Annotated in this window: 54 protein-coding genes, 1 other RNA gene and 3 pseudogenes (2 of these 58 only partly in view); 40 read left to right on the top strand and 18 right to left on the bottom strand. The window is 60.3% G+C overall.

Translation table 11 applies throughout. The features are described 5' to 3' along the window. The 3 genes from ACZ1HN_RS18760 to rnpB form a co-directional block, all read left to right on the top strand. Positions 1–717, top strand: the 3' portion of a protein-coding gene (locus tag ACZ1HN_RS18760; protein ID WP_472728580.1) for a hypothetical protein. It extends 111 nt beyond the left edge of the window; the window shows 717 of its 828 coding nt (coding positions 112–828); its start codon lies beyond the left edge, outside the window; it ends in the stop codon at positions 715–717. Beyond that, a complete protein-coding gene (locus ACZ1HN_RS18755; RefSeq protein WP_472728579.1) occupies positions 678–1,379 on the top strand; it encodes an N-acetylmuramoyl-L-alanine amidase in 702 nt (233 codons plus the stop codon). Before ACZ1HN_RS18760 ends, ACZ1HN_RS18755 begins: the two co-directional genes overlap by 40 nt. 111 nt (positions 1,380–1,490) lie before the next feature. Next, positions 1,491–1,865: RNase P RNA component class A (gene rnpB, locus ACZ1HN_RS18750), an RNA gene on the top strand. 98 nt (positions 1,866–1,963) lie between these two features. Here rnpB and ACZ1HN_RS18745 read toward each other — a convergent pair. The 3 genes from ACZ1HN_RS18745 to ACZ1HN_RS18735 all read right to left on the bottom strand — a co-directional run bounded on the left by ACZ1HN_RS18745 (position 1,964) and on the right by ACZ1HN_RS18735 (position 4,026). Beyond that, a complete protein-coding gene (locus ACZ1HN_RS18745; protein WP_299202440.1) occupies positions 1,964–2,452 on the bottom strand; it encodes a YHS domain-containing (seleno)protein in 489 nt (162 codons plus the stop codon). A gap of 114 nt (positions 2,453–2,566) precedes the next feature. Then, positions 2,567–2,938 (bottom strand): SPW repeat domain-containing protein, encoded by a 372-nt coding sequence (locus tag ACZ1HN_RS18740; protein WP_299202443.1) that lies wholly within the window; start codon positions 2,936–2,938, stop codon positions 2,567–2,569. A 125-nt stretch (positions 2,939–3,063) separates the two neighbouring features. Continuing rightward, the gene (locus ACZ1HN_RS18735) at positions 3,064–4,026 is read right to left on the bottom strand and encodes an AraC family transcriptional regulator (protein WP_472728578.1); all 963 of its coding nucleotides are present in this window, start codon (positions 4,024–4,026) and stop codon (positions 3,064–3,066) included. 265 nt (positions 4,027–4,291) lie between these two features. On the opposite strand from ACZ1HN_RS18735, the gene rpmG reads away from it, so the two are divergent. Together rpmG and ACZ1HN_RS18725 are read left to right on the top strand one after the other, a co-directional pair. Then, positions 4,292–4,459 (top strand): 50S ribosomal protein L33, encoded by a 168-nt coding sequence (gene rpmG, locus ACZ1HN_RS18730; RefSeq protein WP_039682682.1) that lies wholly within the window; start codon positions 4,292–4,294, stop codon positions 4,457–4,459. A gap of 71 nt (positions 4,460–4,530) precedes the next feature. After that, positions 4,531–5,007, top strand: a complete 477-nt coding sequence (locus tag ACZ1HN_RS18725; protein WP_472728577.1) for a GNAT family N-acetyltransferase — start codon at positions 4,531–4,533, stop codon at positions 5,005–5,007. 4 nt (positions 5,008–5,011) lie between these two features. Here ACZ1HN_RS18725 and ACZ1HN_RS18720 read toward each other — a convergent pair whose 3' ends face one another. The 3 genes from ACZ1HN_RS18720 to ACZ1HN_RS18710 all read right to left on the bottom strand — a co-directional run bounded on the left by ACZ1HN_RS18720 (position 5,012) and on the right by ACZ1HN_RS18710 (position 6,731). Continuing rightward, positions 5,012–5,473: a cupin domain-containing protein gene (locus ACZ1HN_RS18720; protein WP_472728576.1), complete on the bottom strand. Its 462-nt coding sequence runs from the start codon at positions 5,471–5,473 to the stop codon at positions 5,012–5,014. A gap of 69 nt (positions 5,474–5,542) precedes the next feature. Beyond that, positions 5,543–6,322, bottom strand: coding sequence for a Bax inhibitor-1/YccA family protein (locus ACZ1HN_RS18715; protein WP_299598772.1), 780 nt, complete (start codon positions 6,320–6,322; stop codon positions 5,543–5,545). 193 nt (positions 6,323–6,515) lie between these two features. Then, positions 6,516–6,731: a DUF1127 domain-containing protein gene (locus tag ACZ1HN_RS18710; protein WP_299202458.1), complete on the bottom strand. Its 216-nt coding sequence runs from the start codon at positions 6,729–6,731 to the stop codon at positions 6,516–6,518. Between the two features lie 124 nt (positions 6,732–6,855). On the opposite strand from ACZ1HN_RS18710, the gene ACZ1HN_RS18705 reads away from it, so the two are divergent. The 5 genes and pseudogenes from ACZ1HN_RS18705 to ACZ1HN_RS18685 all read left to right on the top strand — a co-directional run bounded on the left by ACZ1HN_RS18705 (position 6,856) and on the right by ACZ1HN_RS18685 (position 11,152). Continuing rightward, a complete protein-coding gene (locus ACZ1HN_RS18705; protein ID WP_299202461.1) occupies positions 6,856–7,740 on the top strand; it encodes a LysR family transcriptional regulator in 885 nt (294 codons plus the stop codon). A 434-nt stretch (positions 7,741–8,174) separates the two neighbouring features. Next, positions 8,175–8,546: a helix-turn-helix domain-containing protein gene (locus ACZ1HN_RS18700; RefSeq protein WP_299202464.1), complete on the top strand. Its 372-nt coding sequence runs from the start codon at positions 8,175–8,177 to the stop codon at positions 8,544–8,546. Positions 8,547–8,602: 56 nt separating this feature from the next. Further along, positions 8,603–9,396: pseudogene (gene hisN, locus ACZ1HN_RS18695) on the top strand (histidinol-phosphatase). Next, on the top strand, positions 9,393–10,733 hold the full coding sequence (locus tag ACZ1HN_RS18690) for an 8-oxoguanine deaminase (protein ID WP_472728575.1): 1,341 nt from the start codon (positions 9,393–9,395) through the stop codon (positions 10,731–10,733). The pseudogene hisN and the gene ACZ1HN_RS18690 overlap by 4 nt, the downstream one beginning before the upstream one ends. Next, positions 10,730–11,152 carry a CAP domain-containing protein gene (locus tag ACZ1HN_RS18685; RefSeq protein ID WP_472728574.1) on the top strand — a complete coding sequence of 141 codons (423 nt, stop codon included), beginning with the start codon at positions 10,730–10,732 and terminating at the stop codon, positions 11,150–11,152. Before ACZ1HN_RS18690 ends, ACZ1HN_RS18685 begins: the two co-directional genes overlap by 4 nt. Here the strand turns inward: ACZ1HN_RS18685 and guaD are convergent. After that, a complete protein-coding gene (guaD, locus tag ACZ1HN_RS18680) occupies positions 11,149–12,435 on the bottom strand; it encodes a guanine deaminase (RefSeq protein ID WP_472728573.1) in 1,287 nt (428 codons plus the stop codon). The two genes, ACZ1HN_RS18685 and guaD, sit on opposite strands and share 4 nt — an antisense overlap. A gap of 114 nt (positions 12,436–12,549) precedes the next feature. Between guaD and mgtE the strand changes: the two genes are divergently transcribed. From mgtE to ACZ1HN_RS18650, 6 genes and pseudogenes are all read left to right on the top strand, one after another. Then, a complete protein-coding gene (gene mgtE / locus ACZ1HN_RS18675; RefSeq protein WP_472728572.1) occupies positions 12,550–13,944 on the top strand; it encodes a magnesium transporter in 1,395 nt (464 codons plus the stop codon). Positions 13,945–14,008: 64 nt separating this feature from the next. After that, positions 14,009–14,563 (top strand): annotated as a pseudogene (locus tag ACZ1HN_RS18670) (5-formyltetrahydrofolate cyclo-ligase); the annotation flags it as partial. 115 nt (positions 14,564–14,678) lie between these two features. After that, positions 14,679–15,488, top strand: a complete 810-nt coding sequence (locus ACZ1HN_RS18665; protein ID WP_472728571.1) for a TIGR00282 family metallophosphoesterase — start codon at positions 14,679–14,681, stop codon at positions 15,486–15,488. Beyond that, the gene (locus ACZ1HN_RS18660; protein ID WP_472728570.1) at positions 15,485–16,411 is read left to right on the top strand and encodes a DMT family transporter; all 927 of its coding nucleotides are present in this window, start codon (positions 15,485–15,487) and stop codon (positions 16,409–16,411) included. The genes ACZ1HN_RS18665 and ACZ1HN_RS18660 overlap by 4 nt, the downstream gene beginning before the upstream one ends. 26 nt (positions 16,412–16,437) lie before the next feature. Continuing rightward, on the top strand, positions 16,438–18,216 hold the full coding sequence (locus tag ACZ1HN_RS18655; protein WP_299743072.1) for an SLC13 family permease: 1,779 nt from the start codon (positions 16,438–16,440) through the stop codon (positions 18,214–18,216). Positions 18,217–18,278: 62 nt separating this feature from the next. Next, positions 18,279–18,770: a hypothetical protein gene (locus ACZ1HN_RS18650; RefSeq protein WP_299202493.1), complete on the top strand. Its 492-nt coding sequence runs from the start codon at positions 18,279–18,281 to the stop codon at positions 18,768–18,770. Here the strand turns inward: ACZ1HN_RS18650 and ACZ1HN_RS18645 are convergent. The 4 genes and pseudogenes from ACZ1HN_RS18645 to ACZ1HN_RS18630 all read right to left on the bottom strand — a co-directional run bounded on the left by ACZ1HN_RS18645 (position 18,759) and on the right by ACZ1HN_RS18630 (position 24,394). Next, positions 18,759–20,416: pseudogene (locus ACZ1HN_RS18645) on the bottom strand (FAD-binding dehydrogenase). The gene ACZ1HN_RS18650 and the pseudogene ACZ1HN_RS18645 sit on opposite strands and share 12 nt — an antisense overlap. Before the next feature lie 11 nt (positions 20,417–20,427). Continuing rightward, positions 20,428–21,285, bottom strand: a complete 858-nt coding sequence (locus ACZ1HN_RS18640) for a bile acid:sodium symporter family protein (RefSeq protein ID WP_472728569.1) — start codon at positions 21,283–21,285, stop codon at positions 20,428–20,430. An 85-nt stretch (positions 21,286–21,370) separates the two neighbouring features. Then, positions 21,371–23,143, bottom strand: a complete 1,773-nt coding sequence (locus ACZ1HN_RS18635) for an SLC13 family permease (RefSeq protein ID WP_299598727.1) — start codon at positions 23,141–23,143, stop codon at positions 21,371–21,373. A 294-nt stretch (positions 23,144–23,437) separates the two neighbouring features. Beyond that, on the bottom strand, positions 23,438–24,394 hold the full coding sequence (locus tag ACZ1HN_RS18630) for a glutathione S-transferase family protein (protein WP_472728568.1): 957 nt from the start codon (positions 24,392–24,394) through the stop codon (positions 23,438–23,440). Between the two features lie 155 nt (positions 24,395–24,549). On the opposite strand from ACZ1HN_RS18630, the gene ACZ1HN_RS18625 reads away from it, so the two are divergent. After that, a complete protein-coding gene (locus ACZ1HN_RS18625; protein WP_472728567.1) occupies positions 24,550–25,296 on the top strand; it encodes a YebC/PmpR family DNA-binding transcriptional regulator in 747 nt (248 codons plus the stop codon). Positions 25,297–25,364: 68 nt separating this feature from the next. On the opposite strand, the gene ACZ1HN_RS18620 is transcribed toward ACZ1HN_RS18625, so the two are convergent. Together ACZ1HN_RS18620 and ACZ1HN_RS18615 are read right to left on the bottom strand one after the other, a co-directional pair. Continuing rightward, entirely contained in the window at positions 25,365–26,003 is a 639-nt protein-coding gene (locus tag ACZ1HN_RS18620) for a LysE family translocator (protein ID WP_472728566.1), read from the bottom strand. Positions 26,004–26,190: 187 nt separating this feature from the next. Next, on the bottom strand, positions 26,191–26,427 hold the full coding sequence (locus ACZ1HN_RS18615; RefSeq protein ID WP_189369043.1) for a hypothetical protein: 237 nt from the start codon (positions 26,425–26,427) through the stop codon (positions 26,191–26,193). Between the two features lie 279 nt (positions 26,428–26,706). Between ACZ1HN_RS18615 and ACZ1HN_RS18610 the strand changes: the two genes are divergently transcribed. From ACZ1HN_RS18610 to ACZ1HN_RS18575, 8 genes are all read left to right on the top strand, one after another. Further along, positions 26,707–27,303, top strand: coding sequence for a LysE/ArgO family amino acid transporter (locus ACZ1HN_RS18610; protein WP_472728565.1), 597 nt, complete (start codon positions 26,707–26,709; stop codon positions 27,301–27,303). Between the two features lie 39 nt (positions 27,304–27,342). Next, positions 27,343–28,245, top strand: coding sequence for a DMT family transporter (locus ACZ1HN_RS18605; protein ID WP_472728564.1), 903 nt, complete (start codon positions 27,343–27,345; stop codon positions 28,243–28,245). A gap of 70 nt (positions 28,246–28,315) precedes the next feature. Next, on the top strand, positions 28,316–28,891 hold the full coding sequence (gene betI, locus ACZ1HN_RS18600) for a choline-binding transcriptional repressor BetI (RefSeq protein WP_472728563.1): 576 nt from the start codon (positions 28,316–28,318) through the stop codon (positions 28,889–28,891). Next, positions 28,888–30,396 carry a choline-sulfatase gene (gene betC / locus ACZ1HN_RS18595; protein ID WP_472728562.1) on the top strand — a complete coding sequence of 503 codons (1,509 nt, stop codon included), beginning with the start codon at positions 28,888–28,890 and terminating at the stop codon, positions 30,394–30,396. The genes betI and betC overlap by 4 nt, the downstream gene beginning before the upstream one ends. An 89-nt stretch (positions 30,397–30,485) precedes the next feature. Further along, entirely contained in the window at positions 30,486–31,667 is a 1,182-nt protein-coding gene (locus tag ACZ1HN_RS18590; protein WP_472728561.1) for a BCCT family transporter, read from the top strand. Positions 31,668–31,723: 56 nt separating this feature from the next. Beyond that, positions 31,724–33,175 (top strand): betaine-aldehyde dehydrogenase, encoded by a 1,452-nt coding sequence (gene betB, locus ACZ1HN_RS18585; RefSeq protein WP_472728560.1) that lies wholly within the window; start codon positions 31,724–31,726, stop codon positions 33,173–33,175. Between the two features lie 246 nt (positions 33,176–33,421). Beyond that, entirely contained in the window at positions 33,422–35,068 is a 1,647-nt protein-coding gene (gene betA, locus ACZ1HN_RS18580; protein ID WP_472728559.1) for a choline dehydrogenase, read from the top strand. Between the two features lie 54 nt (positions 35,069–35,122). Then, the gene (locus ACZ1HN_RS18575; RefSeq protein ID WP_472728558.1) at positions 35,123–35,773 is read left to right on the top strand and encodes a thermonuclease family protein; all 651 of its coding nucleotides are present in this window, start codon (positions 35,123–35,125) and stop codon (positions 35,771–35,773) included. 19 nt (positions 35,774–35,792) lie between these two features. On the opposite strand, the gene ACZ1HN_RS18570 is transcribed toward ACZ1HN_RS18575, so the two are convergent. Both ACZ1HN_RS18570 and ACZ1HN_RS18565 read right to left on the bottom strand, forming a co-directional pair. After that, a complete protein-coding gene (locus ACZ1HN_RS18570) occupies positions 35,793–37,193 on the bottom strand; it encodes a helix-turn-helix domain-containing protein (RefSeq protein WP_472728557.1) in 1,401 nt (466 codons plus the stop codon). Positions 37,194–37,258: 65 nt separating this feature from the next. Continuing rightward, complete coding sequence (locus ACZ1HN_RS18565) at positions 37,259–38,476, bottom strand: multidrug effflux MFS transporter (protein WP_472728556.1); 1,218 nt, start codon at positions 38,474–38,476, stop codon at positions 37,259–37,261. A gap of 180 nt (positions 38,477–38,656) precedes the next feature. Here ACZ1HN_RS18565 and ACZ1HN_RS18560 point away from each other — a divergent pair, with 180 nt between their 5' ends. The 8 genes from ACZ1HN_RS18560 (at position 38,657) to ACZ1HN_RS18525 (ending at position 44,889) form a co-directional block, all read left to right on the top strand. Beyond that, a complete protein-coding gene (locus tag ACZ1HN_RS18560; RefSeq protein WP_299207189.1) occupies positions 38,657–40,189 on the top strand; it encodes an acyl-CoA carboxylase subunit beta in 1,533 nt (510 codons plus the stop codon). After that, a complete protein-coding gene (locus ACZ1HN_RS18555; RefSeq protein WP_299207191.1) occupies positions 40,189–40,530 on the top strand; it encodes a hypothetical protein in 342 nt (113 codons plus the stop codon). Before ACZ1HN_RS18560 ends, ACZ1HN_RS18555 begins: the two co-directional genes overlap by 1 nt. Further along, on the top strand, positions 40,527–40,922 hold the full coding sequence (locus tag ACZ1HN_RS18550; protein WP_472728555.1) for a cupin domain-containing protein: 396 nt from the start codon (positions 40,527–40,529) through the stop codon (positions 40,920–40,922). The genes ACZ1HN_RS18555 and ACZ1HN_RS18550 overlap by 4 nt, the downstream gene beginning before the upstream one ends. 122 nt (positions 40,923–41,044) lie before the next feature. Continuing rightward, entirely contained in the window at positions 41,045–41,398 is a 354-nt protein-coding gene (locus tag ACZ1HN_RS18545; protein WP_472728554.1) for a DUF6497 family protein, read from the top strand. Between the two features lie 178 nt (positions 41,399–41,576). Further along, complete coding sequence (locus ACZ1HN_RS18540) at positions 41,577–41,723, top strand: hypothetical protein (RefSeq protein ID WP_189369029.1); 147 nt, start codon at positions 41,577–41,579, stop codon at positions 41,721–41,723. 60 nt (positions 41,724–41,783) lie between these two features. Then, entirely contained in the window at positions 41,784–42,143 is a 360-nt protein-coding gene (locus ACZ1HN_RS18535; RefSeq protein ID WP_472728553.1) for a hypothetical protein, read from the top strand. A gap of 415 nt (positions 42,144–42,558) precedes the next feature. Continuing rightward, positions 42,559–42,762 carry a hypothetical protein gene (locus ACZ1HN_RS18530; protein ID WP_299207201.1) on the top strand — a complete coding sequence of 68 codons (204 nt, stop codon included), beginning with the start codon at positions 42,559–42,561 and terminating at the stop codon, positions 42,760–42,762. Positions 42,763–42,867: 105 nt separating this feature from the next. Continuing rightward, on the top strand, positions 42,868–44,889 hold the full coding sequence (locus ACZ1HN_RS18525) for an acetyl-CoA carboxylase biotin carboxylase subunit (protein ID WP_472728552.1): 2,022 nt from the start codon (positions 42,868–42,870) through the stop codon (positions 44,887–44,889). A gap of 112 nt (positions 44,890–45,001) precedes the next feature. Here ACZ1HN_RS18525 and ACZ1HN_RS18520 read toward each other — a convergent pair whose 3' ends face one another. After that, positions 45,002–45,451 carry a DUF4174 domain-containing protein gene (locus ACZ1HN_RS18520; protein WP_299599671.1) on the bottom strand — a complete coding sequence of 150 codons (450 nt, stop codon included), beginning with the start codon at positions 45,449–45,451 and terminating at the stop codon, positions 45,002–45,004. Positions 45,452–45,596: 145 nt separating this feature from the next. Here ACZ1HN_RS18520 and ACZ1HN_RS18515 point away from each other — a divergent pair, with 145 nt between their 5' ends. From ACZ1HN_RS18515 to ACZ1HN_RS18485, 7 genes are all read left to right on the top strand, one after another. After that, positions 45,597–46,553, top strand: a complete 957-nt coding sequence (locus ACZ1HN_RS18515) for a hypothetical protein (protein WP_472728551.1) — start codon at positions 45,597–45,599, stop codon at positions 46,551–46,553. After that, positions 46,516–48,651: a methylmalonyl-CoA mutase gene (gene scpA / locus ACZ1HN_RS18510; protein ID WP_472728550.1), complete on the top strand. Its 2,136-nt coding sequence runs from the start codon at positions 46,516–46,518 to the stop codon at positions 48,649–48,651. Before ACZ1HN_RS18515 ends, scpA begins: the two co-directional genes overlap by 38 nt. Positions 48,652–48,858: 207 nt before the next feature. Next, on the top strand, positions 48,859–49,467 hold the full coding sequence (locus ACZ1HN_RS18505; RefSeq protein ID WP_472728549.1) for a VOC family protein: 609 nt from the start codon (positions 48,859–48,861) through the stop codon (positions 49,465–49,467). Beyond that, a complete protein-coding gene (locus tag ACZ1HN_RS18500; protein WP_472728548.1) occupies positions 49,464–49,967 on the top strand; it encodes a GNAT family N-acetyltransferase in 504 nt (167 codons plus the stop codon). Before ACZ1HN_RS18505 ends, ACZ1HN_RS18500 begins: the two co-directional genes overlap by 4 nt. A gap of 9 nt (positions 49,968–49,976) precedes the next feature. After that, positions 49,977–50,657 carry a molecular chaperone DjiA gene (locus tag ACZ1HN_RS18495; protein WP_299207214.1) on the top strand — a complete coding sequence of 227 codons (681 nt, stop codon included), beginning with the start codon at positions 49,977–49,979 and terminating at the stop codon, positions 50,655–50,657. After that, complete coding sequence (locus tag ACZ1HN_RS18490; protein WP_299207216.1) at positions 50,657–51,658, top strand: endonuclease/exonuclease/phosphatase family protein; 1,002 nt, start codon at positions 50,657–50,659, stop codon at positions 51,656–51,658. The genes ACZ1HN_RS18495 and ACZ1HN_RS18490 overlap by 1 nt, the downstream gene beginning before the upstream one ends. Before the next feature lie 16 nt (positions 51,659–51,674). Then, on the top strand, positions 51,675–52,040 hold the full coding sequence (locus ACZ1HN_RS18485; RefSeq protein ID WP_472728547.1) for a hypothetical protein: 366 nt from the start codon (positions 51,675–51,677) through the stop codon (positions 52,038–52,040). Here ACZ1HN_RS18485 and ACZ1HN_RS18480 read toward each other — a convergent pair. Together ACZ1HN_RS18480 and ACZ1HN_RS18475 are read right to left on the bottom strand one after the other, a co-directional pair. Further along, the gene (locus tag ACZ1HN_RS18480) at positions 52,037–53,590 is read right to left on the bottom strand and encodes a Ppx/GppA family phosphatase (protein ID WP_472728546.1); all 1,554 of its coding nucleotides are present in this window, start codon (positions 53,588–53,590) and stop codon (positions 52,037–52,039) included. The two genes, ACZ1HN_RS18485 and ACZ1HN_RS18480, sit on opposite strands and share 4 nt — an antisense overlap. Before the next feature lie 129 nt (positions 53,591–53,719). Next, positions 53,720–55,333, bottom strand: partial view of an RNA degradosome polyphosphate kinase gene (locus ACZ1HN_RS18475; protein ID WP_299207222.1) — the 3' portion only. Its footprint extends 555 nt past the window's final position; 1,614 of the gene's 2,169 nt are visible here — the last part of the coding sequence; its start codon lies off the right edge, out of view; the stop codon is at positions 53,720–53,722.

The following is a 55,333-nucleotide window of genomic DNA, read 5'->3' as shown; positions in this document are numbered from 1 at the left end:
GGTTTCGACAATCCCAACACCTTGGCGGCGCGCGAGGCACGTGATGCGCAATTGGCGTCGGCAGCGGTGCCCGCGGCCCCGGCAGTGGGCGCTCAATCGCTGCCGCCAGCATCTGGTACTCCGTCTGCGGCGGCTACACGCCCTGCGCCTACTGCCACTGCGCAAGGGCGCACAACGCCACGTGCGGTGTCAAACCCGGCGAGCCTGGATGCGGAATTGGCGCAGATCGCGGCCCAGAATGATGCGGCAGCGGCACGTGGCAACTCTGGACAGGCGGTACTCAATGCCAGCCCGTCGAATGCGGCACCCGTGATCCTGAACAATCCCGGTATCTCGGACGAGAACAGTTTTGATGCCGTGGCATCGCGCGAAAGTATCGAAAGCGATGCTGCACGTCTGGAGGCGAACCGCCAGCAGTACCAGGTGGTGCAACCAACCGCGTTGCCGTCACGTGCGAGCAGCACGCAGCCTAATGTGGTGCAATACGCGTTGCAGACCCGGCACCCCAAAGGCACCCGTGTGCATCGCCGGTTCAGCGTCGGCTCGGCCGCGAAGTTCCAGCGCAATTGTGCGGAATACAGCTCTGCCGACGAGGCGCAGATTGACTTTCTGGCCCGTGGTGGACCCGAGCGTGACCGTCGCGGCATTGATCCCGATGGGGATGGGTATGCCTGCGGTTGGGACCCGGCGCCGTTCCGCCGGGCGGCTGGCAACTGATCCGCCACTGGCAGTCTTCGCCGAATTGCGGCCCGCGGCGTGACGGTCTGACGCCGCGCTTTGTCGTGTTGCACTACACGGCGATGGAAACGGCAGAGGCTGCAATTGAACGCCTGTGCGACCCCGAAGCTGAGGTGTCGGCGCATTACGTGATCTGCAGGTCTGGGCGCGTCACTCAGCTGGTGCCGGAAGGGTTGCGCGCGTGGCATGCGGGGGAAGGGGAGTGGCAGGGCCTCTCTGACATGAACTCGCGCTCCATCGGTATTGAACTCGACAATGACGGGCAGGGGCCATTTGCCGAACCTCTGATGCAAAGCCTTGAGGTGCTGTTGCGCATGATCTTGCAAGGTTGGGATATCCCATGCGCCAATGTCATTGGTCATTCGGATATGGCGCCGGGCCGCAAGTTCGACCCCGGCCCCTGGTTCGATTGGGCGCGCCTTGAGACACAGGGGCTTGCCGCACGGCGGGGACATGATCGTGGCCCTGGCGATCCAGACCTTGAGAGTTTTGCAAAGCTGGCCAGATTGGCCGGTTACACCGCTGATACCGATCCCGAAACACTGCTGGCGGCTGTGCGCTTGCGCTTCAGGCCCTTCAAGGCTGGCCCAATCGAGCCGGAAGACTTCACTCCGATCGGACACAGGGCTATGTGGACTTGAGCTCCATGTTTCTTCTGACTGAAAATACCACCGCCGGAGGCTCCCACACCGACAACATGGGCCAAGGACCCCATTGACGCGCCCCCGCTCCCGCACGTAAGGGCAACCGGCGCGGAGGGGCGGATGGCCGCGGCAGAGATGTCGAGGAAAGTCCGGACTCCCAGAAGCAACGGTGCCGGGTAACACCCGGGCGGGGCAACCCGACGGACAGCGCCACAGAAAACAAACCGCCCCACATGCGGGGTAAGGGTGAAACGGTGGGGTAAGAGCCCACCGCCGGGCTGGCAACAGACCGGGCACGGCAAGCCCCACCGGGAGCAATGCCAAATAGGGACCGCGCGCTGGGCAACCAGCGGGGCCGCTTCTGCCCCAGCAGGTCCGGGTTGGCAGCTAGAGGGATGTTGGCAACAGCATCCCAAGATGAATGGTCATCTCGGGCAGGGCAACCTGCCTAGACAGAATCCGGCTTACAGCCCCTCCGCGCACGATCATCTGTCACGAAAAGGGGCAAGTGCCTGCGCACTTGCCCTCGGTATTCAATCCAATCCGAACACGACCGGGTCCGACTGGAATTGAACGCTCTGTCAGAGTTCTTCGACCGGCGTGCTGCGGATGTCCGTCCACTGCGTAGCTGCCTTGGAGATCGTTCCGGCGCGGTCCTTGTTGAATGCTTCGAAGATATCGGCATTCAGGAAGACGTAGAGCTTGTTGTCGATCACGGCGGCATAGTCGGGATCGCCGTCGAACTTCTTGCCCACGGACACGCCGAAGGTACAGAAGCCCCCGTTTTGCGGCAGGTACTCTGCCGGTGCGGCCTTGAATGTCTTCAGGTTGGCTTCGGATGCAAAGCGGTAGGCAACGCCGTCATGGACGACCGTGTGTGCGGCGACACCTTCGACCGGATCACCCGATGCGATGAAGGCTACGGGATCAACACCGTGCAGGCCAAGGGGAGCACCGGCAGCCGTGATACCGGTCGAGACATTGTATTCATCTGCGGCCATGGCTTGCGAGGTGAAGGACAGCGCTGCGGCGCCTGCGATGATGGTGGCAAGTGTGAGAGTACGAAACATGGGTTTTCCTTTCGTTTCGAGGGGTGTTGGGCATAGCCCGGTTGGTTTGGCGCAGCGGCTGCCATGCCAAAGAGGAGGTTGTGAGAGGGAGAGAAGGTTTTAGGGTGGGGGCGCTTAGAGCAGGCCCGGCTCGGCGGTATCAGCCTTGTGCAGAGACACCACCACAGCCACGGTTGCGCCCAGGACCCAGTAGTAAGCGGCGTCGAGGCCGGAGAACCCGAAGAGGAACGGCGCTGCGAGGAATGCGCCACCAACGACACCATCGACGGCGAGGTGCAGTTTGTAGGGCAGGACCCGGATCAGACCGAGATGGTGGTCGGTCAGCACCGTCAGGACAAAGGCCGCAACACCGGTGACAACCGAGAGCCAGAAGGCCATGGGGTGCGATTGCCCCAGACTCAAGAGGCCGGGCATCGCCATCAGACCAACGGCGACGGGGTAGTCGAGATAGGCGTGGATTTCCTTGCTGACAAAGCGCAGTGACATAAGTTTTCCTTTCGAAATCGAGGCGGCGATCTGTGCCGCTGTGATGAAAGAAAGATGTGCGTCTTTGCGTCGAAATTCCATTTTCGAACGTTCAGCTTTCTTGACCGATCGTTCGAATTTCTGGACTAGCTGGCGATCTGGCGCGCTTTTTCGATGTGTTCGTTCCGAAATGCGGCTGGGCTTTGTCCAACTTCGCGTTTGAAGACACGTGCAAATGCTGAATCCGAAGCGTACCCGACGTCGCGCGCAATCTCGGCGATGGGTTTGTTCTGCGTGATCAAGTCCTGCTGTGCGATCTGCATCCGCCAGTCCGTCAGGTATTGCAGCGGCGTCACCCCCATCTTTTGCGCGAAGTGCACCGCGAACCCGGTGCGCGACTGTCCGGCAGCGCGGGCGAGGCTTTCGACGCTCCACCCTTCGGCGGGTTGTTTGTGAAACGCCATGAGTGCCCGCGAGATATGCGGATCGGCAAACCCGGCGAGGCCCGTTTGCGTGGCCGCATCTGTTTCGATGAAGGTACGCAGGGCTTGGGCAAAGATCACTTCGGAGATTTTCTGGGCGATTAGGTCGCTGCCCAGCTTGTCCTGCCCGGTTTCGTCGGCGATCAGCCGCAGCGAAGTTTCCATCCAGCGTCCGGCGCTTTCCCCGTAATTGGGGATCAGGATGTAGTCCGGCAATTGGTTCAGCAACATATGCGTTGCGTGATCCGCCAATGAAAAGTGGCCGCAGATGAGTTGTGTGTCCCTGTCATCCACGGCGCCGCCATAGACCAGGACACCTTCACCACTGTAGCCCGAGCTTTCCAGCACCGTTTCCAGTGGCAGAACGGTATCCTTGTCATGCCGCCCGCTGAAAAGATCGTGGGCGGCCCCGTGCGGGATGATGATCAGGTCGCCTTGGGCCAGCGAGACGGTCGTGCCAGACGGTTTGATGCGCACCCGACAGTCCCCGCGGTGGGCGAAGTGAAAGCGCGCGACCTTCTCGTGCGTGGGCACGGCCACACCCCAGGGTGGGGTGAAGGACGTCCGAAAGTACAAGGTGCCCTTGAGCGTGAGTCGGGTCAGGATATCGCTGAGTGGGTCAAGCATGGTCCCGAGATGGGCATGCAGCAGCCCGCCTGTCCAGCAGTTGGAACGATCGGCACATTAAAGTGAATGCGCGGGCGGGTTTTCGGAGTGGAATCAACCGGGATATTGCCGGTGAGATGGGGGGATACGGAAAAATCGGACTTCGCCCTACGTTCCCGGCCTGCGCGGGGTTGACTCGGGGGGGCACGCGGGTAAAAGCCCACCTCTAGACGAATTTCCCGCCAGCGGGCCGACTTGGCTTATTTGGCGATGCAGGAGACACCAGATGGCCAAGCCAACCACGATCAAGATCCGCCTGAACTCGACCGCAGGCACCGGCCACTTCTATGTGACCAAGAAAAACGCGCGCACCATGACCGAGAAAATGGTCGTACGGAAGTACGATCCCGTGGCGCGCAAGCACGTGGAATACAAGGAAGGCAAGATCAAGTAAGATCGCCCATCCTTCGTGATTTCCAAGGCCGCGCCGCAAGGACGCGGCCTTTTTCTTTTCTGGAGGCTCACGTGATTATCCGACCCACGACCAAGGCAGACATGGCTGCTGTCGATGCGCTGTTGGCGCGGACCTATCCAAAGCTGCTCAAGGCGGACTATCCGCCCTCTGTGCTTGTGACAGCCTTGCCCATCATCAGCCGCGCGCGGCCAGAGCTGTTGGTGTGCGGCACGTATTACGTGGTCGAGGAGGACGGAGCGGTCCTTGGGGCCGGTGGATGGACGCGCGACAAACGTGATTGGCGCCTGGGCCATATCCGACACGTTGTGACCGATGATCGGGCGCTGCGCCGTGGGGTGGGGCGGCGGCTGATGTCACATTGCTTTGATGTGGCGCGCACCGCCGGGGTCAAACGGATGGAATGCTGGGCCACGCGGACGGCGGTGCCGTTCTATGCAGCCGTCGGGTTCGTGGAAGCTGGACCCATCGACGTGCAGTTGCAGAGCGGGATCGTGTTTCCGTCTGTGCGAATGCTGCGCGATTTGTAACCGCCTAGCCTGGTTTGGTGCCTGGCTTGCCATCGAGCGTTTCGTAGCGGCGGCTGTTACTTGTCCGGTCATTGATCAGGACACGGTCCAGCGTGGGATATGTGACACGGTCCTGTGGCGCGCGCGTGCCAATCACGACATAGCGCGCGTCGGCGCGACTGTCGTTGCGCAGGTTGTGGCCCACGGGCGTGCCTGCGGTCCATGTCGCGGCGTCCCCTTCCGTGAGCGTGGTTTCGGTGTTGTCCTCGATCAACGTGACGGTGCCTGATAACATGAGGATCATCTCGTCCTCGGTCGCGTGCCAATGGTTGTAGGAAGAAGACGAGCCCGGTGGCAGCGTTTCGATGAACGCCCCGAACTGTGTAAGGCCGCCCGTATCGCTGATCAACTCGGCGGTGTAAGGGCCCAGCGGATCGTCGGTTTTGCCACGGTCCGTGCGGGCTATGCCGCGCTTGATCACTGTCATGTATCCCCCCTTTGAAATAAAAAAGGCCGGTCGCTTGGACCGGCCTTTTCGTGTGTCTGTATGTGCAGGCTATTCCTGCTGGCCCATGAACATGAGCAGGAACTGGAACATGTTCAGGAACGAGATGTAGAGGCTGAGCGCGCCATCAATGGCGGCTTTGTCCAGCCAGTCCTGATCACCATGTGCGGCATGTGCCACATAGGTGTTCTTGATGTCCTGCGTGTAGAACGCTGTCAGACCCGCAAAGATCAAAACGCCGATGGCTGAGATTGCCATCATCATCACGCCCGATTGCAGGAACAGGTTGATGATCATCGCCACGATCAGGCCGATCACACCCATCATCAGGAAGGTGCCCATGCCGCTCAGGTCTTTCTTGGTGGTGTAGCCATAGAGGCTCAGACCGGCAAAAGCGATCGCGGTGACCAGGAAGGTCTGGGTGATCGAGAACGGCGTGAAGACCAGGAAGATCGAGCTCATCGACACGCCCATGACGGCGGCGAAGATAAAGAAGCCAAGCTGCACGGCGGCTGCAGAGCCACGACGCATCAGCGCGCCCCAGCCGAACAGCAGGAAGGCGAGTGGTGCAAACATGACGACCCAGCGCAGCGGCGTGGTGTACAGCACCGTGCCGAGGCCCGTCAGGTACTGGCCTTCTCGCAGGGCAACGGTTGCACCTGTCGGGTCGGATGTGACAGCGAGGCCAGCAATGGCCCATGCCGCCAATGCGGTGATGAGCATGCCGACCGACATGGTCCCATACACTTTGTTCATATGCGCGCGTAGGCCCGCATCGATCTGGGCGGCGCGTGTACCGGCCGCGGACCGGATCGTATTCAACTCAGCCATGACTGACCTCCAAATTGATACCAATTCCGGCGGCTGATCCGCCGGTCGCGGATTTACGCCCGCGTTGTGCTAAATATCGGGTCAGTTTCCCTTTCATTCAAGGGTTTTTAAGGGCTTTCCTGCCGGTTGGATGCGACATTCCGACCAATTTTGTCATAAATGCCGCACACCGCGCATGGACTGCGCCGGGTTATCAGTCACGCCATGTGGCAGGAACGTCCCAGATCGGCTTTGCGCTTTCGCGTGTAGCGCGCTCTGAATTGATGCCGATATCGTCCAGACGTTGTGCATCCAGGCGGGCAAGGGCGCGGCGGGATTTCCAAACATCAAGGATCATGCTTAGCGTCGGAAGGCGACGTGCCGCAGGCTTCATATTGGTGTGACGGGTGGTGATGTCGGTAAATGCCATCGGGCTGTCCTTTCTAATTCCGTGATGAATGACCGGGGTCAAATCAAGTGTCTTGATGTATATGGGGGAATATGGCACATTCTTAAAGCGAATGTTTTTGATGTGAAGTATCAAGGAGTGTGATGTGAGAAACTTGGACATCACGACGCTTCGGTCGTTTGTCGCGGTCGCCGAAAGCGGTGGGGTGACCCGTGCCGCAGGGTTTTTGCATCTGACCCAGTCGGCGGTTTCGATGCAGTTGAAGCGGTTGGAGGAATTATTGGGCCTTGACCTGTTCGACCGATCCGGTCGGACCATCGCGCTGACCGCCTCGGGCGAGCAGTTGCTGGTCTTTGCACGTCGCATGGTAGCGTTGAACGACGAGGTGATCACCCGTCTGACCGATCAGGCTTATGAAGGTGAGATCACGCTGGGTGTGCCGCACGACATCGTTTACCCGGCCATTCCCCGCGTGTTGAAGCAGTTCCATGCGGCTTTCCCGCGTGTGAAGGTGCAATTGGACAGCTCTTATACACGACGTTTGAAAGCCGAGTTCGCCAAGGGTGCCTGTGACATCATCCTGACGACGGAAACGGGTATGGATGCTGGAGGAGAGCAACTGTGCACAAAGCCATTGTGCTGGGTTGGGGCCCCTGGGGGGTCCGCTTGGCGGCAACGGCCGTTGAAATTGGCGTTTGGGCGGCAATGCACGTTCCGCCCGCGGGTCGTTGAAGGATTGGACGCCGCGGACATCCCCTGGGACGTCGTTGTCGAGACTGAAAGCGACCGCACGATCGAGGCCACGGTCAGCGCGGATCTTGCCGTGCATACCATGATCGAAGGTACTGAACCGCCGCATCTGGATCGGATCGAACACGGGGGGGCGTTGCCTGACCTGCCGATGCACAGCATCAATCTGTATGGTGCAGGTGGGGCTGTGAACGAGGTGCATGACGCGCTTGTCGGTTTCCTGCGTCGCGCTTTTGCGGCACCAGATGCCACGACCTTGCGCGCGGTCGCGAACCGCTGACATCGGGGCGTACCGGGGGGGCGATTGGGCGGAATTCGGCCCATAGAAGCGCATGTCTGTCGTTCCTGCTGACCTGGATAAAATTGTGGTTACTTTGGCAATCATCACGCGTTACCGCGCTGGCGGATCGCCGGGAGTTGTAAGTATTTTGGTTTAGTGTTTTGAAAAGTATAGAGAATTTGACTTTTATTTTGACGTTGGCACCGTTTGGCCCCCTCGATGCGCATGCATCCCGCGGTGCCAATATCACCCACGGCGACACGCCTTATGGCTGAAAGCCGCGCACACAATTCCCGTCAAGCGGGTATCTTTTATTGAAAATTACGTGTGTGATACGTAGTATAACGCCACTGAACACGGCGCGAGAGAACGACACGCGCCATTCTGATGGGCGCAAAGCGCGCCCATAGCGACATCACAGGGTTGGGAACATTATGGCACATTTGGTTGACGTACATGTCGGCAAGCGTATCCGGCAGCGCAGGTGGCTGATCGGGATGACCCAGCAAAAGCTGGCTGACATGGTTGGCATCAAATTTCAGCAGATTCAGAAGTACGAGACCGGGGCAAACCGCGTCAGCGCCTCCCGTCTGTGGGATATCGGAGAAGCGATGGGCGTCCCGGCGGCTTTTTTCTTCGAAGGTCTGAAAGAAGATGTCAGCCAGGCCGCTGCTACCGGAGCTGTTCCCGCCGATATGCTCAGCGACAAAGAGGCGATGGAGCTGGTCCGTACATACTACGCGATCCCTGAAGCACAGCGCCGCCGCCTTTTCGAACTTGCGCGGGTTCTGAGCGACGTCGCCTGACCTTTTCGATGTAGTCCGGGCTTGCGTCACGGGTGCCACTCTGGCACCCGATTGGCATGAGCATTCTTATTTCTGACTTGACCGAAGTGGCCCATGCCATGGCAGATGCGGCCGCTGCGGCCATCCTGCCGCACTTTCGGGCACGCGACCTTGATGACGAAAACAAGGCGTCTGATGGGTATGATCCGGTGACCATTGCGGATCGCGCGGCAGAGCAGGCGATGCGCGCGGTGTTGGCGGACAGACGTCCGGACGATGCTATTCTAGGTGAAGAGTTTGGTGCGCATTCCGGTTCTAGTGGTCTGACATGGGTGTTAGACCCGATTGATGGCACCCGCGGGTTTGTATCGGGGACGCCGACTTGGGGGGTTCTGATCGCCGTTGGTGACGCGACCGGCCCTTTTCTTGGCATGATCGACCAGCCTTACATTCGGGAGCGGTTCTGGGGGCTGACGGACGTGCGCAGATGCGCGGCCCGCTGGGGGAACACGCGCTTGCGACGCGGGCGTCACGTCCGTTGACCGATGCGGTTCTGTTCACAACGTTCCCCGAGGTTGGTACCGAAGCGGAACGTGCCGGGTTCGAGGCCGTGGCGCGGGGCGTCAAGCTGGTGCGCTATGGGATGGATTGCTACGCTTACGCTCTTCTGGCGGCGGGTCAGATCGATCTGGTGATCGAGGCCGGATTGAACAGCTATGATATTCAGGCTCCAATCGGTCTTATTGAGGCGGCCGGGGGGATTGTTACGGATTGGTCAGGTCAGCCTGTGCATGAGGGTGGCCGCGTGGTTGCTGCCGCGAATGCTAATATTCACCGCGCGGCGCTGGACATTCTGGCGGGCCATCTGTGACGGCAACCCTGATCAGGTCCGCGGCATATGTCGTGACCATGGACGATGACCGTCGCATTCTGCGGGATGCCGATGTGCTGTTGCAGGACGGGCAAGTGGCCGAGATCGGGCATGGGCTGGAGGCGGTTGCAGAGGTTGTGGACGGTTCGGGCTGTGTTGTCACCCCGGGCCTGGTCAATACGCATCATCACCTCTATCAGACCCTGACCCGCGCCGTGCCGCAGGCGCAGGACGCGCTTTTGTTCGGCTGGTTGCAGGCGCTTTATCCCATCTGGGCTCGGTTCACGCCTGATCATATGTTCACGTCGGCCCAGATCGGGTTGGCCGAATTGGCGCTGTCCGGCTGCACATTGTCGTCTGACCATCTGTACCTCTATCCAAACGGCGTTCGGCTCGAAGACACGATCGCCGCGGCGCGTGAAGTCGGGTTGCGCTTCCATCCGACACGCGGTGCCATGAGCATTGGTGAGAGTGCGGGAGGGTTGCCGCCGGATATGCTCGTCGAGGATGAAGTAGCCATTCTGGACGATATGGTGCGGGTGATCGACAGCTTTCACGACCCCGCGCCCGGGTCCATGTGCCGGGTGGGTGTGGCGCCATGTTCGCCTTTCTCTGTCAGCCGCGAGCTGATGCGCGATGCGGCGCTGTTGGCGCGTGACAAGGGCGTGATGATGCACACCCATCTGGCCGAGAATGACGAGGATATCGCCTATTCCTTGGCACAGTTCGGATGCAGGCCCGGGCAATATGCCGAGGATTTGGGTTGGGTTGGCCCGGACGTGTGGCATGCGCATTGCGTGAAGCTGGATGCTGAAGAAATCGACCTGTTTGCCCGGACGGGTACGGGTGTTGCGCATTGCCCGTGTTCGAACTGCCGCCTTGGGTCCGGTATTGCGCCGGTACGGGCGATGCGGGATGCGGGCGTGCCCGTGGGTCTGGGTGTTGATGGATCGGCCAGCAACGATGCGGGCAATCTGGTGGCCGAGGCGCGGCAGGCGATGTTGTTGCAACGGGTGGCAAAGGGTGCGGATGCGATGAGCGCGCAGGAAGCGCTGGAGATTGCGACGCGGGGCGGGGCCGACATTCTGGGACGGCCTGAGTGCGGGCGGCTGCAGGTTGGGTGTCGCGCGGATGTCGCTATCTGGGATGTCAGCGGGATCGAAGCAGCGGGCAGTTGGGACCCGGCGGCTTTGCTGCTGGCCGGGCCAACGACGGTGCGTGATCTGTTTGTTGAAGGGAGACAGGTTGTGCGGGATGGTCAGATGACGACGATTGATCTGTCACAGGTCATCGCGCGGCAGAATGAGATGGCCCGAAACCTGAGCGCCACCTTATGAAACATGTTTTGCTGTTCATTGCCCTGATCCTGATGGCTGCCGCCGCAGCTGCCGATCCGACAGCGCTGGCCGCCATCAACGCCGAGCGTGACGCCCAAAACCGCGCGCCACTTATCTATGACAGCAGGCTTGAGGCCGCGGCCCGTGCACATGCACAAGACATGGCGACCGCTGGTTTCTTTGCGCATACAGGTTCGGATGGATCAGACATTGGTCAGCGGTTGGATCGTGTCGGCTATCGCTATTGCTTTGGCGCGGAAAACATAGCCGCAGGTCAACGCAGTTTGGCCGAGGTGATGACGTCATGGATGGGGTCACGCGGGCACCGGCGCAACATCCTGCATCGCAAAGCGCAGGCAGTCGGCCTGGCCCGCGGACCGGGCAACCTGTGGGTTATGGTGCTGGCAGCGCCCTGCTAGCTGCGGCGCGTGCCGCCCACCCAGACATCCGCGATGGCGCGGTCATCGCCCATCATGAGCGTCGGGAACACTGCGTCCCAAATGCTCTCGGCCCGTGTATGACGCTGCGCAATGGCTGGGGTCGAGGCAAGATCGAGAATACACAGGTCACCTGCCAGTCCGGGGGAGATGCTGCCAATCTCGTCCGTGCGGTGCAGCACGCGGGCCGATCCTGCTGTCGCCAGCCACAGAAGCTGTGCAGCATGCACGGCGGTCCCGCGCAACTGTGCGATCTCATATGCAGCGGCCATGGACCGCAGCATTGAGAAGGATGAACCACCGCCTGTGTCCGTCGCGAGGCCCGTGCGCACGCCGCCAGAGGCAAGGCCCATGAGATCGAACAGGCCTGAGCCGATAAAAGTGTTGGACGTCGGGCAATGGACGAGGCCTGCCCCCACCTCGCGCAGTCGGTCGGTCTCACGCGTCTCAAGATGGATCGCGTGACCGTAGAGGCCACGTTCGCCCAAAAGCCCGTGCTGTTCATAGGTGTCGAGGTAGTCGCGCGCCTGCGGGTAGAGGCCACGCACCCATTCGATCTCGTCCACCTGTTCGCTCAGATGCGTTTGCATCAGCGCGTCTGGGTGTTCGGCCCATAAAGCGCCCAGGGCGTCCAGTTGATCCTCGGTCGAGGTGGGAGAGAAACGCGGTGTGATCGCATAGCGGGCGCGGCCCTGACCATGCCATTTCTGCAGCAATGCCTTGCTGTCATCATAGGCCGTCTGCGCCGTATCCCGCAGCCCGCCCGGGGCATTGCGGTCCATGCAGGTCTTGCCAGCGACCACGGCCATGTTGCGGTCTGCTGCGGCGCTGAACAGGGCGTCCACGCTTTCGGGGTGGATCGTGCAGAAGCTTGCAACCGAGGTGGTGCCGTGATCAAGCAGCAGGTCCAGGTAGCGATCCGCTGTTTCATTGGCATAGGTGGCGTCGCCAAACCGCATCTCTTCAGGGAAAGTATAGGTGTTCAGCCAGTCGATCAGGCGTTTGCCCCAGGATGCGATGATGGCCGTCTGGGGATAGTGCGCGTGGGCGTCGATGAAACCGGGGCAGATCAGGTGACCGGGATATTCATAGCGTGTCGCTTGCGCGCCTTGCGTAAGTGCCGCGCTGCCAATGGCGGCAATCTTACCACCCTCAATCAGGACGGCGCTGTCTTCGAGAACGTGGACGGCTTCGTGCCATGGTCGGATGAACGGGTCGCCGTCAAAGGTCAGCACATGGCCGGTCAAAAGATATGCATCTGTCATGGCTGTCTTATGCCGGGGGCGTGCTGAGGGCGCAAAGCGAAATCCGGCCCATTGTCAGCACAAGGGCCGCGCCCTATGGTCGCCCACGACGCGACGGAAAGGGAGACGCACGCCATGTCAGATCAGACCGACGTGATCGATCCCACGACCGACGAGAACGCCTATGTCCTTGAACGCAAGGATGTTTCCGCGATCCTCTATGCCGTCGACATCGAAGACCGCGACCAGCTGACCAAGTTGATGGAGCCGCTGCACGCAGCGGACATCGCCGACCTTCTGGAACAGATCAACGCCTTTGACCGGTCGCGCCTGATCCGGCTGTATGACCGCGAGTTCGATGGCGACATCTTATGCGAACTGGACGAGTCGATCCGGGAAGAGGTGATCGCGGTCCTGAAGCCCACCGTTCTTGCGGATGCCGTGCGCGATCTGGACAGTGATGACGTGGTTGACCTGATCGAGGATTTGGACGACGCGCAGCAGGAACAGATTCTGGATGTGCTGGAAGACACGGACCGGGCACTGGTCGAACAGTCGCTGGCTTTTCCCGAATACTCCGCAGGTCGCCTCATGCAGCGGGAGGTTGTCATGGCGCCCGAGCATTGGACGGTCGGCGAGGCCATTGATCGGTTGCGCAGTGCGAACGAAGAGGAATTGCCCAAGCAGTTCTATCACATCGTGCTGATTGACCCGCGCCTGCATCCGGTGGGCAATGTGACCCTCGGCAAGTTGATGCGGTCGCGCCGGGAGGTGCCACTGGCCGATCTGGTCGAAGACACCTTTCAGGTCATCCCGGCCGGTCAGGATGAAAGCGATGTCGCTTATGCCTTCAACCAGTATCACCTGATCTCGGCCCCGGTTGTCGATGACGAGGGGCGGCTGGTTGGTTTGATCACGATCGACGATGCGATGGCCGTGCTGGACGAAGAGCACGAGGAAGACATTCTGCGGCTGGCTGGTGTGGGTGAGGAATCCGCCTTGTCGGACCGTGTGCGCGAAACAACGAAACGGCGCATCCCTTGGTTGGCCGTGAACCTTGTCACGTCGATCCTTGCGTCGATGGTCATTGCCCAGTTCGAGATGGCGATTGCGCAGATCGTGGCGCTGGCTGTGCTGATGCCGATTGTCGCTTCCATGGGCGGCAATGCGGGGACGCAGTCACTGACGGTGGCGGTGCGGGCCATTGCCACCAAGGATTTGACCGGCGCGAACGTGTGGCGCGTGATCCGACGCGAGGTACTGGTGGGGTTGATCAACGGCGCTGTGTTTGCCGTTGTGATGGGGATTGTCGGGGTGATCTGGTTCGGCTCACCTGCGCTGGGCTACGTGATTGCGGCGGCGATGGTAGTGAACATGGTGGTGGCGGGTCTGGCCGGGACCGGCATTCCGATCGTCCTGGACCGCATTGGCATCGATCCGGCGTTGGCATCGGGTGCGTTCGTGACCACCGTGACGGACGTGGTGGGGTTCTTTGCCTTCCTTGGGCTTGCTGCCTTGGTGTTGTTGTGACGAGGTCGGACGCTGTTTGCCTGCGGCAAAGACGCCCCGCCCGCCGTCCCGATGGAGGCCCTTCATGTCGTTGACCGAGGACAAGGCCGCGATCCGAAAACAGGCGTTTGCTGCGCGCACGGCGGCCTTTGACCTCGACGCCGGGGGGGCGTCGGGCCTGTTGTCATCCGTGTTGGCGGGGTATCGCGGAGTGCCTTTGTCCGGTTACATGCCGATCCGATCCGAGATTGACCCGCTGCCCGTGATGGCGGAGGCGGCTGCGCATGGCCCTGTGGCTGTGCCGGTCATTCGGGGCGCGGGACTGCCGTTGGTGTTTTCGAAGTGGACGCCCGGGTGTGCCATGACAGAGGGGCCGTTCGGGGCACAGATTCCTGCGGTCGAAGACCTGTTCGAGCCTGAGATTGTCATTGTGCCTTTGGTGGCTTTTACCCGCGCGGGTGGGCGTCTGGGGTATGGTGGCGGGTTCTATGACCGCACACTTGAAGGCTTGCGTGCGACACGTGCGACCCTGGCCATCGGTTTCGCTTATGGTGTGCAGGAAATGATAAACCTGCCATTGGAGCCTACGGACCAAACGCTCGACATGATCGTAACGGAGACGGAAGTGATTGAGGTGGGGAGGGGGCCAGCCCCCGGCGCTGATGCGCCGCCCCCGGGATTTTGGGGAAACAGGGAATGGGACAGGTCGTGCCTTTGGACTTGCCGTTCTGCCATATGGAGGCATATGGGGCCGTATGAATTTGCTTTTCTTGGGTGACGTCATGGGCCGGGCTGGCCGACAGGCGATCACCGACCATCTGCCGCGCTTGCGCACCGATTGGAACCTCGATTTTGTCGTGGTGAACGGAGAGAACGCGACCTCTGGCATGGGACTGTCCGGTGCGCATGCCAAGCTGCTGCTTGAGGCCGGGGCGGATTGCGTGACCCTGGGCGATCATGCCTTTGACCAAAAGGACATGTTGCGGTTTATCGAGGAAGAGTCGCGCATCATCCGCCCCCTCAACTTTTCCAAGGCGGCACCGGGTAAGGGCGCGCGCCTGTTCACGGCGCGGAACGGAAAGAAGGTTCTGGTGGCGCAGGCCTTGGGGCAGGTTTTTATGAAGCGCCCCTTTGATGATCCGTTTTCAGCGCTCGAGACCGTCTTCCGCACTCATCCGCTGGGCGGGCAGGCGGACGCGATCATCATAGATTTCCATTGCGAGGCAACGTCCGAGAAGATGGCGATGGGCCATTGGTGCGACGGGCGCGCGAGCTTGATGGTTGGTACCCATACGCATGTGCCCACCGCTGACGCCATGATCCTCTCCAAGGGCTGCGCCTATCTGACTGATGCGGGCATGTGTGGCGATTACAATTCGGTCATAGGCATGCAACGCGACGAGCCGCTGCGCCGTTTCATCACCGGCATGCCCAAGGAACGGTTTCAGCCCGCCCTTGGCTCCGCGACCCTGTCGGGTGTGTATGTCGAAACCGGGAATGATGGCCGGGCCACGCGTATCGAAATGGTGCGCGAGGGTGGTCTGCTGCAAACCAGCCGTCCATGACACGCGAGGCGGCGCTGGGCTTTATCGCCGTCCTGATCCTGTTAGGGGCAGGGTGGGGCCTAACCATGCCGCTGACCAAGATCGCGGTGAGCACCGGCTACCAGCATTTTGGCCTCTTGTTCTGGCAATTGGCGATTGGGGTCGTGGTCATGACGGTGCTGGGGCTACTTCGCGGTGTGCGGCTGCCGCGGGGTCGCGCGCATCTTCGCGTCTATCTTGTCATCGCCTTGATTGGATCCGTGTTGCCGAACTCGGCCAGCTACCAGGCTGCGGTGCACCTGCCATCGGGCATCATGTCGATCCTGCTGTCGATGATTCCGATCTGGGCTTTTCCCATCGCGCTGACCCTTGGGCTGGACCGGTTTGAGTGGCGGCGATTTGCCGGGTTGCTGATCGGTTTGACCGCTGTGCTTGTGATCGTGCTGCCCAACGCCGCGATGACGGGTGCGATCCCTGTCATTTGGGTCGGAGTAGGGCTGATCGCAGGTCTGTTTTATGCGTTCGAGGGCAACTATGTCGCGCGCTGGGGCACTGCGGGCCTCGACGCCATACAGGTTTTGTGGGGCGCATCCATTGTCGGTGCCATCATCGCCTTGCCGCTGGCCCTGTTCAGCGGGCAGTGGATTGATCCGCGCCCACCCTTTGCAGCCCCGGATATCGCGCTTGCCATCAGTGCAACGACGCATGTGCTGGTCTATGCTGGATATGTCTGGCTGGTGGGGCGCGCAGGACCCGTCTTTGCGGTTCAGGTCAGCTTTCTCGTGACGCTTTTCGGCGTGTTCTGGGCGCGCTTGATCCTTGGCGAAGCCTATGCCCCGACAGTGTGGGGCGCGCTCGCTTTGATGATGGTGGGCATGTTTCTGGTCCAACCACGTCGCGCACGGGTTGCAGAGGCTGGTCCCTTGGGGGACAGTGCGCGCTGACATGCGCAAGAACAGGGGCCGTGCCTATGGGGCTGATCGAGCTTTCGCAAACAGGCAATGCCATTCTGACACTAGTGGTCGTCGGCGTGATGTTCGTGCTGTTTCTGCGCGAAGTCTTTCCGACCGAGGTGGTTGCCATTGGCGGGGCGTCCCTGATGCTGGCCACCGGCGCGCTCCCCTACGATGACGCCCTTGCAGTGCTGTCGAACCCGGCACCTTGGACCATTGCGTCCATGTTCATCATCATGGGTGCGCTTGTGCGCACGGGTGCGCTTGATGCTTTTACAGGGCTGGCAGATCGGAAGGCCCGCACCAACCCGGCGATTGCCGTCGTCCTGTTGATGACCTTTGTGGTCTTCAGTTCGGCCATCGTGTCGAACACGCCGGTGGTTGTGGTCATGATTCCGGTCATCATCCAACTGGCCAAGACAATGGGGCTGAACCCGTCCAAGATGCTGATTCCGCTCAGCTATGCGGCGATACTCGGGGGCACGCTTACTCTGATCGGCACCTCGACCAACTTGCTGGTGGACGGGGTGGCCCGGACCCAGGGAATGGAGCCCTTTACGATTTTCGAAGTGACCCCGCTGGGCATTATTCTGGTGATCTGGGGCATGATCTATCTTCGGTTCTTTGGTCCCATGCTGCTGCCGGATCGGGACAGTATGGCGGGGTTATTGAGTGACCGCAGCCGAATGAAGTTCTTTACCGAGGCGGTGATCCCGCCGGACTCCAACCTTGTGGGGCGCGAGGTCACGGGCGTTCAGCTGTTCAAGCGCGATGGCGTGCGTCTGGTCGATGTGATCCGCGGGGACGAATCCTTGCGTCGCAATCTGCAGGGGGTGGAGTTGCGGGTTGGGGATCGCGTGGTTCTGCGCACGCAGATGACCGAGCTTTTGAGCCTGCAACGCAACAAGGAACTCAAGCGCATTGATCAAGTTGGGGCGGTCGAAACCACAACGGTCGAGGTGCTCATTACCCCCGGCTGCAGAATGGTGGGTCGGTCGCTGGGGACATTGCGTTTGCGCCGCCGCTATGGCGTCTATCCCTTGGCCGTGCATCGCCGGAACCAGAACATCGGGCGGCAGTTGGATGAATTGGTGGTCAAGGTGGGCGACACGCTGCTGCTGGAAGGGGCGCCCGAAGACATTCAGCGTTTGGCGGCAGACATGGACATGGTGGATGTCTCCAAACCCTCGCAGCGCGAGTTTCGGCGGAGCCATGCGCCCATCGCGCTTCTGGCCTTGCTTGGTATCGTCGTGCTTGCCGCGTTTGGTGTGGCGCCAATCCTGATGTTGTCGGTTCTGGCGGTGGCTGTCGTCCTGATCACCCGTTGCATTGACGCGGACGAGGCGTTTTCCTTTGTCGATGGCCGCTTGCTGGCGCTGATCTTTGCCATGCTGGCAATCGGGGCGGCGCTCGAGGCGACGGGGGCGGTTTCATTGATTGTCGATGCAATTGCCCCCGGCCTGATGGTTCTGCCGCCCTTCCTGATTGTATGGGCAGTGTACTTGCTGACCTCTGTTCTGACCGAGCTTGTCAGCAACAATGCCGTTGCTGTTGTCGTCACGCCGATTGCGATTGGGCTCGCTTCGGCGCTCGGGATTGATCCGCGTCCATTGGTTGTGGCTGTGATGGTGGCCGCGTCCGCGTCGTTCGCAACGCCCATTGGCTATCAGACCAACATGTTGGTCTATGGACCCGGTGGTTATAAATTTACGGATTTCATGCGCGTTGGTATCCCACTGAACCTGAGCGTTGGGTTGCTTGCGTCTGCCGTTATCCCCGTTATTTGGCCACTGTGATGGCAAGGGACTGTTAACAACGTCAGTGCTATGCCGAGGGACAGTCAACCTAAGCACAGTCCATGCCCGACCTTCGCCGCCCTGCGCATCTTATCACTCCCGCTTACGAGGATAACGGGCTGTTCCGCTCGCCGGTGCGGCGGATCACCGTTGGGCTTGTGCCACAGATTCACCGCAACAACCGGCAGGATCTGGTCGTGCGTGGTTTTGTGCGCGATGGGGCTGCCATTCAGGTGCTATTTGCCGGGCGGAGGGCCAAACAGGCCAAGGGGCTTGAGGCGCGGCTGCGGTCGATGTTGTTTCAGACGCGGTCGAAAACCCCTGGTTGGCGTGAAGAGGGGATCGATACGATCCAGCTGCCCATGCGGGTAGAAGGGGTTTGGCGGTCGCGCTTTTCACGCGATGCATGGGGGTGCGAGACGCGGTATTTTCAACTTGTCGCGGCCCGCTGGGCCATGTTCGATGATGCTGGCGTTGCGCATCTCTTTGGCGAAGCGCCGGTGCATTTGCACCCCGCACACAGAGCAAGGGTTGGTGGGCCGTCAGGCGATTGACTGCGACCTACCGGCGTTGCGACCCGAGAAGATGCAGCCGCCAAGGAACGTGCCCTCAAGTGCGTTGTAGCCGTGATAGCCGCCACCGCCAAAGCCCGCCACTTCACCCGCGGCGAACAGGCCGGGCACGGGCTGCCCATTGGCCCCGATCATCTGGCTGTCGAGCGTGGTGTGCAGCCCACCCAGCGTCTTGCGCGTCAGAACGTGCAGTTTGACGGCAATCAGGGGACCATTGGCGGGATCAAGGAACTTGTGGGGTTTGGCCGTCCGCAGCAAGCGATCACCGCGGTAGTTCCGCGCGGCGTGGATGGCCATCATCTGGGCGTCCTTGGAAAACGGGTTGTCGATCTGCGCATCCCGCGCTTCGATCTGGCCGCGCAGTTTCGCCTCGTCGATCAGGTTGCCGCCTGCCACCTGGTTCATACCACGCACGAGGGTCGCAAGGTCATTGGCGACAACGAAATCCTCGCCACGTTCCTTGAACGCCTCAACCTGAGCTGTCGCGTTCTTGCCGGACAGCACGCGTTGCTTGATCACCTCGGACCATTTCTTGGACGTCAGATCCGGGTTCTGTTCAGAGCCCGACAGCGCAAATTCCTTCTTGATGATCTTCTGGGTCAGCACGAACCAGCTGTAGTCATAGCCCGTTGCCAGGATATCGCGCAGGGTCGACATGCTGTCGAAACCGGGTAGGGCGGGGGAGCGAACCGGTTGCCTTCCGCGTCAAACCACATCGATGAGGGACCGGGCAGAATGCGGATGCCGTGGCTGGGCCAGATCGGGTCCCAGTTCTTGACCCCTTCGGTGTAGTGCCACATGCGGTCGCCGTTGATGACATGCCCACCTGCATTTTCGGAAATGCCAATCATGCGGCCATCCACATGGGCGGGCACACCCGCCACCATGTCCTTGGGCGCGGGACCCAGACGGTCGGTGGGCCACACTTTCCGCACCATGTCGAAATTGCCGCCAATCCCACCCGAAGTGACAATGACAGAGGGTGCGCGCAGTGCAAACTCGCCCACCGCATTGCGGTTGGTCTTCTGCCCACGCTCCGCACCGTCTTCGGCCAGAACTGTGCCGCTGACCCCCTTGGCCGTGCCGTTTTCCATGTCGATCCGGTCGACCTGGTGTCGGAAGTTGAATTGGATCAGGCCCGATTTCTCATGCTCTTCGCAGCGGCGCACGAAATGTTCGATGATGCCGGGGCCGGTGCCCCACGTGATGTGAAAGCGGGGGACCGAGTTGCCATGTCCGTCGGCATAGCTGCCGCCGCGTTCGGCCCAGCCCACAATGGGAAACCAGCGCAGGCCCATGGAATGCAGCCAGGGCCGCATCTCTCCGGCCGCAAAGTCGATATAGGCCTCGGCCCATTTGCGGGGCATTTCGTCTTCATCCCGGTCGAACTGCGCGCTGCCCATCCAGTCGTTCAGGGCCAGTTCGCGGCTGTCGCGGATGCCCATACGCCGTTGTTCGGGGGTGTCGACCATAAAGAGACCACCAAGGGACCAGAAGGCCTGACCGCCCAGAAAGCTGCGGGGCTCCTGATCCACGATGATGACCCGCTTGCCCCGGTCGCCCAAGTCGGCAGCGGCGGCCAAACCGGCAAGGCCCGATCCCACGACAATGGCGTCTGCCTGATCCATCACTCTCTCCCTTAGCGGCTGCGGAACCACGCCACGAACGGCGCGGCGACGATGTACATTGTGATGCCATACACGGCTGAGGGCAAAGCCATGGCGCTGAACCCTTCGGACTGGCCAGAGATCAGGGCGGCCAGAGTGATGCCCAGCGTGGCGTTCTGGATACCTGTTTCAATCGAGATGGTCTTGGACTGGCCCCACGGCAAGGCGCGTGCGCGCGCCAGGACAAGACCCAAGGCCAACAGGAGGGCGTTCAGGATGATCAGGGCCGGGCCCAACGTGCCGAGGTTATCGACGAACAACTGCCAGTTGCCTGCGAGGGCAGCGAGGACGATGACAACAAACAAGACGGTTGCGATCCGGGTCAGCAGCGGTTCGATGCGCGTGGCAAAGCTGGTGGCGAAGTGGCGGATGAGAACCCCAATCAAAACCGGCAGGGTTGTGATCAGGAACATGGCAATGGCCAGCGACGTGACGGACACGTCGGGCGCAGCGTCACCCATGAAGTGCACGACGGACCATGCTGCCAGCACAGGTACGGTGATGATGCTGAGCAGGCTGATCACGGCGGTCAGAGATACCGACAGGGCGACATCCCCCTTGGCCAGGCGCGAGATCATGTTTGACGTCACCCCGCCGGGGCAGAAACTCAGCAGCATGAATCCCACAGCAATTTCGGGGGCCAGGCCAAAGGCGCGGACGGTGATATAGGTCACCACGGGCAATAGAATGACCTGCGCCACCGCACCGATTGTAAAGGCTTTTGGGGTGCGCAACACACGTCCAAAGTCGCCAAAGGTCAGGCCGATGCCGAGGCTCAGCATGATGATGGCGAGCGACAGTGGCAGCACCACGTTAATCAATATGTCCATAGTCTTTCTCCCTGCGGGACACGTTAGACGCGTGCGTCCGCAGCGTGCAACGTTGACCCTTGGTCAGCCGTTGTCAGGCGTGTGTTCAAAGCGGCCAAAACACGAGGATGGCCGGGATAGATACAGCCACCACGATCACTTCGAGCGGCAGGCCGATGCGCCAGTAATCGCCGAACTGGTAACCGCCGGGGCCAAGGATCAGCGTGTTGTTCTTGTGTCCGATCGGGGTCAGGAAGGCCGACGAGGCTGCGACCGCGACTGCCATCAGGAATGGGTCGGGGGACACACCGAGGGTTTGCGCCATCTGAATGCCCACGGGGGCAGCCACGATGGTGGTTGCGGTGTTGTTGAGTACGTCCGACAGGCTCATCGTGACCACCATCAGCACTGTCAGGACGGCCCATGCGGGCAGACCTTCGGTCAGATTAACCAGCCACCCTGCGATCAGTTCGGTTCCGCCCGAACTTTCAAGGGCCGCCCCCAATGGGATCATGGACCCCAGCAGTACGACGACGGGCCATTCGATGTGGGTATAGAGTTCTGACAAAGGCACGATGCGCGACAGCACATAGGCGACGACAACAAGCCCAAGGGCGATGGGCAGGTAGAGCAGGCCGACGCTGGCGGCGGCCACCGCGCCGACAAAGAGCCCGATGGCGAGCCAAACCTTGTCATCTGCCGTGACCGACAAACCCCGCTCTGCGAGCGGCAGGCAGCCCAGCCAGTTGGTGACATCATTTCCGGTGTCGCGAGGGACCAGCAGGAGTAGGATATCGCCAGTTCGGATTTCGGTCTGGCGGATCTGCCGGGTTACACGCACACCTGCCCGCGAAAGGCCGAGAAGCACGGTATTGTGCCGCCAGGCAAGGCCCACGGATTGTGCAGTACGGCCCACCAGACGGCTGCTGTCGGTCACGACAACTTCAATAATTTCAACACCTTCACCTGCGGCATTCAACTTCTCTTCCCGATCCGCATCTGCCACGGCAAGGCCGATGGCTGCGCGGAATTCATCCAGCGCGTCTGGCGTGGCCTCGATCACCAGTACGTCGCCTGCGCGCAGTTCGGAGTTGCGGGCGCGACCGTAGCGGCGCTTGCCGTCGCGCAAGAGGCCCACAAGGGCCACGTCGGCCTTGTCCGCATCCGTTTCTAATTCAGCCAACCGCTTGCCGATATGCTTGCTGTCCTCTGGCACAACCAGTTCGGCGATGTAGCTTCCGATATCCTCAAGTTCGGCGGTGGCATCGGCCCGGGCGGGGATCAGGCGCCATCCGATCAGGGCCACAAAGGCAAGCCCAGCGATGGCAGCAACGCCGCCCACCGGGGCGAAATCAAACATGCGGAAAGGCTCGCCAAGGCTGTCTTCGCGGATGGAGGCAATGATGATGTTGGGCGGTGTTCCGATCAGTGTGACCATGCCGCCAAGGATTGTAGCGAAGCTTAAAGGCATGAGGCTAAGGCCGGGGGAACGCCCGGCTTTACGCGCGGTCTGGATGTCCACGGGCATGAGCAGGGCGAGCGCTGCGACGTTGTTCATGAAGGCCGAGAGCACGCCGCCGATGGCGCCCATGAGAGTGATATGCGCCCCCAGCGAGCGGCTGGCATCGACGAGGGTGCGGGTGATCAGGAAGACCGCGCCGGAGCGGACCAGGCCAGCGGAGACAACGAGGACCAGAGCCACCACCAGAGTGGCCGGGTGGCCGAAGCCGGAGAAGGCATCATCGCTTGGGACCACCCCCAGCACGACACCCAGCATGAGGGCGGAGAAGGCGACGATGTCATAGCGGAAGCGGCCCCAGAGCAGCAGGCCGAAGACGGCACCGAAGAGGGAGAAGAGGATAATCTGGTCTGTGGTCATGCGGGGCACGTTAGGGGCGCGGGGGCAGGGGTGCCAGTTGTTTCTGAGCGGCGCGATTCGGTGCGCGTGTTTACTTTGTTTTCATGGAGATTGACGTCATAGACCGGCTGTCACCCCCCGTGCAGCATCCGTACACCCCCTGTACACCACCATCGGGCGGCGGGGCACGGGTTAACGCAACGTTCGGTGATCCAAAGGATGCTGCGCGACGCGATTAACTGAATGAGGGGCTCTGCCCCTCAAACTTCCCGAAGTTTATCTGGCAAGATGAAGCAGTTTGATTATGACGTATTGCTATGTGGGGCGGCCAAGGGTGATTTTGCGTGTCGCTGGTTCTGACCAGTCGACCTTTGGCCCCGCGGGGACAATGCCGAGCGGGTTTCGCAGTTCGGACTGAGAGAAGTAGCCCGCCTTGTAGATGTCCGGTTTGACCGTCTCGGCCACGCCGGGCAGGGCGTATAGGGCGCGGGCATAGTCCCAGAGCGCGGGGTAGTCGCTGAGTTTGGCGAGGTTGCATTTGAACGCATAGTGGTAGGCGACGTCAAAGCGGGTGAGGGTGGGGAAGAGGCGGAGGTCGGCCTCGGTCAGTTGGTTGCCCACGAGCGTAGGGTGCGCTGAGAGGTGCTGTTCCAGATCATCCAGCGTGTTGAAGAGGTCAGTCACGGCTGTGTCGTAAGCCTCTTGCGTGCGGGCGAAACCCGCGCGGTAGACACCGTTGTTGATCTTTGCGTGGATCAGGGTGTTCCAGCGGTCGATCTCGGCCACATGTTGTGGCGGGCACAGTTGGCGGTTGGTGTCGAACGTCGTTGCGAGCATGCGCACAATGTCCGCGCTTTCGTTCGAGACGATCTGTTGCGTGTCTTTGTCCCAGAGCACTGGCACCGTTATGCGGCCCGTGTAGGTCGGACGCTGGCGGGCGTAGACCTGATGCACCGCTTGTGCGTCTAGTTCGGTGTCGGCGTATTCTCCTTCACTATCAAACACCCAACCCTGATCGGTGCGGCGCGGTTTTGCGATGCTGATGCTGATTGCGTCCTGCAGGCCCAGTACAGCCCGTACCAGAAGCGTGCGGTGCGCCCATGGGCAATTCCACGCGACAAAGAGGTGGTAGCGGCCCGCGTCCGGCGTGAAGGGGCCGTCTGTCGTGATCCAGTCGCGCAGGGTGCTCTTGGCGCGTTCATAGGCCCCGTTTCTTGTGGTGCCGGGACCGGGGTCTTCGGCCTCGTACCTGCCTTCGATCATCACGCCCATTGTCGTCTCCGCCTTGTTTGAAGGTAAGCTAACAGAGCGTAGGGCGCGCGCTACGCACGGGCGGGCTGCGTGCGCGCACAGGGTGGCCTTGCCCCGCCCATTGCCGATGTCCTATAGACGCCCGGACCACCGAATTTACGAGACAGGAGGCGCGCATGGCCGGCCACTCAAAATGGGCAAACATCCAGCACCGCAAGGGGCGCCAGGACAAACTGCGCGCCAAGCTGTTTTCGAAACTGTCGAAAGAGATCACAATCGCCGCCAAGATGGGCGACCCTGATCCCGACAAGAATCCGCGCCTGCGTCTGGCCGTGAAAGAGGCCAAGGGGCAGTCGATGCCCAAGGACAATATCGACCGCGCCATCAAGAAGTCGATCGCGGGTGAGGGCGAGGATTACGAAGAAATCCGCTATGAGGGGTATGGCCCGAATGGCGTGGCGGTCATTGTCGAGGCGATGACCGACAACCGCAACCGGACGGCATCGACCGTACGCTCGACCTTTACCAAAAATGGCGGGAACCTGGGCGAGACCGGTAGCGTCGGCTTCATGTTCGAGCGCAAGGGCGCTGTGAGCTATGCTGTTGAGGCGGGCGATGCGGACACCGTGATGATGGCGGCCATCGAAGCGGGGGCCGAGGATGTGGAGAGCACCGAGGACGGGCACGTGATCTGGTGTGCGGATACCGACCTGAACGAAGTGTCCAGCGCGTTGGAAGGGGATCTGGGCGAGTCCGAGTCCACCAAGCTGATCTGGCGCCCGACCACGACGACCGAGATGGATCTGGAAGGCATGCAGAAGTTGATGAGGCTGATTGATGCCTTGGAAGACGATGATGACGTGCAGAACGTCACCACCAATTTCGAGGCCAGTGACGAAGTGATGGCCCAGCTGGAAGGCTAGGGAGACACTAGCCTGACCGCATTTTGAAATGGCAAATTCTGAATAGCGGGGCGCGCGCGGCTGCCCCGCTATTTTTGTGTTTCGCGCAGGCCTGACCAGAGCAGGCTTGCCCCCATGGCGCTGAAGGCGGCGGCAAACACGCCTTCGACTGAAGCTGAGAACCGGGCGTAACCACGCATCGCAACCCCTGTGGAAAAAAGCAGCGCATATGTCCCGTAGATCACGAGACCGGACAGTGCGCCGAGTGGGCCAAAGGCTAAAACGTGAAGCGCGCTCAAGCCTTGGCCAAACAGGAAGGACGCAACAGCGGCCCACATCAATGCGGCCTTTGGATTGGTCAGCACGACAAGCAGCCCCCGCCGCCATGCGGATTGCCTGTCGAGCGGTTGTGCGTTGGGTGTGATCGTTGTGGGGCTGCTGCCGCGCAGTGTGGCGCGCGCGGCCTTGATCCCGAGATAGAGCAGGTAGCTGCCGCCTGCGATTTTCAGAATGAGCAGGGAGAGGGGGACAGCCTCGATCAATGCGCCGAGGCCGAGGGCCGTCGCGGCTGACCAGACCAGCATGCCGGATGCTATGCCAGCAACGACGAATAGGGCGGGTGACCGACCCTGCGCCAGACCGACAGAGGCCACCGCTGCCAGGTTTGGTCCGGGTGAAATTTGCGCAGCGAGGACGCCGATCCAGGTCAAGGCATAGATGGTCAGCATGGGGCGCCTTTCGAATACATGGGGTTCATCCGCAGTATGGCGCATGGGCGGCAGTCGGCAAGACGGGACGTTCTGGTGGGCGGCGCTTTGTTTTGAGTTGCTTTGAGGCTGCCCCTTAAAAAGCAAAACGCCGCCCTGTCGCGGGGGCGGCGTTGTTCTTGTGCCTTATGGGCTGTTCTTCTGCGGATCAGAAGAACAGCTGGCGGGCGACCTGACTCCAGCTTTGGGAGCTGTCGGCATGTGGGGCTGGGGTCTGACGGCGCAACCGGCGCATCAGCCCTTTGAGATCGTTCAAGCGCGTGCGCGCGGCAGCACCGCCGGCGCGGCTTTGCACCGACAGGATCTTTTCCTGTGTTTGCAGCGCGGCCTCGATCAATTCGAGGTCCTGCTTGGTCAGATCGACGGTATGTGTATCGTCAAGCATCGGATTTCATCCTTGTTATCGTTGACCAGCATATGGGGTCTGTAAGGTCATACGCCAATCATCAAAGATCAGATCAACGTGATACCCGCATCAGTTGACAGCTGCTGGCAGTAGTAAGGCATGTCGTTGCACGCCGGTCGGAGGGATATAGGGACTGTTTCCGAAATATGCTCTTCACATTTTTGCAAGGCTGATGTGCAAAAAGTGTATAGCTCGGGCAGGCTTGCGCACTGCAGTTGATTTGGCTACGTCTGGACGTCTTGCAATTTGAGCAGTCACATGGCGTCCTTCCTTCCCGGTTTTTTTCTGTCTTTGTCGCTAATCTTGGCGATCGGAGCACAGAATGCGTTTGTGCTGCGGCAGGGCTTGCGGCGCCTGCACGTGTTCTGGGTGTGTCTGACCTGCGCGACTTGTGATGCCGTTCTGATTGCCGCCGGGGTGGCGGGTTTTGGTGCCTTGGCAGAGGCGGTGCCGTGGTTCGAGCCGCTGATGCGTTATGGCGGGGCGACCTTCCTGATCTGGTATGGCTGGCGGAACGCGCGGTCTGCATGGAAAGGGGGCGCAGTGTTGGACGTTGCAGGCGAAAACACCCAGAGCCTGCGTGCCGCGATTCTGACCGTGCTGGCCCTGACCTGGTTGAATCCGCATGTGTATCTGGACACCGTTGTGCTGATTGGATCGATCTCTTCCCAGTATCCTGACCGTTTGATCTTTGGTGTCGGGGCAGTGTTGGCCAGCTTTACGTTCTTTTTCTCTCTGGGCTATGGCGCGCGGCTGCTGGCGCCGCTTTTTGCAAACCCGCGCGCGTGGCAAGTGTTGGACGGAATCATCGCTCTGACCATGTGGGCCATCGCGCTCAAACTTCTACTGCTTTAGCGGCTTGCCCTTTGCCCAAGTTTCGGGGTTCATGCGCGCATGACCTCTTCCCCATCTCGTCCGCTGGTCGGCATCGTCTGGATGCTGGTGACCGGGTTCTGCTTTGTCGCGGTGACCGCGTTGGTCAAGTATATGGGCGACCGTATTCCACCGGCTGAGGCGGCGTTTCTGCGCTACTTGCTGGGCCTTGTATTTCTGCTGCCCATGTTGCCCGCCTTGCGAGAGGCGCGGTTGACGGCCCGGCAGTGGCGGCTGTTTTCCTTGCGGGGTGTTTTTCACACCGGCGGCGTGATCCTGTGGTTCTTTGCCATGACACGCATTCCCATCGCCGAGGTGACGGCGATGAACTACCTTGCGCCCGTCTATGTCAGCATCGGTGCGGCGCTGTTTCTGGGCGAGCGTCTCGCCCTGCGCCGGATCGCGGCCATCGTCGTAGCCCTGGTCGGGACGGCGGTAATCCTGCGCCCCGGATTTCGCGAGGTCGCGCCGGGCCATATCGCTATGCTGTTTTGCGCGGTGAGCTTTGCGGGCTCATATCTGTTGGCCAAGATCATGGCGGATGAGGCGAAGCCTGCGGTGGTAGTTGCCATGCTCTCGATCGTGGTGACCGTATGTCTGGCGCCTTTCGCTTTGGCCAATTGGGTGATGCCGACTGCGACCGAGTTGGGTCTGTTGTTTCTGGTCGCCTGTTTTGCGACTGCGGGGCACTACACGATGACCATGGCCTTTGCCGCGGCACCCGTGACCGTGACGCAGCCTGTGACCTTCCTGCAGCTTGTGTGGGCCGTGTTGCTAGGTGCGGTGGTTTTTGCCGAGCCGGTGGACATTTGGGTGATCCTTGGCGGGGCGCTGATCCTGGCGGCTGTGTCATTCATCACATGGCGCGAGGCCGTGTTGAAGCGTCGCCCGATCACGCCGCCCAGCCCCGCAACCAAGCTCTGATATTTTTATTGATTGACTGATCAATAAAAAACCTGCAACTTGCGCCGCATCTTTGGAAAAGGGGATGCGCGTGCCGAAACTGGGGATGGAACCGATCCGCCGGGCGGCGTTGGTAGAGGCAACGATCGCCGAGATCGGAGAGGCCGGGTCGCTGGATGTGACCGTGAGCCAAATCGCCAAACGGGCGGGCATGTCGTCGGCGCTGGCGCATCACTATTTCGGCGGCAAGCACCAGATTTTCCTTGCTGCCATGGGGCAGATCTTACTCGACTACAGAGCCGAGGTGCTGGAAGCCCTGTCCAAAGCCCGCACGCCGCGCGCGCGGGCCGAAGCGCTGATTGAAGCCAGCTTTGCTCCGTCCAGTTTTGCGCCCGCGACCGTCGTTGCGTGGATGACGCTTTATGCCCATGCCACCACACACCCGGAAACCCATCGTCTTTTGATGCTGTATCAGAAGCGCCTGCGGTCGAACCTGACCCATGCGTTGCGCGGGATCGGCGCGGACCCACGCAATGATGCAGAGATGTTGGGTGCGCTGATTGATGGTCTGTATCTGCGCGCCGCACTGGCCAAGGATGAGTCGGGTGACTCTGCCAAGGCAACAGCGCTGCGGGCCCTTGATACGCTGACGAGGCGATATCAATGAACAAGCCCAACATATTGATTTTCATGGTGGATCAGCTGAACGGTACGCTGTTCCCGGATGGGCCTGCGGATTGGCTGCATGCGCCAAACCTCAAGAGGCTGGCCGCCCGGTCGACCCGTTTTCGCAATGCCTATACCGCCTCGCCGCTCTGTGCGCCGGGGCGGGCCGCGTTTATGTCAGGCCAGTTGCCAAGTGCCACGGGCGTCTATGACAATGCGGCCGAGTTTCCATCGTCAATCCCCACCTATGCACATCATTTGCGCCGTGCGGGGTATCAGACCTGCCTTTCGGGCAAGATGCATTTTGTCGGACCGGATCAGTTGCACGGCTTCGAAGAGCGTCTGACCACCGATGTCTACCCACCTGATTTCGGCTGGACGCCGGATTACCGCAAGCCGGGCGAGCGGATCGATTGGTGGTATCACAACATGGGGTCAGTCACAGGCGCGGGCGTGGCCGAGATCACCAACCAGCTCGAATATGATGACGAGGTTGCCTATCACGCCACGCGCAAGATCTATGATCTGGGGCGCGGGCATGACGCGCGGCCCTGGTGCCTGACTGTCAGCTTCACACACCCCCACGACCCTTATGTGGCGCGCAAGAAATACTGGGATCTCTACGAAGACTGCGCGCATCTGATGCCCGAGGTCGGCGCGACTCCCTACGAGGATCAGGACGCGCATTCGCAGCGCATCCTTGATGCCAATGATCGCGACAACTTCAACATCTCGAACGAGGATATCCGTCGGTCGCGCCGCGCCTATTTCGCTAATATCTCTTATCTCGATGACAAGATCGGTGAGGTGCTGGAGGCGCTGGAGGGCACACGGCAGGAGGCGATCATCCTGTTCGTGTCCGACCATGGTGACATGCTGGGTGCGCGCGGGTTGTGGTTTAAGATGTCCTTCTATGAAGGGTCGTCGCGGGTGCCGCTGATGATCTCTGCCCCGTCGATGGCGCCGGGGCTGGTGGCGGATCCGGTCAGCAATATCGATGTGTGTCCCACTTTGTGCGATCTGGCGGGCGTGGACATGTCCGAGGTGATGCCGTGGACCGCCGGGCAATCGCTGGTCCCGCAGGGGCAGGGTGTTGAGCGCACCGAACCGGTGGCGATGGAATACGCGGCCGAGGCGTCATACGCCCCTATGGTGTCGCTGCGCTATGGTAAGTGGAAGTACAACCGCTGTACGCTGGACCCCGATCAACTGTTTGATCTTGAGGCCGATCCGCATGAGTTGACTAACCTTGCGGATGTGCCGGCCCATCAGGGCACGTTGACCCAGTTGCAGGCCAAGGCGGACGCGCGCTGGGATCTGGACCGTTTTGACGCAGATGTGCGGACCAGTCAGGCCCGCCGCTGGGTGGTCTACGAGGCGCTGCGCGAGGGTGGCTACTATCCATGGGACTACCAACCGCTGCAAAAGGCGTCTGAGCGTTACATGCGCAACCACATGAATTTGAATATTCTAGAGGAAAATCAGCGCTTTCCGCGCGGAGAATAAACCATTGCATGAAGGCCCTTGGTGCGGGGTGGCGATGGATCAACAAAAAGGCGCCAAAGCCAACGGGTCAACAAGGAGGGACCTTAACTATGCTCACGACGATTATATCTTTCGGGGTGTTACTGGCCTTTGTGCTGGTGGCATTCATCACGATCAAATACTGGAATGTGCGACTGACCGGGCCGCAGCCCGTCAGCCTGTTCGTGTTCATTGCAATACTGTTCACCTCGGGCCTTGATGTGGGCCTGATCATGTTTCCGATTGCCTTTGACTTCCCGCTTTATGCCGACACGGCGACGGAACCTGCCTATGCTTTCACGAACCCGCTGGCGCTTGAGTTCGGGTTCTGGGGCTTTCTGATCTGGGCGTTCTACTTTCTGACGGCATTCTATTTCTGCGCCATCGAGCCGCGGGTGAAGTTCTTTGAGAACGGGTTGGTCAAGCTGATCAACAACCTGGTCATCATCACGACCTGTGCCTTCACCGGTGCGCTGTTCCTGATCTACATGCCCTACTACATCCCCGAAGTTGGCGACGGCGAAACGGTGATCCCGGCGTTTTATATCATCTGCTTTGGTGTCATCCTTGCCGCATCGTATTCATCGACGGACATCAAATATGTGAAGATTCTGTCCGTCGCATCGACCCTTGTGTTCTTTGCCTTGATCGCGGGCATGTGGGTCAACGGCCGCATGGGCTTTGGTGAGTTCCTGTCCACGGGCAGCAACATCGGCGGTTACTTTGCCAACATACACAAGTTCATCATCCCGCTGACCGATTATCACGAATTCTACCTGTTCTGGTGGTTTGCGTGGTCGATCATGATCGGGCAGTTCACGTCGCGTTTCGTGGGTGGTCTGACCACGTGGCAGCTGCTGGCGGCGTTGTTGATCTTCCCGTCGATCCCGCTGGGTGTGTGGTTCACGGTGGCCTACTGGTATCACCTGAACGCCATCGACATGACCGGGCTGGTCAACTGGTCGATGACCGTTGTGGGTATTCTGTTCGTGATCAACTCGTTTGACTCGCTGATCCGGCTTTACACCGACAACCTGAACGTCACTGCCGACCGCTTTGGCAAGGTGCAATACGTGCTGGGCAATGCCGCCCTGCTGTTCGTGCTGACCCTGCTGTTCCAAGGCCAGTGGTTGCAGATCCAGTGGGTCGGCACCGCCGTCATTGGCATCTACCTGGCGTGCCTTGCCTGGGTGCTGATGCGCCGTGATACGCTGGATGACCTGAGCAGCGTGCACGCGGCCCCGGCAGAATAGACATCGCGGGGGCGGTGGGCCTGTCCCGCCGCCCCATTCAACACATGAGGATTTGAATGCAAACCCAACCGGCAGCGAGCCATTTCATTGGCGGCGAATATGTTGAAGACACGGCTGGCACACCGATTGACGTGATCTATCCGGCGACCGGCGAGGTGATTGGCCGGGTGCATTCCGCGACACCGGCCATCGTCGATCGCGCGCTGGAGGCTGCACGCGGCGCACAGGCAGCATGGGCGGCCATGACTGGAACCGAGCGGGGCCGCATTCTGCGCCGTGCCGCCGACATCATGCGCGAACGCAACCATGAGCTGTCGGTGCTGGAGACCTATGACACCGGCAAGCCCTATCAGGAGACGAGCGTTGCAGATGCGACCTCTGGCGCGGATGCGCTTGAGTATTTTGGCGGCATGGCCGCAACCCTGACCGGCGAGCATATCCAGTTGGGTGAGGATTGGGTCTATACCCGTCGCGAACCTTTGGGTGTGTGTGTGGGCATCGGGGCGTGGAACTATCCCACCCAGATTGCGAGCTGGAAAGGCGCGCCTGCGCTGGCTTGCGGCAACACGATGGTGTTCAAGCCGTCGGAAACCACGCCGCTCTGTGCCTTGAAGGTCGCCGAGATTCTGCATGAAGCGGGTGCGCCTGCTGGCGTTTACAATGTGGTGCAAGGCCTGGGCGACGTGGGCGCGGCGTTGGTGACGGACGCCCGTGTCGACAAGGTGTCGCTGACCGGTTCGGTGCCGACCGGGCGTAAGGTCTATGCTGCTGCGGCGGCCGAGATGAAGCATGTCACCATGGAGTTGGGGGGCAAGTCCCCGATGATCGTCTTTGACGATGCCGATATTGAGAATGCGGTATCGGGGGCGATCCTTGGCAACTTCTATTCCTCGGGGCAGGTCTGTTCCAACGGAACGCGGGTGTTTGTTCAGAAAGGCATCAAGGAGGCATTTCTGGCGCGGCTGTCCGAGCGGTTGGGGCAGGCGGTGATTGGCGATCCGCAGGACCCTGCGACAAGTTTTGGTCCGATGGTCAGTGAACGCCAGATGGAGATCGTGCAGGGCTACATCGCCAAGGGGCAGGATGAAGGCGCACGGCTGGTCTGCGGTGGCAATCGGCTGCAGCGTGATGGCTTCTTTCTGGAACCAACGGTGTTTGCCGACGTGACCGATGGCATGACCATTGCTCGCGAAGAGATATTTGGCCCCGTCATGGCGGTGCTGGATTTCGAGGATGAGGGTGATGTGATGGCCCGTGCCAATGACACCGAGTTTGGTCTTGCCGCAGGCGTCTTTACCCGTGATCTGGCGCGCGCGCACCGTGTGGCTGCCGGGTTCGAGGCGGGCACCTGTTACATCAACACGTACAATGACGCGCCGGTCGAAGCGCCATTCGGCGGGGTGAAGGCGTCGGGTGTGGGGCGCGAAAATTCCAAAGCGGCCATTGAGCACTATAGCCAGGTGAAATCCGTCTATGTGCGCATGGGCGATCTGGAGGCGCCGTTTTGAGAACGCCCTTTTTCGGCAAGCCGCCCACCCACCCACCCCGTCTTGCCGAAAAAGGGCGGACAAGGGGTGACCTGGGCGTGCGTGTTTATGTGAAGGATTTTTGCTGAGAGGTGCTTGAGGGCGCGATCTGCGCCTCAAGACACCTGTTCGATGATGAGTGCGATTCCCCGATGCCTCAAGGACAAGCCGCGCGCATGCGCGGTGCTGCGCATCCTTGACCCACCGCGGAATCACGGAAGGTGAGACATGGAAGCAGATTATGTCATTGTAGGTGCCGGGTCGGCCGGCTGTGCTGTGGCCTACCGGCTGGCGGAGGCCGGAAAATCGGTGCTTGTGATCGAGCATGGTGGTACGGACGCCGGGCCGTTCATTCAGATGCCTGCGGCGCTGTCTTATCCGATGAACATGAAGCGGTACGATTGGGGCTACAAGTCGGAACCGGAGCCGCATTTGGGTGGACGCCAGCTGGTCTGTCCGCGGGGCAAGGTGGTCGGTGGGTCTTCGTCCATCAACGGCATGGTCTATGTGCGCGGGCATGCGCTGGACTATGATCATTGGGCGGAGAGCGGGGCCGATGGCTGGGCCTATGCTGATGTGCTGCCGTATTTCAAACGCATGGAGAGCTGGAACGGCAATGGTCATGGCGGCGATGCGGGATGGCGCGGTGCCGAGGGGCCGCTGCATGTCACACGGGGGCCGCGCAAGAACCCCCTGTTCCGCGCCTTTGTCGAGGCAGGGCGGCAGGCCGGCTACGAGGTCACCGATGATTACAACGGGCAAAAGCAGGAAGGCTTTGGTCCCATGGAGCAGACGGTGCACAAGGGGCGTCGCTGGTCGGCGGCGAATGCGTATCTCAAGCCCGCGCTGAAGCGGCCCAACTGCGATCTGGTGCGTGGGCTGGTCGAACGTGTGGTCATGGAAGACGAACGGGCCGTGGGCGTTGCCCTTGCGAGTGGCAAGGTGGTACGGGCCCGGCGCGAGGTGATCCTGGCTGCGTCGTCTATCAACTCGCCCAAGATCCTGATGCTGTCGGGGATTGGTCCGGCTGCCCATCTGGCCGAGCATGGGATTGACGTTGTGGCGGATCGCCCGGGTGTCGGGGCAAACCTGCAAGATCATCTGGAGATGTACATTCAGTACGCCTCCAAACAGCCGATCACGCTCTACAAGCACTGGAACCTGTTTTCCAAAGCGTTCATTGGCGCGCAGTGGCTATTCACTGGCACGGGGCTGGGCGCGTCGAACCAGTTTGAAAGTGCTGCTTTCATCCGCAGCAAGGCAGGCATCGCGTATCCGGATATCCAGTACCACTTTCTGCCCATGGCCGTGCGCTATGACGGGCAGGCGGCGGCCGAGGGGCACGGATTTCAGGCCCATGTGGGGCCGATGCGGTCGCCGTCGCGCGGGGCTGTGACCTTGCGATCCGCCAACCCTGCCGACGATCCGATGATCCGGTTCAATTACATGAGCACGGAGCAGGACTGGGACGAGTTTCGCACCTGCATCCGCCTCACGCGCGAGATCTTCGCTCAGGACGCTTTTGCGCCGTTCGTGAAACACGAGATTCAGCCGGGTGCTGCGTATCAGAGTGATGACGAGCTGGACGACGCGATCCGGGAACATGCCGAGAGCGCCTATCACCCCTGCGGGACGTGCCGGATGGGGCGCGCTGATGATCCGATGAGCGTGGTCGATCCCGAAGGGCGCGTCATTGGTGTCGATGCCCTGCGCGTTGTCGACAGCTCGGTCTTTCCGCGCATCACCAATGGCAATCTGAACGGGCCGTCCATCGTGACGGGCGAGAAGATGAGTGATCATATTCTTGGACGTCATCTGCCGCGCAGCAACGACGTGCCGTGGGTGCATCCTGAGTGGGAGACCGCGCAGCGTTAAGTATTGCTGAACAAACCGTTTGAAGTCTGGGCGTGACGTCTCCAAGTAAAGGGAATGTTAAGACTTTGTTTGGTGCTTGTTCTCTTGGTATGGCCCGCGTTGACGTGGGCCGATCTGCGTGGTGTGGTGCGTGTCATTGATGCGGACACCGTGGATGTGGGAGAGACCCGGGTCCGGCTGCACGCCATTGATGCGCCGGAGCAGGAACAGCTTTGCCAGACCGATCAAGGTGCCGATTTTGCTTGCGGTGCTTGGGCCACGGCGCGGGTTGTGGAAGCCTTTGAGGGGCGGCGCGCCACGTGTGATCATGTGGACAGGGATCGCTACGGACGGGTGGTGGCCAGATGTTCGATGCAAGGCGTGGATATGGGCCGGCATATCGTGCGCGAGGGATGGGCCTTTGCCTACCGCCGCTACGGTTTGGAATACGACCTGGACGAAAAGGCCGCGTATGTCGCGGGTCGGGGATTGCATGCGTTCCAGTTGCAATCGCCCACACAGTTTCGGCAGGCACAGGCGAAAGGCCGTGTGCCGCCGCATCCGTCCTGTGCGATCAAGGGCAACATTTCCGACAATGGGCGTGTGTTTCATATGCCGGGCCAGAGGTTTTATCAGCAGACAGAGATCCACGAAGCCAGCGGGGAGCGGTGGTTCTGTTCCGAGGCGGCGGCATTGCGGGCCGGGTGGCGCGCCGCGTCGTACTGAGGGTTGGGGCCAACTGCCCCTAGTTCACCGTGTAGGGCAGCAGACCGCGCGTATCGGGATCGACGGACAATTGCCGTTCGAGCGGAGGGACCGAGCGCTGGTGGCAGGTCTTGCGCTCGCAGATCCGGCACGAGATGCCGATGGGTTCGAAAGCTTCGGTGCGGGTGATGTCCATCCCGTCTGCATAGACCAGTTGTCCCGCGTGCTTGACCTCGCAACCCAGTGCAATTGCGTAACGGCGTGTGGGCGCTCCAAACCGTCCTCCGGTCTTGGATACGTCGCGCGCGAGGCTGATGTAGCGCACCCCATCCGGTGTTTCGGCCAATTGGCGCAGGAAGTGCCCCGGCTGTTCAAAGGCGCGGTGTACGTTCCAGAGCGGGCAGGCGCCGCCGAAACGTGCAAATTGCAGGCGTGTGGCGGAGTGGCGTTTCGTGATCGTACCTGCCTGATCGACCCGTACGAAGAAGAAGGGGACGCCCTTTGCGCCGGGCCGTTGCAGTGTCGACAGCCGGTGGCAGACTTGTTCGATGGAGGCTCCGAACCGGGTTGCAAGCTGTTCCAGATCATGCCGCGTGTCCTGTGCCGCTTGCAGAAAGCGGGTGTAGGGCATGAGCGCGGCCCCCGCGAAGTAGTTGGCGAGGCCGATCTTGGCGATGGAGCGCGCCTCGTCCGTTTGGAAGCGGGCGAAGTCGAGCGTTGCTTCGAGCAGCTTGTCCTGTTGCAGCAGGGCGACCTGCAACAGCATTTGGAAGGTCTGGCTTTCCTGGTTGGCACGGTTCGAGATGGTCAGCTTTTTGCTGTCGGTGTCGTAGTGGCGCAGGGTGTCCGTGTCGTCAAAGGTGACGTCGGCCCCGATATGGGCCAGTGCGGCCACGGCAGTTTGGCGAATGCTTTGGTCCGTGCCTTCGGCAGTGGCGAAATGTTCCGCAGCCCTGTCCACCGCATCGATGTAGTTGTCGCAGTAGTGGAAGAAGTCGCGCACTTCTTCCCATGGCGATGGGCGGGCGCGGGCGTCTTCGCGGCCAAGTGCTTCGTCCAGTGACGCAAGCCGTTCGTGGGTTTGCCGGTAGGCGCGGTGCAGATCGAGGAAGGCGTGGGCCAGGGCCGGGGCGTTGGACGCCGCAAGTCTCAGGTCGGCCAGGGGCGGCATATCGCCGGAGAACACAGGATCCGCCAATGCCTCACGCATGTCCGACACCAGCCGTTCCCCGTCGCCCGAGCTGAGTTCGGTTACATCGAGCCCAAATTCCTGTGCGAGGTTCAGCAACACAGTTGTGCTGACGGGCCGGTTGTTGTTTTCCATCTGGTTGAGATAGGGCAGGGACACGCCCAGCTTGGCGGCAAAGTCCTTTTGCGTGAGGCCGACGCGCGTGCGCACCTCGCGCAGCTTTGCTCCGGCATAGAGTTTTGGGGCGGCCATGATGTGTCCGTTTTGCAGTTTTGCAGTATGCGCAGGCTAGTTTTGCAAAGCGCTCAGCGCAACCACTATGCGTGGGTCAGACGACGCTCGCGACGGTAGACTGCGCCAATCGCGATCAGGGCGCAGATGCCTGTGATACACATGATATAGAGCAACGGGTATGCGCCGGTTTCGGGCGTCAGCAGGAAGCCTGCGAGCGCAGAGAGCGCGGCCCCGCCGCCGATCATGATCGCCCCGCCGAGACCTGATGCTGTGCCCGCCAGATGCGGGCGGACAGAGAGCATGCCCGCGGTTGCGTTGGGGATCACCAGGCCGTTGCCGAGGCCCACAAAGGTCATCATCCCGAAGAATGACACGGGCGTGCCTGCACCAGCGAGGAAAATGGCCAGTGACAGGAATGTGCCCACTGCGTTGGCCAGCGTCCCCCACAGGACCAGTCGATTCACGCCGAACCGTGTGGCGAACCGGCCGCTGAGCCCGTTGCCAATAAAGTAGCCGATGGCGGGTGCGCCAAAGAAGAAGCCAAGCTGTGCCGGTGACATCCCGAACACTTCGGTTCCGACAAAGGGGGCGCCGCCCAGATAGGCAAAGAACGATCCTGAGCAGAAGGCAGCCGCCAGTGAATAGCCCCAGAAACGGGGTGAGCGCAGAAGCTCGGGGTATTCCTTGAACTGACCGACGAGAGATTTTGAGGAGGGTTGAGCCGTTTCGCCCACATCAGAGTGCACCAGCCACAAGAGCAGGCCGCCGGTCAGGAAGAAGAACCAGAAGACGGATTTCCAACCGAACACCTCGTCCAGAACGCCACCTATTCCCGGCGAAATCATTGGCACAACTGCCATACCCATGGTGACGTATCCGATCATCGAGGCGGAGTGATCCTGGTCATAGAGATCGCGGATAATGGCGCGGCTGAGCACCATTGCGACGGCGATGATGGCCTGACACATACGGAAGAACAGAAAAATCTCGGCATTCGGGGCAAAGATGCAGCCCAGCGTTGCCAGCATGAACAGTCCGATGCCCCACATAAGCACCTTGCGCCGACCAAGGTTGTCCGAGATGGGTCCAATGATGGTTTGCATGATTGCGGACACGGCAAGATACAGCGCAACCGACAGCTGCATCAGCCGATATTCGGTGTCGAAATAAGCTGTCATATTTGGCAAGCTGGGCAGGAACATGTTCATGACCATGGCCGAGACCCCGGCCAGCAGGATCAGCGTTGCGATATGAGGCGGGGTTGTGCGGTCCAGAAAGCGGACCTTGGGCGGCGCTTGCATGTCGGTTGAGGTATGCGCGGGAAAGTGAACTGTCCAGTGCAGCTGCGCACAGGGTGATGTGATTTGCTGATTTGCAATTTGCACAAAGGCTATTGCGAAAAGTTTGCAAATATTCTGATTGACGCTTCAACCGACGGCTAATGCACTTGTATAAGGCCCGAAACCACCAGCGGGGACAGCATGAAAGATATTCTGACCGAATTGGAAGCACGGCGCGCGGACGCGCGTCTTGGCGGCGGACAAAAGCGCATCGATGCCCAGCACGGGCGTGGCAAGCTGACGGCGCGCGAGCGGATTGATTTGCTGCTGGACGAGGGCTCGTTCGAAGAGTTCGATATGTTTGTCAGTCACCGCTGCACCGATTTCGGTATGGAAAATCAAAAGCCTGCAGGCGACGGCGTTGTGACCGGCTGGGGCACGATCAATGGACGGCAGGTCTATGTGTTTTCGCAGGACTTTACCGTTCTTGGTGGTTCTGTTTCGGCGACGCACGCGGCCAAGATCTGCAAGATCATGGACAAGGCGGTTGAGAATGGCGCGCCCGTCATTGGCATCAATGACTCGGGTGGTGCACGTATTCAGGAAGGTGTCGACAGCCTTGCCGGGTATGGAGAGGTTTTCCAGCGCAACATCATGGCTTCGGGCGTCGTGCCGCAAATCAGCGTGATCATGGGGCCATGCGCCGGTGGTGCCGTGTATTCTCCGGCGATGACCGACTTCATCTTCATGGTCAAGGACAGCTCGTATATGTTCGTGACCGGCCCTGACGTGGTCAAAACAGTGACCAACGAACAGGTCACGGCGGAAGAGTTGGGTGGCGCCTCGACCCACACCAAGAAGTCGTCGGTGGCTGACGCGGCCTTTGACAACGACGTTGAAGCACTTGCCGAGGTGCGCCGCCTCGTTGACTTCCTGCCGCTGAACAATCGGGAAAAGCCGCCGGTACGTCCATTCTTTGACGAGCCTGACCGGATCGAAAGCAGTCTCGACACGCTGGTGCCGGACAATCCGAACATGCCCTACGACATGAAAGAGCTGATCGTGAAGATGGCCGATGAGGGCGATTTCTACGAGTTGCAGGAAGAGTTCGCCAAGAACATCATCACAGGCTTCATCCGTCTGGAGGGGCGCACCGTGGGTGTGGTGGCAAACCAGCCGATGGTGCTGGCGGGCGTTCTGGACATCGACAGCGCCCGCAAGGCGGCCCGTTTTGTCCGGTTCTGTGATTGCTTTGACATTCCGATCCTGACGCTGATCGACGTGCCCGGCTTCCTGCCCGGCACCACGCAGGAATATGGCGGCGTGATCAAGCACGGTGCGAAACTGCTCTTTGCTTACGGTGAGGCGACAGTGCCCAAGGTGACGGTCATCACGCGCAAGGCCTATGGTGGCGCCTACGTGGTGATGGCGTCCAAGCATTTGCAGGCCGACTTCAACTATGCCTGGCCCACGGCCGAGATTGCGGTGATGGGCGCGAAAGGCGCGACCGAGATTATTCACCGCGCCGATCTGGGGGATGCGGAGAAGACTGCGCAGCATACAGCGGATTACGAAGATCGTTTTGCCAACCCCTTTGTGGCAGCCGAGCGCGGTTTCATCGACGAGGTGATCCAGCCGCGCTCGACCCGTAAACGTGTCAGCCGCGCCTTTGCGTCGCTGCGCAACAAGAAGACGCCGATGCCTTGGAAGAAACACGATAATATCCCGCTCTGATGGCTCGGTCCGGTTGGCATATCCTGAAGGACGATGCGGGCGTGACCCTGTGTCGTCATCTTCCGCCGCGGTTTGATTTTACGGTGAGTACGGTGCTGCCGAGTGGTCGAGCCGTTCGACTGGCGCATCAGATTCGGCAAGATCTGTGGCGAGCGCTTCAGATGCTGCGAGGATTTTCGCCTGTGGTGCGCTTGGAGCAGATCGCCGAGGGTTGGCAGGTTATGGCGGGTGGGCGTGTTGCTGTTCCTGTCACCACAGCGGTCACCGCGCGTGCCCAAGCCGTTCTGGATGACCCAAGTAACCGTGCCCGGTGGGTGCGTTCCGCAGGGTGTGCAAAATGAGTCTCTGGAAAAACCAGGCGTTTGCCATCAGTCATGCAGATAACAGTGCGTTCGAAGGCGCTGGGCTGCGTCCGTTCTTTGAGTACCGTCAGCTTGGCATCGCCGAGGCGACGAAGGGTGCCTACGGTGCCCATGTCATTCGCGCTGTGCCGGGTATGGAAAGTCCGGGAACGTGGCACAGCCACGAGTTGGACTTTCAGATGGTCTATATCACACGCGGTTGGGTGGTTTTTGAATATGAAGGGCAGGGCGAGCATGTGCTGCGCGAAGGCTCTTGCGTTTTGCAACCCCCGGGCATCGTGCATCGTGAAGTTCGGCACTCCGACGACCTTGAATTGATTGAAATCACGTCGCCTGCAGACTTTACAACGCAAGAAGAAGATGCACGATGATGCGCGGACGGCCGCTGAATAGCACAGTGCGACGGGTTATCACCGCACGCACAGCAGCCCCGGAGGGAGGAGCCCGGACCCGCAATCGGGGATGGGTCCGGGGCTGCGTATACGCCGTCTGTTTGTCTGTAACATCTGCTTCTGCCCAAGATGTGCCGTCGGGCCAGCCGGTGTCGTTATCCGAGGTTCTGCTGGATGCTGTAGGAGCGGAAAGCTGGGTGCGGTTCCGGTTCATCGCACCGGAGATTGCCAAGGATGTGGGCACGGTCAGCTACGCGAAAGCCGAGGATGACTTTCAGGCATTGTGCGATGGCTTTGCGCTCACTTACATGACCGATTTCGAGTTGACGGCTGACGTAGTGGTCATTTCGCTGATGGACCGTCCGGTGCCGTTTGGGACGTCTGATCCAGACGCGACCCAGTTTTTCGAAGCGTTCCGTCCCGGGGCGGATGGATGTGTTTGGGAGGCGTTTTGATGCACCGGCGGATTTTTGCATATGCGGCATTGAGGCCACAACCCGCGCAAGCCTGTGTGCCACCATATCATTCGCCCGGAAAATCACGTATAGGCGGATTAAGCGGTCTTTATGATCGCCTTACCTCGCATCGGGTGCGTTTTTTCGCGTGCCTGGAAGTTGACTACAGGAGAGACAGATGTCGAAGAGCATCAAAGTTTTGGGCATGGTTAGCCTCATGGTTCTGGTTGCAGCCTGCGGCCGCAACAACAACGACGACGATTTCGTGGTTGTCGAGCCTGAGCCCATCAGCCAAGAGCCTGTCCACACCGGCAAGTTCAAGTAATTTCACAGGGCGGGCGTTTCAGCCCGCCCTGACATACCCCTTTGCCGCGGGGGGCAGCACATGCTGAAACATCGCGGTTTTCCCGGTCGTTTGACGGGCACTGATTTCCAATTCACCATTCGTCGTCCGAACCCCAAGGGTGTGACACCGCTTCAGCGGCGCGAGCGCTTTGCCGATCGCAAACCCGCTGATCGGCGGGCCGATGTGGCGTTTATGGCTGCCCTTTGGACGCACTTTGGGGCCGAAGCGTTCGAGCGCGGAAATCTGGATGCCGGTCGGCTGTCGTGGCTGTTTGGTCGCGAGGTGATTCCGGCAACAGACCCCTTCGATCCCGCTGATTATGAAGCGCTTTTGCAGATCGACGAAGGTATTGCTCGTGCTTCATTTCCTGACGCATTCGGGGAGAATTGCGATGGGTAATCGTGCAACTTTCGGCGCTTTTTCGCCATCCAATTCCCGTTATTGGCGAAACCCGGCTCATTTCCGCCCAGAGCCATCCTCGCCCTTCCTACGTGATAAAAAACCATGCAACCGTATAGTTACGGAGCCGCTTCCCCAGGTTATCTGCGGCGACGTGTACCATTTCCGTACCCCTTCCCCTGGTGGGCAGCGAATGTCGCAAGACATTATGCTGCCCACCTTTTTTGCTGCATCGCGCGGACACGGGGCGTGATATCACGACGTGCAACGCAAGTGCACGTGATCGTCGGCAACCCCGCGCCAACACCCGCGCGTTTCGGCAATGCGATGCGCATTCTTCCGAGTCTTGTCCGGGATCGTTGATCCCATATGGCGTTTGTCACACCAAGAAGGTGTCAAACAAAGGAAGACCAACATGCGTATCAAAGCCCTTGTTCTTGTCACTGCCGCGGCCCTTGGGCTGGCGGCCTGTGGTGACACAGTCGGCGAGCAGGCTGTTTTCGGCGGTGCCGCCGGTGGCGTCGGAAGCGCAGTGCTCGGAGGCAACGCGATTGCAGGCGCTGCCGTTGGTGCCGGTGCAAACGTGCTTTATTGCGACCGATACCCAAGCCGCTGCTAAGTTTTTCCCGCGTCTGACGCGCGGTTTCAGATCACACGCGGAACGCCGTCCTGTCTTCGGGCAGGGCGGTGTTTTGCGTTCCAGGACCCAAAGAAGTGAGGCCCCATGTTCAAGAAACTCCTGATAGCCAACCGGGGCGAGATCGCCTGCCGCGTGATCAAGACTGCGCGCAAGATGGGTATTCCCACCGTTGCGATCTATTCCGACGCGGATGCGCAGGCGCTGCATGTCCAGATGGCCGACGAAGCCATCCATATCGGCCCGCCGCCTGCGAACCAGTCCTATATTGTCATCGACAAAGTCATGGATGCGATCCAGCAGTCGGGCGCTGAGGCTGTGCACCCCGGCTATGGGTTCCTGTCCGAGAACGCCAAGTTCGCCGAGGCCTTGGATGCTGCTGGTGTCGCCTTTGTTGGCCCACCCAAAGGTGCGATCGAGTCAATGGGCGACAAGATTACCTCGAAGAAGATCGCGCAGGAGGCCGGTGTCAGCACGGTGCCAGGCTACATGGGGCTGATCAAGGATGCCGACGAAGCTGTGAAGATCTCGAACGAGGTTGGCTATCCCGTGATGCTCAAGGCTTCGGCCGGGGGCGGCGGCAAGGGGATGCGGATCGCATGGAACGATGAGGAGGCCCGCGAAGGGTTCCAGTCGTCCAAGAACGAGGCGGCCAACAGCTTTGGTGACGACCGTATCTTTATCGAAAAGTTCGTGACCCAGCCACGTCACATTGAAATTCAGGTGCTGTGCGACAGCCACGGGAACGGCATCTATCTGGGAGAGCGCGAATGTTCGATCCAGCGCCGGAACCAGAAGGTGGTCGAAGAGGCCCCGTCGCCCTTCCTGGATGAAGCCACACGCAAGGCCATGGGCGAACAGTCCGTGGCTCTGGCCAAGGCCGTGGGCTATGCCAGTGCGGGCACTGTCGAGTTCATCGTGGATGGCAGCAAGAACTTCTACTTCCTTGAGATGAACACGCGCTTGCAGGTGGAGCACCCGGTGACCGAGTTGATCACTGGCGTTGACCTTGTGGAACAGATGATCCGCGTCGCGGCTGGCGAAACGCTGTCGATCACGCAGGATGACGTCAAGCTGCACGGTTGGGCCATCGAAAATCGGCTGTATGCCGAGGACCCCTATCGCGGGTTCCTGCCCTCGATTGGCCGTTTGACGCGCTATCGTCCGCCCGCCGAGACCGAAAGCTACACTCCCGGTGTAACGCCGGACAGCATCGTGGTGCGCAACGATACCGGCGTCTACGAAGGCGGCGAGATCAGCATGTATTACGACCCGATGATCGCTAAGCTGTGCACATGGGGTCCGGACCGAGCCACAGCGATCGAAGCAATGCGCGTTGCGCTAGATAGCTTCGAGGTTGAGGGCATTGGCCACAACCTGCCGTTCCTGAGCGCTGTCATGGACCATCCGAAGTTTGTATCGGGTGACATTACAACCGCCTTCATTGCCGAAGAATATCCCGATGGTTTCGAAGGGGTCGAACTGGGTGAAGAGAACCTGCGCCGTGTCGCGGCTGCCTGTGCTGCCATGCACCGCGTGGCCGAGATCCGGCGCGCACGCGTGTCGGGCCGCATGGACAATCACGAGCGCAAGGTGGGTAAGGACTGGAATGTCAGCCTCCAAGGTCTGTCCTATGACGTCGTTATCGACGCAGACCACGAGGGTGCAACGGTGGCCTTCGAGGGCGGGTCGGCCCTGCGTGTGTCTGGCGATTGGACGCCGGGTGATCAATTGGCCGAGATGACGGTGGATGGCGCGCCTTTGGTTTTAAAAGTCGGAAAGGTGTCGGGGGGCTTCCGCATCCGCACCCGCGGTGCGGACCTGAAGGTTCACGTGCGCTCGCCACGCCAGGCTGAATTGGCTCGCCTGATGCCGGAGAAAACGCCACCGGACACATCCAAGATGCTGCTCTGCCCCATGCCCGGCCTTGTTGTGAAGGTCGATGTGGCCGAAGGCGACGAAGTGCAAGAGGGTCAGGCCCTATGCACGATCGAGGCGATGAAGATGGAGAATATCCTGCGCGCCGAGAAGAAAGGCATCGTGTCCAAGATCAACGCGGGCGCGGGCGATAGTCTGGCTGTTGACGATGTGATCATGGAATTCGAGTGAGTTTTGCGTCCCACATAACTGGCTGGTCTTCAGCCAAGCCGTGGGATGCATTTACTTTCCGCGGGTCCGTTGATTGTGACATTCAAAAACTCACAGCAGTGGACCCAATCGCTCAGCCGTCAGACTCCCGTCTTTCGCGGATTTCGCGTTGTCGGCTCGGCAGTCGATCAATGCTGCGCATCAGTTCGCGTACACTCCAGGGGAAAGGTTTGCGTAGCAATACGCTGCCATCCTTGCTGACAAGCACCATCATGAAACCACGCGGTCGCAATTTCTGGCGCAAGGCGCTGTCTTTCGACGGATCGGTGTCCGTGAGTACAACCACATCGCGCTCAGCCAACTCGTCGGCGCGTTCTTCCAGAAACTCGATCTGTTGGCGGAAGTTCGGGTCATTCGGGCTGTCAGCGAAGACAACGATAGGCCGGTTTTCCCAGACGAATTCGTTCAAATCCTGCACATCGGTTGTGATGAAGATGGAAGATGCGGCCGTATCTCCGCTTTCCGCAATGACAGCCGAGCCGCCGAAAAGACCAACCAGAACAATGGGTAATACGTGTTTCATCTGCCCTCCTGCCTTCCCCAATGTAGCGGCTTTTTCGGCAATTACGACGGCTGCTCGCGTCAATTTTAGCTTTAATCGCTCGGCAAGCCTTTGCGTGCGACGCCTTAACCATGATCGCCGGGGTTTTGCCGGGCGATGTGCGGCCATGGAAAAGGACACGAACGGCATGAAGGTCATCTTGCATATCGGTGCGCATCGCACCGGAACCACCTCTTTCCAGGCTTATGTCCGCCGAAATTGCGACTTCATGCGCACCCGCCATATCGGTTTCTGGGGTCCGTTGCGCACTCGTAAGGGGTTGTTTTCAGGTATTCAGCCCGGTGCCGGCGTTGGAACGCGGTCGGCACGTCGGGCACGCGGACGCGTCTTGCTGCAGATGAACAAAGCTGAACGCACCGGGACCACGACACTCATCGTTTCCGATGAAAACATGCTTGGCACGATGCGCCGCAATATGCGTGCTCGGTCGTTGTACAACGATGTCGGTGAGCGCATGTCCCGCTATGCTGCTGCCTTTGACGGACAGATAGACACGGTCGTTTTGTCGGTGCGCGCATTGAACCATTATTGGCGTTCCGCCGCGTCCTACTGCGTCGCCCGGGGGCATTCTCTGCCGGCGCCTAATCAATTGGGTCGTGTGGCGTTCGGCCCGCGCACGTGGCGTGATGTGATCGTTGACGTTGCCTGCGCAGTACCGGCCGCAAAAATTGTCGTCGTGCCGTTTGAACGCACGGCAGGTCGACCGGATGCCATGTTCCGTGCTGCAACCGGCCTGTACGGTCCGCGCAACGCGGCAGAGACGTGGTTGAATCGGTCGCCCACTGCGCCGGAACTGCGCAGCATACTTGCAGACCGGGGCGACAACCCGGACTGGATCAGTGGGTTGTCACCCCGATGGACACCCTTTGATCCCGCCGCCGCAGCAGCACTGCGCGAGGCATATATGGATGACATCCACTGGCTCACCGCCGGTGCCGACGGACTAGCAACACTGACAGAGGATTTGGGCCAGAGAGGAGCGGGGCAAACCCTGCCGCATGGCCCGCTGACAAGAGGACAAGGACATGACGACCAAGAAAGACGAATGGCAGAACCTGGCTGAGGGCGAGCTGCGCGGCCGTCCGGTCGATGATCTGACGTGGGAGACGCTCGAAGGCATCAATGTCGCCCCGATCTATACCGAGGATGATCTGACCGATGTCGATCACCTTGGCACCATTCCCGGTCAGGCCCCGTTCACCCGTGGGGTCAAGGCCACGATGTATGCGGGTCGTCCGTGGACCATCCGCCAATACGCGGGCTTTTCCACGGCCGAGGAATCCAACGCCTTTTACCGTCGCGCTCTGGATGCGGGTCAGCAAGGGGTGTCGGTCGCCTTCGATCTGGCAACGCACCGCGGCTATGACAGCGACCACGAAAGGGTTGTAGGCGATGTCGGCAAGGCCGGTGTGGCCATCGACAGTGTCGAGGACATGAAGATCCTGTTTGACGGTATCCCGCTCGACAAGGTGTCGGTGTCGATGACCATGAACGGCGCGGTTATTCCGATCCTCGCCAACTTCATCGTTGCGGGCGAGGAGCAGGGCGTGGACCGCGCGGCCCTGTCAGGGACCATTCAGAACGATATTCTGAAAGAGTTCATGGTCCGCAACACATATATCTATCCGCCCGAACCAAGCATGCGGATCATTGCGGATATCATCGAATACACTTCGAGCGACATGCCCAAGTTCAACTCGATCAGCATCTCGGGCTACCACATGCAAGAGGCTGGCGCGAACCTCGTGCAGGAGCTGGCCTTCACCCTTGCGGACGGGCGTGAATACGTGCGCGCCGCCATCGCCCGTGGCATGGACGTTGACAAGTTCGCGGGCCGTCTGTCGTTCTTCTTTGCGATCGGCATGAACTTCTTCATGGAAGCAGCCAAGCTACGCGCCGCGCGACTGCTGTGGCACCGCATCATGTCTGAGTTTGAACCGAAAAACCCCAAGTCCTCCATGCTGCGCACCCATTGTCAGACCAGCGGTGTCAGCCTGCAGGAACAGGACCCATACAACAATGTGGTCCGTACCGCGTTCGAGGCGATGAGTGCGGTGCTGGGCGGCACACAGTCGCTACACACCAACAGCTTTGACGAAGCCATCGCACTGCCCACGCAGTTTTCCAGCCGGATCGCCCGGAACACGCAGTTGATCCTGCAGAACGAGACGGGCGTGACCAATGTCGTCGACCCGCTGGCGGGGTCCTACTATGTCGAAAAGCTGACCCACGATCTGGCGGAAGAGGCCTGGAAGCTGATCGAAGAGGTTGAGGGGATGGGCGGCATGACCAAGGCCGTGGGTTCCGGCATGCCCAAGCTGCGGATCGAGGAAGCCGCGGCCAAGCGTCAGGCAATGATCGACCGTGGCGACGAGGTGATCGTAGGCGTCAACAAGTTCCGCCTCGAGAAAGAGGACGAGATCGACATCCTCGATATCGACAACGCTGCGGTGCGCGACAGTCAGATCGCACGTCTGACGCGCATCCGGGCGGAACGAGACGAAGAGGGGTGCCAAGCCGCGCTTGATGCGCTGAGCGCCGTGGCCGCAGCGGACGGCAACCTTTTGGAGGCCGCAGTCAACGCGGCGCGGGCACGTGCAACGGTGGGAGAAATCAGTATGGCGATGGAAAAAGAATTCGGGCGCCACCGGGCCGAGGTGAAAACACTCGCTGGTGTATATGGTGCGGCCTACGAGGGCGACGAAGGGTTCGCTGCCATTCAGAAATCGGTGGAAGATTTTGCCGAGGTTGAGGGCCGCCGCCCACGCATGCTGGTGGTCAAGATGGGGCAAGACGGGCACGACCGTGGTGCCAAGGTGATCGCGACAGCCTTTGCCGATATCGGCTTTGACGTGGATGTCGGCCCACTGTTCCAGACCCCGGCCGAAGCCGCGCAGGATGCAGTCGACAACGACGTGCACGTTGTTGGGATTTCCTCGCAGGCCGCCGGGCACAAGACGCTGGCCCCGCAACTGGTGCAGGCGCTGAAGGACGCGGGCGCCGAAGATATCATCGTGATCTGCGGCGGTGTGATCCCACAGCAGGACTACCAGTATCTCTATGACGCAGGCGTCAAGGCGATCTTTGGTCCGGGCACCAACATCCCGGATGCCGCGCAACACATCCTGAACATCCTGCAGGGTGGCGAGGCTGCCGCCTGATCTATGAGGGCCGCCTCGCACGAGGCGGCCGTTGCTCCTGTCTTCTGAGCGGGCGCTGATAACCCCGGCACCGGGCGGATTGTCCGAGGCGTATGTATACCGTCCACCATCGAACAGCGAAGCCTCTTCATTTCCGTTTACAGGGCTGCGATACATCGACTCCTGGAACCCGATGTACCGTCCGCCAACGCGGAGCAGGAGGCCCCGATGCTGTTTGACCATCTTGTTGTCGGATCAACCGATCTGGGCGCCGCGCGCGCCCATGTCGAGGATGCGCTGGGTGTTTGCATGCAGCCCGGCGGTGCGCATGCGGTGTTTCAGACGCATAACGCGCTGATGGGGCTGGAAGATGGACTTTATCTTGAAGCCATCGCGCCGAACCCGGCGGTGCCCGCACCCATCCGTCCACGGTGGTATGATCTGGACCGGTATGTGGGTGATGCCGCCCTGTCCAACTGGGCCTGTGCCGTGCAGGATATGGACGCGGCCCTTGCCGACATGCCGGACGGCGCAGGGGCGCCCGTGGCCGTCAGCCGCGATGCATTGTCGTGGCGCATGGCGGTGTCGGCCGACGGTACAACCCCATTCGACAATCTGTGGCCCGCCCTGATCGAATGGCCCAAGGGTGTACATCCCGCCGCCAACCTGAAGCCAACGGGTGTGCGTCTGCGCCGGTTCACATTGGTGCATCCTGATGGTGAAGCTTTGGCAGCTGCGCTTGCCCGGCACCTGAGCGATGATCGGGTTGCGGTAGAGGTTGGACCGGTTGCTTTGCATGCGGTTTTTGATACGCCGAATGGACCACGTTCGCTGTGATCCGAGACGCAACACCAGACGATGCACGCTGGATCACGGACATCTGGAATGACGTGATCGCGCACACGCACATCACGTTCACCACGACACTGAAAACCGTGGCCGAGATCGAAACCATGATCCGGGATCGCGTGGTGCTGGTGCTGCCGGAGAAGGGCGGATTTGCCACCTATGGTGAGTTTCGCGGTGGTCCCGGATACGCAGCAACGGTTGAACATACCGTCTTTTTGGCAAAGCACACGCGTGGCAAGGGATGGGGCAGGGCATTGTTGTCGGCCTTGGAAGGCCGCGCGTGCGATGCTGGTCATCATGTGACGGTGGCTGCGATCAGCAGCGTAAACCCGGCGGCCGTTGCATTCCACAAAGCCATGGGATACGACACGGTTGCCAGAATGCCCGAGGTCGGCCGCAAGGACGGTATCTGGCTGGATCTGATCCTGATGCAAAAGCAACTGGGTGCGACCGTGAGTGCCAGCGCCAAGCCGCAGGATAGGGTATAGGCTCGCCCAATGTCTCTATGGGCTCGCATATCAGACGCGCTGGCAGCGCTGACCGCAGGCGAAGGTCTGGCGGAGGTTTTTGACAAGCTGCGCGCGCCACCCGAACGCAGCGTGGCCTTTGCCATTGCGGTGATTGCGCTCGGCGCAAAGATGGCCAAGGCGGACGGGCAGGTCACGCGGGACGAAGTCACGGCGTTCCGCGAAGTGTTTCACATTGCGGACAAGGACGAAGCGGGGGCTGCAAAGGTCTTCAACCTTGCCCGGCAGGACGTGGCCGGGTTCGAAGACTACGCCACGCGCATCCACGCGATGTTCTCAAGCCAACCCGAAACGCTGACCGACCTGATCGAAGGTCTGTTTCACATTGCTATGGCGGATGGCTTCTATCATCCGAACGAAGATGCGTTTCTGGAAGAAGTGGCGCATATCTTTAACATTTCGGACTCTGATTTTCGTGCACTTCGGGCGCGATTTGTGCCGGATGCGACGCCTGATCCTTACTCGGTCCTTGGGGTTGATCCCGGTTGGGCACTTGAAGATATCCGCAAGGCATGGCGCAAGCTGGTCCGCGAAAACCATCCCGACGCCATGATGGCCCGTGGAGTGCCCGAAGAGGCGGTGCGCTTGGCCGAAAAGCGTATGATGGATATCAATCGTGCCTGGGAAGAGATTTTGGGCAGCAGTGATTGATGCGTTTCGCGACCTACAATGTTGAGTGGATGAACAGCCTGTTCGATGAGGATGGACAGCTTCTCAACGATGACGGTTGGTCGTCGCGCCATGATGTAACGCGGGCGGCCCAAACGGATGCGTTGCGCACTGTGTTCCGTGCCCTTGATGCGGATGCCGTCATGGTCATTGAGGCGCCTGACAACAGCCGCAACAGGGATACGATCAAAGCGCTCCAGACCTTTGCCCGGTTTGCGGATTTACGCGCCCGCGAGGCAGTCATTGGCTTTTCGAATGACACGCAGCAGGAGATTGCGCTGCTCTATGATCCTGATGTGCTGACTGTGCTTCATGATCCATTGATCCATCAGGATGCACCCCGGTTCGATGAGCGCTTCAGGATCGATCTGGATATCGACGCGACACAAGACGACGTTGTGTTTTCCAAACCGCCGCTTGAGCTCGAGGTTGAAACGGCGCAAGGCCTGTCGCTGCGTATGATTGGTGCGCATCTGAAGTCCAAAGCTCCGCATGGTGCGAACAATCGCGATGAAGTCATGCGCATATCGATCGCCAACAGGCGCAAACAGCTGGCGCAAGCAATCTGGTTGCGCGCGCGGATCAATGGACTTCTCGGGGATGGGCATCCGGTGGTCTTGATGGGTGATCTGAACGACGGGCCAGGGTTGGACGAATACGAGAACCTGTTTGGCCGTTCGTCGGTAGAAATCATCATGGGAACGGGTGATACCGCTCTTTTTGACCCCCACGCGCGTCAAGCGTTGCAACGCCGTTTGGGGGCAATGCCGACAACGGCCCGTTTCTGGATCAGACCCGAGCAGCGGTATCTTCAGGCGCTTTTGGATTATATCATGGTTTCGCCCGATCTCGCGGGGCACGAGCCGGTTTGGCGTATCTGGCATCCACTTGATGACCCGGATTGTTGGGCACACTCAGCACTACGGGATGCGCTTGTCACCGCCTCTGATCATTTTCCGGTGAGTTTGGATATCGTGCTATAGTGCCCATATGAGGCCTATGAAACACATCAGTGTTGCCCTTTGTCTGGTCATCTCCGCCACTTCCGTTTCTGCCCAGGAAACCGAAGAGGACCGTGGTCTATCGCTGATGGAACGCGGCGCACAGATGCTGATGGAAGGGCTGATGCGCGAGATGGAGCCTGCGATGGAAGGGCTGCAGGGTATGGCCGAAGAGTTTGGCCCTGCCTTGCGTGACTTCACGGCCCAGATGGGACCCGCCTTGCGCGATCTTCTTGAAGAGGTCGAAGACTGGAGCGTCTATCACCCGCCCGAGATATTGGAGAACGGTGATATCATCATCCGTCGCAAAACGCCGCAGGAACTGGAGGTTGAACCCGACCCCGACGCCCAGATCGACATTTAGGGCTGCCGTCTTTTTTTCACCGTTACAGTGGCATTTAGTGACGAAGCCAGCGAATTCAGCCGGGCCTCGGCCACTTCGCCAAACAGGGGCATGGCGTCAGCGGACAGGCGTAGCTCCAATTCCCGTTTCTTGGGAAACCACCGAAACTCGCCCCGCTCCGCGTCTTTCTCCATCCACAGCATGGCACCAAAGCGCATGGCCTTGCCCAGTATCTCTGCGTCACGCTGCATCTTTTCGTCGATCAGATCGTAAAGCCCCTCGAAATGGGTGCCTTCGCGCTTGTTGGTGTATCGGTGCAGGAGGGCGAGACCGAGGAAAATGCGTTCCGAATGTTTGAGCCCACCAAGATTGGCGCGCGTGGCATTGTCGAAACAGACCTCGGCCCGATAGTCAGGATGCGCCCGCCAACTGACGTCGTGCAGAAGGCACGCGGCCTTGATCAGGCGTTTGCGGGGCAGGGGGGCCGATTTGAAGATCGGTTCGATGAACTGGTAGAGCAGCTTGCCAAAACCCGGCATGCGCGCATCCTTGGCTTCTGCAAAGCGGCACGCTTCGATCAAGGGGTCACGGTCGCGCAGACGTTGCGGCATCTGTTCATATAGCATCCCTTCGCGGATGCCGTAGCTTGAAACGGCGATGTCCTTGGGGCGGAACGCTTTGACCAGCCGGGCGAGCACTTCGGCGGCCAATGGCACCAGGGTCATCCGGGCAGAGGAGATGCCACATGCGCCCCGCAGCGCATCGTGATTGTCGTGTTCCTTGATGTATTTGACCGTGCGCTGCACGGATTGCGGTGACATCCGGTATTCGTGCAGTACGTTCAAAAGGTAGCCGCGCCGATGCATATCGATCCGCGCGATCGCCCGCCATGAGCCTCCCACAAGGAACAGGCGGTCGCGTTGCAGACCCATCTCGGTTTGCAGATGTTCCATGACGGCCTTGATATGGTTACGCCGCCCTTTCTTTCCGCCCTTGACTGTTTGCAGTTTCAAGGGGCCGAGGTCAGAGGTGACACGCTTGCCCACGATCCCGTCCGAGATTTCTGCCAGTTCCATGGAAGAGCCGCCGATATCGCAGACAAGGCCATAGGAGCCGGGCCACCCCAAAAGGACGCCTTGTGCCGACAATCGAGCTTCTTCGCGTCCGTCTATGACGCGGACATTCAATCCGGTTTCGCGCAGTACATCCGCACAGAAGTCAGGACCGTCGGTGGCATCGCGCACCGCGGCAGTTGCAACGACAGACAGGTCGGATAGGCCCATACCTTCGGCAAGGCGCTGGAAGCGTCTGAGGGATTCGAGGGCGCGCACCCGTCCTTCGGGGTTCAGGTGCCCGGTGTCGGACAGTCCAGCGCCGAGGGCACACATGATCTTTTCATTGTAAAAATAGGCAGGGGACCGGGCTGCCCCGTCAAAAACCACAAGGCGAACAGAGTTTGATCCGACATCAACCACACCGACTCGGGACAGGGCGCGAGCGGACGGGTCGTCAAACAGCGGGCGACCAAAAAGGCCACCGTCGCCTGCGTCTGGCGAAACAGAAACGTTCATGGCCCCCCCGTGGCATCTGTTTACGCCCGTTGATGGACCAGCTTGCTACGTGCGTCAATGATCTGGTCGGCTGGGTGGCTCTGTTTCGGCTTGCGCCGAAAAGCGCCCACCCACCGACCCTTGGGAGCGTTAATCTTCGGTGTGGGTCAGCTTTGGCACGTCCGCGGCACCTGCTGATCCCCGTCCGGAGAGCGACGGGTTTTCCATGAAAAACCGGTGACAATTGAACGCGAAGGTGCCAGCGGGCAAATCCGGGCGTTTGAACGTGCCATCCGGTGCCATCACCCAGCTTTGCGCGACATCGGCAAGGTTGGCCGCCATCACCTGGCTCACGATCTGTGCCTTGACGGTGTTGTTCTCGATCTCGACCAGAGTTTCCACACGCCGGTTCAGGTTGCGCCCCATCCAATCCGCGGAGGAAATGAACACCCGGGCCTTCTTTGATGGCAGTCCACGACCATTGCCAAAGCACACGATACGGCTGTGTTCGAGGAAGCGACCGACAATGGATTTTACCCGGATGTTTTCGGAAAACCCTTTGATGCCCGGACGTAGCCCGCAGATGCCCCGGATGACAAGGCTGATCTTCACGCCCGCCTGGCTGGCGGCGTAAAGCGCGTCAATCACTTCACTGTCGATCAGCGAATTCATCTTGGCCCATATTTCAGCCGGTTTGCCTGCGCGTGCATACTCAGCTTCGGCGGCGATCATCTCCAAAAGGCGTGGCTTCAGCGTCGTCGGTGAAATCGCGAGGTTGTCCAGTCCTTCGGGCGGGGCGTAGCCGCTGAGGTAGTTGAACACCTTGGTTGCATCGCGTCCCAGCTTGGCATCGCAGGTGAACAGTGACAGGTCGGTATAGATGCGTGCCGTGATCGGGTGATAGTTGCCGGTCCCGTAGTGGGTGTAGGTGACCAGCTCCTTGCCCTCGCGTCGAACCACGGTGCTGATCTTGGCATGGGTTTTGAGGTCGAGAAATCCATAGACCACATGGGCGCCCGCACGTTCCAGGCGGCGCGACTGGCGAATGTTGGCCGCTTCGTCAAAGCGGGCCTTCAGTTCCACAAGTGCAGTGACGGATTTGCCGTCCTCCGCTGCTTCGCAAAGGGCTTCGACGATGGGTGATTTCTTGGAGGTGCGATAAAGGGTCTGCTTGATCGCCACCACATTCGGGTCGCGCGCGGCTTGTTGAAGGAAACGCACCACCATGTCGAAGGTTTCGTAGGGGTGATGCAGCAGCATGTCCTTTTGCCGGATGGCCGTCAGCATATCGCCTTCGAAATCAGTGACCCGTTCGGGCACGCGGGGGGTAAACGAGGGCCAGAGCAGGTCCGGCCGATCATCAAGCACCAGCTCGCTGAGGTCGGACATGCCCAGCATACCCTCAACCTCAATCACTTCGGCGTCGCTGACGCCAAGCTCTTCCATGATGACCGCTTTGAGGGCTTCGGGTGCTCCGGCCGAATGGGTCAGACGCACAACTTCGCCGCGACGACGGCGTTTGAGCGCGACTTCGAATTCACGGACAAGATCTTCGGCTTCTTCCTCGACCTCAAGATCACTGTCGCGCAGCACCCGGAACCCAAAGTGGGATTTCAGTTTGTAGCCGGGAAACAGGCTTGGGATGTTCAGAACAAGCAGTTCCTCAAGGGGCAGAAACCGATGACCCTGACCCGGCAGCGCCACAAAACGGTCAATCTGTCCGGGAATGGGCAGCAGCGCCTGCAGGGCACGCTTGTCCTTGGC

The organism is Tateyamaria sp. GN1-10, assembly GCF_055693845.1.
The sequence above is the reverse complement of the archived record's forward strand: the minus strand, read 5'-3'. Positions and strand labels throughout refer to the sequence as shown.

What these genes read in the sequence shown, in the direction of transcription:
- ACZ1HN_RS18745 (WP_299202440.1), bottom strand. Translation starts at nt 2,452, where the DNA reads ATGTTTCGTACTCTCACACTTGCCACCATCATCGCAGGCGCCGCAGCG.
- ACZ1HN_RS18740 (WP_299202443.1), bottom strand. Translation starts at nt 2,938, where the DNA reads ATGTCACTGCGCTTTGTCAGCAAGGAAATCCACGCCTATCTCGACTAC.
- ACZ1HN_RS18735 (WP_472728578.1), bottom strand. Translation starts at nt 4,026, where the DNA reads ATGCTTGACCCACTCAGCGATATCCTGACCCGACTCACGCTCAAGGGC.
- rpmG (WP_039682682.1), top strand. Translation starts at nt 4,292, where the DNA reads ATGGCCAAGCCAACCACGATCAAGATCCGCCTGAACTCGACCGCAGGC.
- ACZ1HN_RS18720 (WP_472728576.1), bottom strand. Translation starts at nt 5,473, where the DNA reads ATGACAGTGATCAAGCGCGGCATAGCCCGCACGGACCGTGGCAAAACC.
- ACZ1HN_RS18715 (WP_299598772.1), bottom strand. Translation starts at nt 6,322, where the DNA reads ATGGCTGAGTTGAATACGATCCGGTCCGCGGCCGGTACACGCGCCGCC.
- ACZ1HN_RS18710 (WP_299202458.1), bottom strand. Translation starts at nt 6,731, where the DNA reads ATGGCATTTACCGACATCACCACCCGTCACACCAATATGAAGCCTGCG.
- ACZ1HN_RS18700 (WP_299202464.1), top strand. Translation starts at nt 8,175, where the DNA reads ATGGCACATTTGGTTGACGTACATGTCGGCAAGCGTATCCGGCAGCGC.
- ACZ1HN_RS18685 (WP_472728574.1), top strand. Translation starts at nt 10,730, where the DNA reads ATGAAACATGTTTTGCTGTTCATTGCCCTGATCCTGATGGCTGCCGCC.
- guaD (WP_472728573.1), bottom strand. Translation starts at nt 12,435, where the DNA reads ATGACAGATGCATATCTTTTGACCGGCCATGTGCTGACCTTTGACGGC.
- mgtE (WP_472728572.1), top strand. Translation starts at nt 12,550, where the DNA reads ATGTCAGATCAGACCGACGTGATCGATCCCACGACCGACGAGAACGCC.
- ACZ1HN_RS18665 (WP_472728571.1), top strand. Translation starts at nt 14,679, where the DNA reads ATGAATTTGCTTTTCTTGGGTGACGTCATGGGCCGGGCTGGCCGACAG.
- ACZ1HN_RS18660 (WP_472728570.1), top strand. Translation starts at nt 15,485, where the DNA reads ATGACACGCGAGGCGGCGCTGGGCTTTATCGCCGTCCTGATCCTGTTA.
- ACZ1HN_RS18655 (WP_299743072.1), top strand. Translation starts at nt 16,438, where the DNA reads ATGGGGCTGATCGAGCTTTCGCAAACAGGCAATGCCATTCTGACACTA.
- ACZ1HN_RS18650 (WP_299202493.1), top strand. Translation starts at nt 18,279, where the DNA reads ATGCCCGACCTTCGCCGCCCTGCGCATCTTATCACTCCCGCTTACGAG.
- ACZ1HN_RS18640 (WP_472728569.1), bottom strand. Translation starts at nt 21,285, where the DNA reads ATGGACATATTGATTAACGTGGTGCTGCCACTGTCGCTCGCCATCATC.
- ACZ1HN_RS18635 (WP_299598727.1), bottom strand. Translation starts at nt 23,143, where the DNA reads ATGACCACAGACCAGATTATCCTCTTCTCCCTCTTCGGTGCCGTCTTC.
- ACZ1HN_RS18630 (WP_472728568.1), bottom strand. Translation starts at nt 24,394, where the DNA reads ATGGGCGTGATGATCGAAGGCAGGTACGAGGCCGAAGACCCCGGTCCC.
- ACZ1HN_RS18625 (WP_472728567.1), top strand. Translation starts at nt 24,550, where the DNA reads ATGGCCGGCCACTCAAAATGGGCAAACATCCAGCACCGCAAGGGGCGC.
- ACZ1HN_RS18620 (WP_472728566.1), bottom strand. Translation starts at nt 26,003, where the DNA reads ATGCTGACCATCTATGCCTTGACCTGGATCGGCGTCCTCGCTGCGCAA.
- ACZ1HN_RS18615 (WP_189369043.1), bottom strand. Translation starts at nt 26,427, where the DNA reads ATGCTTGACGATACACATACCGTCGATCTGACCAAGCAGGACCTCGAA.
- ACZ1HN_RS18610 (WP_472728565.1), top strand. Translation starts at nt 26,707, where the DNA reads ATGGCGTCCTTCCTTCCCGGTTTTTTTCTGTCTTTGTCGCTAATCTTG.
- ACZ1HN_RS18605 (WP_472728564.1), top strand. Translation starts at nt 27,343, where the DNA reads ATGACCTCTTCCCCATCTCGTCCGCTGGTCGGCATCGTCTGGATGCTG.
- betC (WP_472728562.1), top strand. Translation starts at nt 28,888, where the DNA reads ATGAACAAGCCCAACATATTGATTTTCATGGTGGATCAGCTGAACGGT.
- ACZ1HN_RS18590 (WP_472728561.1), top strand. Translation starts at nt 30,486, where the DNA reads ATGCTCACGACGATTATATCTTTCGGGGTGTTACTGGCCTTTGTGCTG.
- betB (WP_472728560.1), top strand. Translation starts at nt 31,724, where the DNA reads ATGCAAACCCAACCGGCAGCGAGCCATTTCATTGGCGGCGAATATGTT.
- betA (WP_472728559.1), top strand. Translation starts at nt 33,422, where the DNA reads ATGGAAGCAGATTATGTCATTGTAGGTGCCGGGTCGGCCGGCTGTGCT.
- ACZ1HN_RS18575 (WP_472728558.1), top strand. Translation starts at nt 35,123, where the DNA reads ATGTTAAGACTTTGTTTGGTGCTTGTTCTCTTGGTATGGCCCGCGTTG.
- ACZ1HN_RS18570 (WP_472728557.1), bottom strand. Translation starts at nt 37,193, where the DNA reads ATGGCCGCCCCAAAACTCTATGCCGGAGCAAAGCTGCGCGAGGTGCGC.
- ACZ1HN_RS18565 (WP_472728556.1), bottom strand. Translation starts at nt 38,476, where the DNA reads ATGCAAGCGCCGCCCAAGGTCCGCTTTCTGGACCGCACAACCCCGCCT.
- ACZ1HN_RS18560 (WP_299207189.1), top strand. Translation starts at nt 38,657, where the DNA reads ATGAAAGATATTCTGACCGAATTGGAAGCACGGCGCGCGGACGCGCGT.
- ACZ1HN_RS18555 (WP_299207191.1), top strand. Translation starts at nt 40,189, where the DNA reads ATGGCTCGGTCCGGTTGGCATATCCTGAAGGACGATGCGGGCGTGACC.
- ACZ1HN_RS18550 (WP_472728555.1), top strand. Translation starts at nt 40,527, where the DNA reads ATGAGTCTCTGGAAAAACCAGGCGTTTGCCATCAGTCATGCAGATAAC.
- ACZ1HN_RS18540 (WP_189369029.1), top strand. Translation starts at nt 41,577, where the DNA reads ATGTCGAAGAGCATCAAAGTTTTGGGCATGGTTAGCCTCATGGTTCTG.
- ACZ1HN_RS18535 (WP_472728553.1), top strand. Translation starts at nt 41,784, where the DNA reads ATGCTGAAACATCGCGGTTTTCCCGGTCGTTTGACGGGCACTGATTTC.
- ACZ1HN_RS18530 (WP_299207201.1), top strand. Translation starts at nt 42,559, where the DNA reads ATGCGTATCAAAGCCCTTGTTCTTGTCACTGCCGCGGCCCTTGGGCTG.
- ACZ1HN_RS18525 (WP_472728552.1), top strand. Translation starts at nt 42,868, where the DNA reads ATGTTCAAGAAACTCCTGATAGCCAACCGGGGCGAGATCGCCTGCCGC.
- ACZ1HN_RS18520 (WP_299599671.1), bottom strand. Translation starts at nt 45,451, where the DNA reads ATGAAACACGTATTACCCATTGTTCTGGTTGGTCTTTTCGGCGGCTCG.
- ACZ1HN_RS18515 (WP_472728551.1), top strand. Translation starts at nt 45,597, where the DNA reads ATGGAAAAGGACACGAACGGCATGAAGGTCATCTTGCATATCGGTGCG.
- scpA (WP_472728550.1), top strand. Translation starts at nt 46,516, where the DNA reads ATGACGACCAAGAAAGACGAATGGCAGAACCTGGCTGAGGGCGAGCTG.
- ACZ1HN_RS18505 (WP_472728549.1), top strand. Translation starts at nt 48,859, where the DNA reads ATGCTGTTTGACCATCTTGTTGTCGGATCAACCGATCTGGGCGCCGCG.
- ACZ1HN_RS18495 (WP_299207214.1), top strand. Translation starts at nt 49,977, where the DNA reads ATGTCTCTATGGGCTCGCATATCAGACGCGCTGGCAGCGCTGACCGCA.
- ACZ1HN_RS18490 (WP_299207216.1), top strand. Translation starts at nt 50,657, where the DNA reads ATGCGTTTCGCGACCTACAATGTTGAGTGGATGAACAGCCTGTTCGAT.
- ACZ1HN_RS18485 (WP_472728547.1), top strand. Translation starts at nt 51,675, where the DNA reads ATGAAACACATCAGTGTTGCCCTTTGTCTGGTCATCTCCGCCACTTCC.
- ACZ1HN_RS18480 (WP_472728546.1), bottom strand. Translation starts at nt 53,590, where the DNA reads ATGAACGTTTCTGTTTCGCCAGACGCAGGCGACGGTGGCCTTTTTGGT.